Here is a 56,849-nt window from a genome sequence, read left to right as displayed (position 1 = left end):
CGCGCCACGCCGCGCCCGGTCAGGTCAGCGCGTCGCGCCGCCACAGCCCGGCGCACGCCGTGAGATCGCCCGCGTAGGTGTCCAGGCGCAGCGCCCGGGTGGTGAACGTACTCGCGCGCTGCGGTTCGGTCTCGTCGTAGTCGTCGGCAAGATCGGCGGCGCCGGCGGCCTCCACGCGGCAGAACGAGGCCGCGCGGTCGAGCGCGACGGCGAAGTCGCCGGTGAAAACCCCGCGCAAGATCTCATCGACGAGGGTCATCAGCTCTTCCGGCCCTGCGGGTGTCGGAGCTCCCGCGACGACGTCGTCGACCGAGCGCAGCACTGCTCTCCCCCGCTCGTAGAGGAGGGCGGCGGTTGCGGCGTCATCGCGCACCATCAGCTGCAGCAGGTAAAGGCGCCACAGCGTGCCCGGAAGCGACTTCGCCGGCGAGTGCGACCACAGCTCCGCGACCGTCTCGAGACCGTGGGCGTCGGTGAATGTGATGAGCCGCTCAACGATGGCGTCCGTGGGCTCATCCCGCACCCGCGTGATCAGAGCGGATGCCGTCGCGTGCGCGATCCGCGACACGTCGGCCGGATCGGTGGAGCCGAAGCGACGGTCGAACGTGTCGGCGGGACGGTGGACGGGACGGTGGTAGTCCCGGGGCTCGTCGCTCATCCTTCCAGGCTACCGGCGGCCGACGCGGCGGGCTCAGGCGTTGGTCGGGATGGCGATGATGGGCTTCGTCGTCGGGTTGCCGTCGGGAGAGCCGCCGGCCTGCTCGATCGTCACGGCGATCGTGTCGCCGGGCTGCATCTGACCGCTGAGTTCAGCCGTCGCCGCCGAGCCGGAGGCGTCGAAGGTTCCTGCCGCGATCGGCTGGCTGCCGCGCACGAACCATAGCTCGAAAGTGCGATCGCTCGGAAGCTCGGGCAAGCCATCGGCGACAAGCACCACCTTGCCGACGCTGGACGACCAGTGGGCCGTGGCTTCGCCGCCCTGGAAGCTCACCTGAGCCGACGAGGCGTCGGGCGCCGACTGGATCTGCTCCAGTGCGGTCACGGCAGCCGGTGTGCGCCACAGGTTCGTCACCGCTCCCGTGCCCCATCCGATGCCGACGAGCAGGGCGACCGAGGCGACCAGCGCGAACAGGCCCCGCGTCCAGTTCCGACGCTGCACCGCCTGGACCACCTCTGTCGGCGGAGCAACCGCATCGGCCTCGGAGTGGTTCTCGTCTGTATCGGCGGATGCCGCGGCATCCGCCTCGGGCGACGGCGCCTCGGCGTCGATCGCGCGCATCAGCCGTGAGCGGAGGTCGAGCGGCGGAGCGACGGGCGGAATGCCGTCGGCCAACGCGTCGACGGTGGCGGCGTCGAGGCGGGCAATCTCATCCCACTCGGCGTGTGCGGCCAGGGCAGCCCGATAGGCGCGCTCGTCGTCGATCGACAACGCGTTCAGCGCGTGTCCTGCCGAGAGTTCGGCGAACTCGTCGGCTCCGATGTCTCGGCTCTCGCGGTCGTTCATGACGTCACCCCCATCTCCTGCCTCAGGCGCGACAAGCCGTCGCGCATCCTTGTTTTGATCGTCCCCAGGGGCGATCCCACCAGTGCGGCGATCTCGCTCTGAGAATATCCCCCGACGTATGACAGCAGCAGTGCTTCGCGCTGTGCATCCGGGAGCGCGTCCATCGCCCGGGCGACGCGCCTGCTTTCAATACGTAGGGCGACCTGGTCGTCGACGCTGTCCTGGCCGCTGTTCAGTTCGCGCAGACCCGCCTTCTCGTCGCGCTCCGTGCTGGCGCGGGTGGAACGCACCCGATCGACGGCGCGACGATGGGCGATGGTGAGGACCCAGGACCGTCCCTGACCTTTGTTCGGAGCGAAGCCCGAAGCGGATTGCCAGACCTCGAGAAACACGTCCTGAAGCACTTCTTCGCTGAGCGCCCGGTTGACCAGCACCCTCAGGATGAGTCCGAACGCGCGCGGCGCGAGCATGTCGTAGAGCTGTCCGAACGCGGCACGGTCGCCGGCGGCGATGCGCACCAGAAGCTCCCCGGCGTGATCGCGTGCCGGCGAATCCTCGGGTACGTCCACACCGTCGATGACCATCTCTCTCAGCATGCCGTATCACCGTCCTTATGTCGTGCAGCCCGCGCGCGGGTGGCGCGGAAACCCGTCGTCTGCTAAGCGCGCTGGTCCCCGCAGCGGGTGCGGACCCGCGAGCCCCTCGCCGGCCTCTGAACGTGGTTCGGGGACGGCGAAGGATCGGATTGATCTCGGAGCAGATAGGACGGATCCGAACTTTCTCCCATCCGATATCTCTCGGGCTCCGAAGGACCTGTCGAGACCGCACCACGCGGCTCGGCAGGACTAACCATTCCGCTCACATGGAGGACATCATGCTCAGCAAGACGAAGAAGATCACTGCCGCTCTGACGCTCACCCTCGCCGGCGCTTTCGCCCTGTCGGCATGTTCGATGGGTTCGTCGTCGACCTCGGCGACTACGCCCCCCGCGATGAGCGAAGAGACGCAGGCGATGACGCCGTCCCCGACCACCATGGACCCCGCCGCCAACCTCGTCGGCCCGGGTTGCGCCGCCTACGCCGAGGCCGTTCCGTCCGGCGCCGGCTCGGTCGAGGGCATGTCGCAGGCGCCGGTCGCCACGGCCGCCTCGAACAACCCGCTGCTGAAGACGCTCGTCGCCGCGGTGAGCGGCCAGCTGAACCCCGACGTCAACCTCGTCGACACGCTCAACGGCAGCCAGTTCACCGTCTTCGCGCCGGTCGATGACGCGTTCGCGAAGATCGACGCCGCCACGATCGACTCGCTGAAGACCGACAGCGCCGCGCTGACCAAGATCCTCACCTACCACGTGGTCCCCGGCCAGCTCTCGCCGTCGGAGATCGTCGGCACCCACAAGACCGTTGAGGGCGGCGACGTCACCGTCACCGGCTCGGGCGACAAGCTGATGGTCAACGGCGCCAACGTCATCTGCGGTGGCGTTCAGACCGCCAACGCCACGGTGTACCTGATCGACTCGGTGCTCATGCCCACCAACTGATCGTTTCGATCACCCCCGGTCGAGGCCGCCGGCGCGCTGCGCGCCGGCGGCCTCGTCGCGTCGGGCGCGCGGCGGCAGACGGTACGCTGGATGCAACAGGGGCCTCTAGCTCAGTCGGTAGAGCATCGGACTTTTAATCCGCGGGTCGTGGGTTCGAGCCCCACGGGGCCCACCAGTCAGGCACGGGGATCGCGTGGCAGACGGGTTCCGGCCGGTGGAGAAATCCCGGCGGGAACCCGTCTGCGTGCCGCATATCTATCCTCCGATTCGGAGATCCTTCTCGATCCAGGTGCCCACGGCCCCGCGCACCGTAGCGTCCTGTTCTAAATCGATGGACTTGTAGATCATGCCCACCAGATCGGTGGGCAGCTTGGCGATGGAACCGTCCTTCAGCAGTGCGCATCGGCGACCGGTCATCACCATCGCGCCCACTTCGATGAGCAGATTGTGGTTGACTCCGCGTTCGACCCGGTCCTCGAACAGCGCGATCCCATACTTGCTCGCCCACATGTGACCCGTGATGTTCGTCCAGAGGTCGTCCGTGATAGCGCGGTCAGAGGCCAGATGAAATTCAAGGCCGCGTGCCTGGCATTCCTCGCGGATCGCTGCCAGTGCGCGACCCACCGGATCCTTCGTTCCGGCCTTCGCGTCGGGAAATCGGGTCATTCCGAAGACGTTCGTTTCGAAGGGGTGATCAGCGAGGAATGACCGGAGCGGTTCGACGAGAGCCGGAGGCGCCAGGCTTACCGGGACGAGGGAGAGCAGGGCGTGGCCGAGCTCTGGTGCACCGCTCTCCGCCGCTTCCGCGATTAACGCGGTGAAGTCCAGACTGCTGAGGTGATCCCCAACGGACTTCTTCCCCATGGGTGTGAGCTTGTACACGCCGCGTGCGGACCCCTTCGCGAGGTGCTTCTTCGTGACCAGCGATGAGATGACATTCCCAATCTTGGCCGGGGCGGGAAGACCGAGTTCGAAGAACAGTCTGTTCACGTCGGACGGCACCACGAGACCGTCAGGGTTTCGCGACGCCGACAGCTGTGCCAACACCAATGTCTGGGTCTGGAGGCTCAATCCCTGCAGCCGGAGTGCGATCCCCTCGTCGCTCATACTGACTCAGGCAGACCGTTGAAGTACTTCTCGCCGAACGAGGTCACGCTGTACGTCCCACGCGCCGCGGCAAGCCGCTCCAACCAGCCCTCCGAAGCGGCCGACCCCAGGTCGCGGTTGATGTTCGCGGGGATCTTCCTTCCCGAGTTTCGCCAGTAGCTCTTCGCGGTGTCGGCGTCGATCTCATTCGCGCCATCGAACTTCTTTGCCCACACAGCGATTGCCAGCGCAATAACTGCATTTCCCCGAGGGAGCTGCTTGCTGTCGAGGAACACGGGCAGCGGAACTCGCTCTACCTCGTCTGTTCCCGCACCGGTCGCAGTCTCGGCAGCGGGCGGCGGTGCGCTGGCACTCGTAGTGGCGGTGCGCACTTCCTCCTCCGTCCCGTCGCCGGACACGTCGGTTGCCGACGGGACCCGCAGCAGCGACTGGAACTGCTCGAAGGCCTTCAACACGTCGGCGCTCTCGCCAGCCGCAGAGAAGTTCGCACGACCAACCGCAACTTCGAGGGTGAACTTGTTGCCTGAGTAGGACGGCGAGGCGTCCTCGGTATCTGTATTCATACACATGACGGTACAGCGCTACATCCGCAAGTCTGTCTGTGTTCGCTCACAGCTGAATCATCCGGATTAGCTGGCTAAAACCTTTACAGGTTTCTGTACAAATACCATTTCCGAACGCTAATAGTCACGTGTAGTCGTACTTGTAGGCACGGCCAGGCTCCCACGTTCCTATCGCTCGGCTGCGAACCGCTCGAACCGCGCGATGTGCTGCGCGTAGTCCGTCGGGTAGAGGTGCGAGTAGATCGTGTCCGTGGTGACGACGCTCGCGTGGCCGAGCCAGCGGCTCACCTGGTAGGGCGGGAATCCCGCGGCGAGCCACAGGCTGGCCGCGGTGTGGCGAAGGTCGTGGACGCGGATCGCAGGTAGCTCGGCGCGGGCGAGTGCAGGCTTGAAGTAGTTCCGGCGGAAGCTCGCGAGGTCCCAAACCCGCCCATAGTCCACGCGGTGCGATCCCGGCGTGCGGCCGGGCCAGAACAAGGCGTCAGGGTTCCCGGAGCGCGGATGCTGCATCTTGTGCGCCTTGAAGTCGGCGATCAGACGACGATCGAGCAGGGGCACGTCACGGGACGAGCGCCGCGACTTCGGCGTTCCAAACACCCACTCCCCCTTGATGTGCTGTGCGGTCTGCCGCACCGACACGTGGCCGGCGGCGAGGTCGATGTCGCGCACACGTAGCCCAGCGACCTCTCCCGCCCGGAGGCCGGTGTACGCCATGAACCGCACCAGCACGTCGTACGGCTGGAAGAACGCGAGTTGCGCCGCGGCGGCCTCCACCTGCGCGTAGGTCAACGCGGCGAGCGCGCCCTCGTCCACGTCGTGCGCCCTCGGCAACTCGATGCCGTCGCAGGGGTTGAAGGCAATCTGCCGATCCCAGAGCGCGTGCTTCATGACCTTGCGCAGAGCGACGTAGCAGTGGTGCACGGTCGCCGGGGCGAGACCTTTGCCCGAGAGCTTGTTGATCCAGGCTTGCACGTCGGCACGGGTGACGGACGTGATGCGGCGCGAGCCGAACTCGGGGATGATCCGCGCCGAATACATGAGCTCGTAGCTGTGGAAGGTGCGCGGCTTCAGCCGGGGCTTCGCGGCCTCCATCGACGCGGCTATCACCTGCGTGACCGCGCGGTGTTCTTGACGAGAGAGCGAGTCGTGTCCCCGGCGTCTTTCGCTGCCTCTACCTTCAGCGCGAACCGCTCTGCCTCACGCTTGACGGTGAAGGTGCGCTGCATCTTGCGGTCGCCGTCGCGCCAGTGGACTTCATAGGCGCTGCCGTTGGGGCGCCTTCTTGCGGGCGACCTCTCTGACGTGGGCCATGTCATCGCTCCTTGCTGATGTCGATGGGCGCGGCGGGATGGAAGGGGCCGTGGGGCCAGGCCGGTTCGTGGGTCGCCTGCCAGGTGAAGCGGCACCAGAATGTGACTTCGCCGTGGTGCTGGTTCGCGCGGATCACGACGGCGGGGTGCTCGTCGCTCTCCATGAGCACGTGGCCGGGTCGGACGGAGTCCGCTCGGATGCGCTCGGTGCGGGGGTTGAGCTTCGGCGTGGTCACGCGCTCACCGTCTCTCGCTTGGCCGTCGCGTAGGCACGGCGGACGGTGGACTCGTGCCAGTCGGCGAGGCCGGTCGGCGACAGCACGCCCTCCTGGGCGAGTTCGCGGGCGATGCGGCCGTAGCTGGCCCCGGCGTCGCGGGAGAGCACGATGCGCCGCAGCACACCAGCAGGGATGGCCGTCCGGCGTCCATTGTCGAGGCCGCGTGCCTTGCGGGCGGCGAGTGCTTCCTTGGTCCGCGACGAGATCAGGTCGCGCTCCAACTCCGCGAATGTCGCCAGCATGTTCGCCATCGCCCTGCCGCCCGGTGTCGTCAGGTCGAGCGCGTTGTCGAGTACGACGAGCGCCCAGTCCCGACGGATCGCGTCGTCGATGATCGCGGACGCATGCCGCACGGATCGAGCGAGTCGGTCGAGCTTCGAAACGATCAACCCGTCCGCTTGGCGCGCATCGAGCAGGTCGAGCGCATGGCGGAGTTCGGGGTTGACGTGCTTGCCCGAGCGTCCAAGGTCGGACACGATCTCGACGGTCCAGCCGCGCCGGTCGCACTCGGTGAGGATCGCCTCGGTTTGTGCCTCGACGCCGAGGCCCGACCGCTCTTGCTCATCGGTCGAGACTCGGACATATCCGATCATGTGGTTGGTCATTTCTGCTCCTGGTCGTTGAGGCGGAAGGCGGGGACGGACGTATCCGCCCGAGACGAAAGGGAACCTCGCCCGCTGAGTCCGCCGCTACTCCCGGCTGGCGGCGGCACTCAAAGTGGACGTCAGCACGTTCTTCTGAAAACCCGGCGGAATCCCGTCCGACCACGCCTGCCATGGCCGACCGAAGCTGTACGGAGGCGGACCAACTTCCGCGTCATTCCGGGGCCGAACGACTCAGAGCGGACTCCCCTGGGCGACTCTGATTCGCTGAGGAGAGCCGCTCCTGGCCCTCTTTTAATCCGCGGGTCGTGGGTTCGAGCCTCACGGGGCCCACCACGGTATCCATCGCCCGACTACCCTCGGAACGTGGATGATCGAACTCCAGACATCGATGCCGGGACGGTGCTCGACGACCGTTACCGCGTCGACGCGCTCATCGGCACCGGCGGTATGTCCCGCGTCTACGCGGCCCGCGACCTGGTGCTCGGCCGCACCGTCGCGATCAAGATCATCACGGCGACGGACGACGACCTCGATGCCGGCCAGCGGGTGCGCGCAGAGACCGCCGCGCTGGCCGCGCTCACCCACCCCCACCTGGTCGTTCTGCACGACGCACGCCTGAGCGGCCCCGGCCCGCGCTACCTCGTGATGGAACGCATCGACGGCCCGTCTCTGTCGGCGCGGCTGGCGGAAGGTCCGATGACGGATGCCGAGGTCACCCACATCGCCGGCGAACTCGCCGACGCGCTGAGCGCGGTGCACGCCGCCGGCATCGTCCACCGCGACATCAAACCGTCGAACATCCTGCTCGCTCCGAGCATGGCGCCTGCCCGGCCGCCGCGGGCGAAGCTCGCCGACTTCGGCATCGCACACCTGCTCGGCTCCGATCGCATCACCCAGCCCGGCTCCCTCATCGGCACAGCGGCGTACCTGGCCCCCGAGGTCGCGCTCGGGAACGCGCCCGCCCCGGCATCCGACGTCTACGCGCTCGGGCTCGTCCTCCTCGAAGCGCTGACCGGGACGCGTGCCTTCCCCTCTGCTCAGGGCGCCGCGCAGCTGCTCGCCCGACTTGCGCAGGATCCCGCGATTCCCGATCATCTGTCTCCGCTCTGGGCGGAGCTTCTGCGGGCCATGCTCAGCCGCGACCCGGCTGCACGCCCGAGCGCCGCGGCCATCTCCGACACGCTCGCCGCTCCCCCGCGCGAGACCAGCAACGACGCGACCCGTGTTCTCGCCGCGCCGCAGCCGCCCACCGAGCCGGCAGCCGTCGCGGCGGCACGGTTCGATCGCGCGGCAGCGACCGAGCGACCGTGGTGGCGACGGACGGGTGTCCTCGTCGGCGGGGGCGCGGCGGTGATTGCGATCGTCGTCGCGCTGGCGGCGTGGTCGGGACTGTCCGGTGCACCGACCGTCGATCCCTCACCGACGGGAGTCGTGGACACGACCCCCACGCCCGCCGCGACCGATGCGAACACCGTCTCGAACCCTGAGAAGGCGCCCGCGACCCCCGCGGCCCCTAAGGACAACGGAAACGGCAAAGGCGGCCCCGGCGGCAACAACGGCGGTGGCAAGGGCGGCGGACCGGGCAAGGGCGGCGGCTGAGCGCCGCCTGCCCTGGTCCGATGCCGTGATCAGCTGCCCTGGACGGTGAAGGACACGGCCTGCACGATCTCTCCGATGACCCACACGATGAGCGAGATCGAGGCGATGAAGCCGACGACCGTCGCCGCGATCCAGGTCCACAGCGGCGCCCAGCCGCCGGCGACGGTGCGACGGCGCAGCACCACGGCGCGGCCGATCATGTAGACCGCGGATCCGAGGCCGAGCAGCACGAAGAACGACCACGCCCAGCCGAAGGGGGCGACGACGCCGCGGCGTTTCAGCTCGCGCCAGTCGAGCCAGCTGAACACGACGAACGCGGCGTAGAACACCCACCCGATCAGGGAGATGCCCAACGTGCGCGCCTCCCACGACATCAGCTCCGCCGGCACGCCGGACAGTCCCGACGAGGCTTCGCGCGACATCGCCACGACGGCTGCGATGTAGCCGTTCCAGTCGATGAGGAAGACCGACAGGATCGGCAGGACGGATGCCGCGACGGCCAACCACACCCAGACCGTACTGGTCGGAACGTCGACGACGGGCGGGGTGGCCCCCGGGCCGGCGTAGGCGGGTGCGGCAGGATAGGCCGCCGAGCCGCCCATCGCCGGCGCGGCCTGCGGGTAGGACGTCGGCGGCCCGACGGGCGCAGCAGGGGTGACGGGTGCGACAGGGGTGGTCGGCGCTCCGGGCGTCGGCGCGTACTCGCCGAACCGCGGCGCCGGCGCGGTCTGGGCGGTCCACTGCGACCCGTCCCACCAGCGGCGCGCCGTGGGGTCTGCGGGGTCCGGGTACCAACCGGCGGGGGCGCTCACGCTGCCGCTCCGACCAGCTCGGCGCCCGCGTGGGCGAGCTCGGCGAGCGCGGCGTCGGAGGTCTCCGGCGCGACCCCCGCGACCAGGTCGGTGAGCACGCGCACGTGAAGCCCGTGTTCGATCGCGTCGAGCGCCGAGGCGCGCACGCAGTAGTCGGTGGCGAGCCCCGCGACATCGACCTCCGTCACGCCGTGGGCGCTCAGCAGCGCCGACACCTTCTCACCGGCATCCGTGGTTCCTTCGAACAGCGAGTAGGCAGGCATGCCCTGTCCTTTCTTCACGTGGTGGGTCACGGCATCCGTGACCAGTTCGGCGTCGTAGTCAGCGCCCGGTGTGTCTGCCACGCAGTGCACCGGCCACGTGTCGACGAAGTCGGGCTCCGCATCGGTCGCGAAGTGACCGCCGTTGTCGGTGTGGCCCTCGTGCCAGTCCCGCGAGGCGATGACGACCTCGTACTCGCTCCCGTGAGCGGACAGGTATGCCGTCAGCCCGCGCGCGACCGCGTCGCCACCGGAGACGGCGAGCGCCCCGCCCTCCGTGAAGTCGTTCTGGACGTCGACGATGAACAGTGCTCTGGTCATACCACCGAGGCTAACCCTTCGACGCCGCTGCGGTCAGCGCCGCCCGTTCACAACTCCCGCGCGTCGTTCCGGTTCGACCGCCGCGAGCGGCGTGTCGCGACCGCCTCCGACGGAATGGAGGAGTTCGGAACCGCGTCGACGTCGGCCCGCGCGAGGCGCGAGGGCCACCAGATGCGCCGCCCGAGGTCGTAGGTCGCCGCCGGCACGAGCAGCGACCGCACCACGAAGGTGTCGAGCAGCACGCCGAAGGCGACGATGAACGCCAGCTGGGCGAGGAAGAGGATCGGGATCACACCGAGTGCGGCGAACGTCGCGGCCAGCACGAGCCCGGCAGAGGTGATGACGCCGCCGGTCGCGACGAGTCCGCGCAGGATGCCGGGGCGTGTGCCGTGCCGTTTCGACTCCTCCCGCACGCGCGACATCAGGAAGATGTTGTAATCGACGCCCAGAGCCACGAGGAAGACGAAGCCGTACAGCGGCACCGCCGGATCGGCTCCCGGAAAGTGGAACAGGTTGTCGAAGACCAACGCGCTGACTCCGAGCGCGGCACCGAACGACAGGATCACGCTCAGGATCAGGATGACCGGGGCGACGATCGCTCGCAGCAGCAGCATGAGGATGACGAGGATGACAGCCAGGATCACCGGGATGATGAGAGTGCGGTCGCGGATCGACGTGTCGTTCGTGTCGAGATCGATCGCGGTCGGTCCGCCGACGCGTGCGATATCGGCACCGAGCTCGCTCGTGAACGTCGTCCGCAGGTTGCGTACGGTCTGCTCCGCGGCCAGCGAGTCTGCCTCGTCCGACAGCGTCGCGACCAACAGCACGTCGCCGTCGACCACCGTCGGCTGCGGCGGCGTCGCGCTCGGCGGACCGGCCAGCGTGTACACCGCCGTACCGTCCTGCACCGAGACGCCGATCTGACCCGAGACGGTGTCTTTGGCGGTCGCTGCGACGGACTCGATGCCGGGCGCCTTCTCGAGCACGGTGACGGCATCCGCAACCCGGTCCTGGGGCACGACGATGTACGCGGGGCTCCCCGATCCCGCGGCGAAGTGCTGCGCGAGCACGTCCTGCCCGTCGCGGGCCTGCGAGGCTCCCAGCACCAGGTCGCTCTGCGGCACGCCATCGGCCTTCAGCTGCAGCACGCCGACGGATGCCGCGAGCAGCACGACCGTCGAGACGATCCATACCGGCCGCGCATGGCGCGCGACCAGACGGGCCTGCCGACCCCAGAACCCGCGAACGGGAGCGCTCGGGTCGGTGACGAGACGCTCGGCGTTGTCGCCCGGGTCGCCGTCGGCGCCCTTCGGGATGAAGGGCCAGAACGCCACGCGCCCGAAGATCGCGAGAAGCGCGGGCAGGAAGGTGAGAGCGGACAGCACCGCGAAGGCGATGCCGATCGAGGCGATCGGTCCGAGCGCCCGGTTGCTGGCGAGGTCGCTCAGCAGCAGGCACAGCAGGCCGGCGATGACGGTACCGCCGGACGCGATGATCGGCTCGAAGGCGCCGCGCCAGGCCATGACCGCGGCATCCCAGCGTCGCGCACCCGTGCCGATCGCTTCGCGGAAACGTGCGGTGTAGAGCAGCGCGTAGTCCGTGGCGGCGCCGATCACGAGGATGAAGAGGATGCCTTGGACCTGACCGTTGAGCACGAAGATGCCGGCCTTGGCCAGCCACCACACCGTCAGCAGCGCGACGCACAGCGCGAACGTCGAGGTCAGCAGCACGAGGATCGGCAGCAGCGGCGATCGGTAGACGATGACGAGGATGATGAACACGGCGCCGAGTGCGACGGCAAGCAGGATCCCGTCGATGCCCAGGAAGCCAGCCACCAGATCGGCGGTGAAGCCGGCGGGCCCGGTCACCCACGCCTCCAGGCCCGTCGGGAGGTTCTTCTCGATGCTCTCGCGGACGGCCGTGACCGTCTCACCGACGTCGCCCGACGTCGAGATCGGCACGAAGAACTGCACCGCCTCGCCGTCGTCGGACGGGATCGCCGGCGAGACCTGCTCGACGCCCTCGACGTCGGAGATCGTGGCGGCGAGTTCGGTGATCTGGGTGAGCTGGGCGGCGCTCAGCGCTCCCTCACCAGTGACGACCACCACGGCCGGGATGCTGTCGCCGCCGGTGAACTGCGAGAGCCGCTCCTGCACCTGCGTCGACTCCGCCGACGACGGCAGGAACGAGGACTGATCGTTGGTGGCGACTTCGTCGATCTTGCCGAAGTACGGGCCGCCGATCGAGCCGCCCACCAGCCAGATGAGGACGAGCAGAACGGGGATGCCGATACGCAGCCAGCGGGTGGGGGTGTCGGTGCGACGAGTCATGTCGCTAGCTTATCTAGTAATAAGTCCCGCATGCCAGCTCTGTGTCGCGCGCGCGGGCGCCCGCTCATCCGCGGACGAAGTAGAGCACCCATCCCGCGACGAGACTGACCACCCCCAACGCGAGCATCCCCACCGCCGACCACGTCAGTGTGCGCAGTCCGGCGGGGCGCCGCTGCAGGCGCACGCGCCCCTGCCAGCCGTGGCGGTACCAGATGAACGCCGCGTCCGCGTCGCCGATGACCACGGCGTCGGCCGGGGACAGCGGCGCACTGTTGGCGTCGCCGTCTGCGTCGAACCAGCGGACGACGGGATCACCGCCGTCGCGGTCGATGATGGCCTCCGCCGGCAACCAGGTGCCGTCGGCCGCCCACGCGATCACGACGGCGATCGCGAGGAGGAGGAAGCCGCCGAAACCGACCCAGGTGAAGATCTCGATCAGCGCGTCGATCGCGTGATCCATCGGTCTCCCCGAAGTCGGTGAAGAAGTGGAGCCGCCTAAGGGAATCGAACCCTTGACCTATTCATTACGAGTGAATCGCTCTGCCGTCTGAGCTAAGGCGGCGCAAGGAGCCGGAGCGCCATGCACGATCACCGATCTTACAGGGTCCGGAGCCCGGTCGCGAACCACGACGGCGACCGCCTCACCCGCGCGGTGTCGCCGTGTTACGGAGCGATTCCACGACCTCGGTCGACTGTGCCTACCGTCGATCAGGCACCGCGACGAGGCGAGCGCGGGGAGCCGAGAGATCCCGCGCGACGCGGTGCCCCGATCCACAAGGAGCACCACCATGTCCCGAAAGTCCCTGGCCGCGATCCTGGCCGTTCCCCTTGCCCTTCTTCTGAGCGCCTGCGCATCCGGCGCCGCCCCCGCGGAGGGCACCGGCGGCGCGCAGGACCCCGTCCGCATCGGTGTCGTCGGCGCGGGCGACCCGTATTGGCAGACCTACAAGGATGCTGCGGCCGCCGAAGGGATCAACGTCGAGATCGTGAACTTCGACGCCTACGACCAGCCCAACCCCGCCCTGTCTGCGGGCGAGCTCGACCTCAACCAGTTCCAGCACATCATCTACCTCGCGACCTACAACGTGAAGGCAGGTGACGATCTGGTTCCGGTCGGTGCGACCGCGATCTACCCGCTGGGCCTGTACTCGACGAAGTACAAGAGCGTCGCGGACATCCCGAACGGTGGCACGATCGCCGTCCCCAACGACGAGTCCAACCAGGCACGCGCCCTGCTCGTGCTGCAGTCGGCCGGCTTGATCTCGCTCAAGGGCGGCGGATCGATCTTCTCGACCGTGGCCGACATCGAGCCCGGCTCCACGGTGAAGGTCGAGGCCGTGGCCGCCGACTTCACGGCATCCTCTCTTCCCGACTTCGCCGGCGCCGTGGTCAACAACGACTTCGTCGCAAAGTCCGGGCTCACCAAGGATCAGTTGCTCGCACAGGATGACCCCGCCGACCCGGCGGCCTTCCCGTACATCAACGTCTTCGCCGCGAAGGCCAAGGACGCCGACAACCCGACGTATCAGAAGCTGGTGAAGATCTACCAGGAGACGGCATCGGTGCAGCAAGGGGTGCTCGACGCATCCGGCGGCAGCGCCGTGCTGCTGAAGACGCCGGTCGCCGACCTCGTCAGCTCGCTGAACAAGACCGAGGACGACATCCGCGCCCAGCAGTGACCGCCGCGCATGCGGCCCCGCCTCCGGGCAGGGCCGCATGCGCGCGTTCGTCGTCCGTCCATCGACACCGAGCGAGATCTCATGAGCCTCATCCGACTGGTCTCCGCGACCAAGACCTATCCGCCGCAGACGAAGGGCGCTCCACCCGTCGTCGCCCTCGACGACGTCTCGCTTCAGATCGCTGCCGGCGAGGTGTGCGGCGTCATCGGCTACTCGGGGGCGGGCAAGTCCACCCTCCTGCGCCTGATCAATGCCCTCGAGATCCCCACGACAGGTGCGGTCGAGATCGACGGCACCGACATCACGCGACTGCCCGAACGGCAGCTGCGCCGCCTTCGCTCCGACATCGGGATGATCTTCCAGCAGTTCAACCTCTTCGACTCGCGCACCGTCGCGGGCAACATCGCCTACCCGCTCGAGGTCGCCGGCAGGCCGCGGAACGAGATCCGCCATCGCGTGGCCGAGCTGCTCGACTTCGTCGGCCTCGCCGCCCGGGCGAACGCCTACCCGGAACAGCTCTCGGGCGGGCAGAAGCAGCGCGTCGGCATCGCCCGCGCTCTCGCGACGAGCCCTCGCATCCTCCTCGCCGACGAGGCCACCAGTGCCCTCGACCCCGACACCACGCAGGAGGTTCTCGCTCTCCTGCGGCGCGTGAACCGTGAACTCGGCGTGACGATCGTGCTCATCACGCACGAGATGGACGTGATCCGGGTCATCGCCGACCGCGTCGTCGTCATGGAGGGCGGTCGTGTCATCGAGTCCGGCAGCGTGTTCGACGTACTCTCCGCCCCCGAGCACCCCGCCACCGCACGCTTCGTGGCGAGCGTCATCGACGAGGTCCCCCGCGGAGCCGACCTTGCTGCACTGCGCGCGCGGCACGACGGGCGCATCGTCACCCTCGACGTCCGCGAGGGCGAGGGCTCCGCGCAGGCCGAGGTCTTCGCGACCCTCGCCGCGCACGGCGTGAGATTCGAAGTCGTCCACGGCGGTATCAACGACATCCACGGTCGAGTGTTCGGCCACCTCACCCTCGCGCTCACCGGCGAGGCGGATGCCGTGGAGCGCGCACTGGCGGCGGCATCCACCGTCGCTCGTCTGACCGAGGAGGACACTCGTGGATAGGCTCATCACTCTTCTGCCGCAGCTCTGGGACGCGACGGTCGAGACCCTCTACGTCGCCTCCGCCGGGCTGCTGCTCGGCGGCCTCGGCGGCCTGGTGCTCGGAATGGCGCTCTACGCCACGCGGGCCGGCAGCCTCTTTCCCCACCGCGTGGTGTTCGGGGTTCTCAACGTCATCGTGAACACTTTCCGTCCGATACCGTTCATCATTCTGCTCGCCGCCGTCCAACCGATCGCCCGCGGCATCGGACTTCCCGGCATCGGCGTGCCGTTCGCGATCTTCGCGATCACGATCGCGTCGCTGTTCGCGATCAGTCGCATCGTCGAACAGAACCTGCTGACGGTGCGCCCGGGCGTGGTGGAGGCGGCGCGCGCCGCGGGAGCGAGCCGCTCGAGGATCCTGTTCCGACTGATCCCGCGCGAGGCGCTCGGCCCGCTCCTGCTGGGTTACACCTTCGTCGTCGTCGCCCTCGTGGACATGACGGCGATGGCCGGCGCCATCGGCGCCGGCGGTCTCGGCGAGTTCGCCATCAACTACGGCTTCAAACAGTTCAACCCGTGGGTGACGTGGTCGGCGGTGCTCGTGATCATCGTCATCGTGCAGCTCGTGCAGTTCGTGGGCAACGCCCTCGCTCGACGCGTCCTGCGTCGTTAGCGATCAGCAGGTGAGGCCGTTCGTCGGCACGGTGCCGTCGACGAGATAGGACTCCACGGCCTTGTCGACGCAGGCGTTGCCCTTGTTGTAGCCGGTGTGGCCCTCGCCTTGGCGGGTGATCAGCACGCCCGAAGACAGCTGCTGCGCGAGCGACACCGACCACTCGTACGGGGTCGCCGGGTCGTTCGTCGTGCCGACGACGACGATCGGCGCCGCCCCGTCGGCGGTGATCTTCTCGCGCACACCGGTCGGCGGATACGGCCACACCTCGCAGACGTCGACGCCCTGCCAGTACGGGGCGATCGTCGGCGCCTTCTGCTTCACGATCGCATCGGCAGCATCCTTGTCGGCCTGCGAGGTGTCGAGCGGATAGTCCATGCAGTTATAGGCACGGAACGCTTCGGTCGAGTTGTCCTGATAGGTGCCGTTCGAGCGCGCGTAGTAGAAGTCTGCGAGCTGGAACGCGGTGTCGGGCTTGCCGGCGAGGGCATCCGAGAGCGCGGTGGACAGATACGTCCAGCTGTCCTGCGAGTAGAGGGCGGCGATGATCGCCGTCATGAGCGTGTCAGCCCCCAGCTTGCGGCCGTCCGAGGCGGTGAGCGGTACGCGATCGACGCTGGCCAGCAGAGTGCCGAGCGCCGCCATACCCTCATCGACCGTGCCGGAGAACGGACAGCTGCGGCTCTGCAGGCAGTCCGCCATGTACGCCCGCAGCGCCGACTCGAACCCGATCGCCTGCGTCGTGCTCACGTCGAGCCCGGAAACCGACGGATCGATCGCGCCATCGAGCACGAGTCGTCCGACCCGTTCGGGGAACAGCTTGGCGTAGGTCGCGCCCAGGAAGGTGCCGTAGGAGTAGCCGAGATAGTTGAGTTTGGTGTCCCCGAGCACGGCGCGCAGCAGATCCATGTCGCGCGCCGCATTGTCGGTGGTGATGTACTTCAGGATGCCGCCACTGTTCGCCTCGCACGCAGCGACGAAGTCGCGGTTTCGCGCCGTCAGCTCATCGGTCCACCCCTGACTGCCTCGCGGATCGGTGGGAATGTCGAAGAGGTACGCGTCCATCGCCGACGGATCGAAACACCGAACGGCGGTCGAGCGCCCCACGCCGCGGGGGTCGAAGCCGATGACGTCGTAGGCATCCGACAGCGCCGAGCCCACGGCGAAGGACGAGGACTGGGCGATGAGGTCGTACCCGCTCGCCCCCGGGCCACCCGGGTTGGTCAGAAGCGAGCCGATCGGAGCCCCGTCGCTCGCGGCGCGACGGATGACGGCAAGGTCGATCGTGCCGACCGCGGGGTCGGACCAGTCCAACGGCGCCGACACGGTCGTGCAGTCGAAACGGCCGGCGTCGGTCCCGGTGCACGCCTTCCAGTCGAGTGCCTGCCCGTAGAACTGCTCGAACCCGGCCGGAACGCCCTCGACGTCCGGCTGGCGGCTCGGTGCCGGCGTGCTCGCACTCTCTGGCGGAATCGCCGCATACAGGCAGCCGGTGAGCATCGTGGATGCCGCGGCGACGGATGCGACGGCGATCAGCGCTCGGCGCATGAGGGTTCTGCGGGGACGGCGGGGTGTCTCGGTCACAGGGTCCTCCCGCTCGCGACGGTCACGAGCATGCTCTCCAGGGCCAGGGCGGGGGCGGCGTTGCCCTCCAGGTTGCTTCGGGTGGCGGCGATGGCGTCGAGCACGACCAGCGTGCGCGGAGCAGTCCACGCCGCCGCGAGGGCGGCCAGTTCATCGGCCAACTCACGGTTGATGAGATCGTCACCGCGACCGAACTGCAGCATCAGCACGTCACGGAACATCGACTCGAGATCGGTCAGGACGCGGTCGATGCCGTCACGCAGACTCCGCGTCGCTCGGCGCTTCTGGTCGTCCTCGAGCGCGCTGAGCTGACTGCGCACGGCGGGCGGCACCGCGGCTCCCGGGGTGATACCCAGCGTCCGCAACAACGCCTCGCGCTCGGCGTCGTCGCGTTCGGCGGTCAGCGCCTTGGCGTCGTCGGTGGCGACCTGGACGATGCGCGCCGCCGTCTCGACGGCGGACCCGACGCCACGCACCGACATCACGGCGCGCAGGGTCTCGTCACGGCGTGCCCGCGCGTCGGCATCCGTCGCAAGGCGCACGGCCATGCCGATGTGACGCTGCGACAATCGCGCGGCCTGCTCGGCGGTCTGTTCGTCGACGCCCGTGCGCGCGACGATGAGCCGGGCGACGTCGGCGACGTCGGGCTCGCGCAGGCGGAGAGTGCGCACCCGCGAACGGATCGTGGGCAGGAGGTCGGCCTCGCTCGGCGCGCAGAGAATCCACACGGTGCGCTCGGGCGGCTCTTCGAGCGCCTTGAGCAGCACGTTGCTGGTGCGCTCGATCATGCGATCGGCGTCTTCCATCACCATGACGCGGTACCGGCCCAGCGACGGAGAGAAATAGGAGCGTTCGACGAGGGCGCGCGCGTCCTTGATGGAGATGATGACGCCCTCGGTGCGCAGCGCCGTGAGGTCGGGGTGCGTTCCCGCGAGCACCTGGCGCATCGCCGCCTCGTCGCCCGGCTCAGCGATGAGCGCGGCGGCGAAGGCCGCAGCCAGCGTCGAGCGTCCCGACCCGGCGGGCCCGGTGATCAGCCATGCGTGGGCGAGCTGACTGGGGTCGGATGCCGCGGCCTGCAGCTGCTGCAGCGCCTCATCCTGACCCCATACCTCGCCCCACGGCAACGCGGCGCGGGATCGATCTGCCGTGGCGATCGCCGAATCCGCACTCATGAGCCCAGCCTACGGGCAGGTGCCGACAGCCCACCGCCGATCGGGTCGTGCCGCGGAGGTGACACCTCAAGCCAGCAGAGGGCGGATGCGATCGCGGACAGCGGCGGCGAGCTCGTCCTCCGACCGTGCCGCGTCGAGCACGAGAAAGCGGCGTGGATCGGCCGCCGCGAGGGCGAGGAAGGCGTCGCGGACCCGCTCATGGAACGCGCTCTTCTCGGCCTCGAGACGGTCGAACGGCTTGTCCGCCGCGTCGAGGCGCCGCCGCGCGACAGCCGGGTCGAGGTCGAGCAGCACCGTCAGATCCGGCAGCGCCCCCTCGGCGGCCCACATCGACAGATCCCGCACCTGCTCGGCATCCAGCACGCGTCCCGCGCCCTGGTAGGCCACGGAGGAATCGAGATAGCGGTCCTGAATCACCACGTCGCCGCGCGCCAGCGCCGGCCGCACGAGCGTGGCCACGTGCTGGGCGCGGTCCGCGGCGTACAACAGCGCCTCGGCCCGCGGCGCGACCTCGCCGCGATGGTGCAGCACGATCTCGCGGATGAGCACACCCACCTCCGTGCCGCCGGGTTCGCGTGTGCGCACGACGGTGCGCTGCTGCTCACGCAACCAGGTCTCCAGGCGCGTGGCCTGCGTGGTCTTGCCGGTGCCGTCGCCGCCTTCGAAGGTGACCCAGATCCCGCGGGTCATTTCTTCTTGGCGGCCGGCTTGCGCGTGGTCGTCGCTCGCCGGGTGGTGCGCTTGGGCGCGGGACCTTTGGCGCGCTTGTCAGCCAGCATCTGCACGGCGACCTCGAACGTGATGTCATCGGCGGTCTGGCCGCGCGGAATGGTCACATTCGTGGTGCCGTCGGTCACGTACGCGCCGAACCGGCCATCCTTGATGCGGATGGGCTTGGCCGACACGGGGTCGGCCTCGAACTCCTTCAGGAAGCTCGCGGCGCGGTTCGCGTACTTGGGCTGCGCATAGATCTCCAGCGCCTGCTCGAGCGTGATGTCGAAGATCTGGTCCTCGCTCGTGAGCGAGCGCGAGTCCGTGCCCTTCTTCAGGTACGGGCCATACGGGCCGTTCTGGGCCGTGATCGGAGTCTGCGTCTCCGGTTCGACGCCGACGGTGCGCGGCAGCGAGAAGAGCTTCAGAGCGGTCTCGAGGTCGATGGTCTCGGGCGACATGCTCTTGAACAGCGACGCACGGCGCGGCTTGGGTGCTTCGACCTTCTTCTTGGCGACGCGCTTCTTCGGGGCGCCTTCGGTAGCGACCGGCTCGGGCTCGGACTCGGGCTCTGCGGGCAGCACCTCTTCGAGGTAGGGACCGAAGCGTCCATCCTTGACGACGATGTCCCGCCCGTTGTCCGGGTTCTGCCCGAGCACCCGGTCGCCGGCGATCGGCGCGTCGATGAGCTCACGAGCCTTGTCGGGGGTGAGCTCGTCGGGGGCCAGATCGCTCGGGACGTTGACGATGCGCGTCGTGCCGTCATCGTTGGGCACGTCGAGGTACGGCCCGTAGCGTCCGAAGCGGAGTGTGGCGACGTCGCCGATCTTGGTGGCGTTGATCTCGCGCGCGTCGATCTCGCCGAGGTTGTCGAGGATGTGGCGCAGACCGACGTGGTTCTCGGAGCCGAAGTAGAACTCGTTCAGCCACGCGACCCGCTGCTGCTCGCCGCGGGCGATCGCGTCGAGATCGTCTTCGAGCGCCGCGGTGAAGTCGTAGTCCACGAGGTCGGCGAAGTGCTCCTCGAGCAGTCGGACGACGCTGAACGCGAGCCAGCTCGGAACCAGTGCCTGGCCCCGCTTGGTGACGTACTCGCGATTGATGATGACGTCGATGATGCTCGCGAAGGTGGATGGGCGGCCGATCCCCTTCTCCTCGAGCGCCTTGACCAGCGAAGCCTCCGTGTAGCGGGGCTTCGGGCTCGTCGCGTGGCCCTTGGGCTCGACGTCGCTCAGAGAGAGCACGTCGCCGACGGCGAGCGCCGGAAGGGACTGATCGTCGGACTTGTCCGCGTCGCCGCGCTTCTCGTCCCGTCCCTCTTCGTAGGCCTCGAGGAAACCTTTGAAGGTGTAGACGGTTCCCGACGCGGTGAACGCGGCCGTCCGACCTGCGGCTTCGGTCTCGAGCGTCACCGTGGTCGTTTCGTACTTCGCATCCGACATCTGCGAGGCGACGGTGCGCTTCCAGATGAGCTCGTACAGACGCAGCTCGTCGCGGTCGAGCGAGGACGCGACGGATGCCGGGGTGCGGAACGCATCACCGGAGGGGCGGATCGCCTCGTGGGCCTCCTGCGCGTTCTTGCTGTTGTTGCGGTAGCTGCGCGGGTTGACCGGCACGGCCTTGTCGCCGTAGAGGGCGACGGCCTGGGTGCGCGCGGCGGTGACGGCCTGCGTCGACAGGGCCGTCGAGTCGGTGCGCATATAGGTGATGAAGCCCTTCTCGTAGAGCCGCTGCGCGACGCCCATGGCGTGCTTGGCGCTCATCGAGAGCTTGCGTCCGGCCTCCTGCTGCAGGGTGGAGGTGGTGAACGGGGGCTTCGGGCTGCGGGTGCCGGGCTTGGCTTCGACGGCGGTGACGGTGGCGTCGCCTCGCGTCTCGATCGCGGTGGCAAGTTCACGCGCCTGCGACTCCGTCAGCACGACGACGGCCTTCTTGAGCTGACCGGCGTCGTCGAAGTCGGTGCCGCGGGCCAGCGGCGCGCCGTCGAGGCGGGCGAGGCGCGTGGCGAAAGACTCCTGTCCGGAGGCGGCGAGTGCCTCCACATCCCAGTAGGAGGCCGAGACGAACGCCATCCGCTCACGCTCGCGATCGACGACCAGGCGGGTGGCCGCCGACTGCACGCGCCCGGCGGAGGTGCCCTGACCGACCTTGCGCCGGGTGACGTCGGACACGTCCCACCCGTACAGGCGGTCGAGGATGCGGCGTGTCTCCTGAGCGTCGACCAGCGCGAGATCGAGCTCGCGGGTGTTGTCGACGGCGGCGCGGATGGCGTCCTTGGTGATCTCGTGGAACACCATGCGCTTGACGGGGACCTTGGGCTTGAGTGCCTCCAGGAGGTGCCACGCGATGGCTTCGCCTTCGCGGTCTTCATCGGTTGCGAGCAGGAGCTCGTCGGCGTTCTTCAGGGCGCGCTTGAGTTCGGCGACGGTCTTCTTGCCGCGCTCGCTCTCCACGTACAGCGGAGTGAAGCCGTTCTCGATGTCGATCGAGTACTTCCCGACCGAGGTCTTCTTCAGTTCGGCGGGAATGTCCTTCTTGTCCGCAAGGTCACGAATGTGACCGACCGAGCTGAGCACCTCGTATCCGTCGCCCAGGTATCCCTGGATCGACTTCATCTTCGTCGGCGACTCGACGATGACGAGCTTCTTGCCCCCAGCACTCTTGACAGCTGCCACGTGGCGTCCTTTCTCCGATGCACACCATACACACCGCCCCATGGGGAAGACGCTGGGAGCGGGCCGGTCATTCCCTCCCCGACGGCGGTCCGGCACGCGCGCGGGCTTCGGCGCCGAGCAGGCCGCCGCCGACGCGAACGCGAACGGTGGCGGTCATCTCGACGACCGCGCACGCGATGAGTTCCGCCCCCACGGAGGCGGCCACCTCGGCCGCGCGATCGCACGGCACGCCGATCGCAGCTCCGGTCACGGCATCCGCGGCGGCGAGAGCCGCGGCGTCGGCCGCTCCCGCCGCGCGAGCGGAGTGGACCGAGGCGGCGCCGACCGCGCCGACTCCCACCGCTGCCGCCGCGGCGACGGCGAGAGCGCCGAGCGCGGCGGCGGACCCGGCCATCAGACGGACTCCCCACCGCGCGCGTCGAACGTATCCGCCGACACCATGCTCACCGCCCGCCGTCGAGAGCGCAGGAGCGCGCGCTCAGCTCGGGAAGGGGCAACGGCACGCGGACGCCGGCGGAGGCCGTCACGCAGACGAGGTCGCCGTCCGCGGCGATCGCATCGAGACGCGCATCGGCGATGGTCGCAACGAGCTCGGCGACCCGATCGGGCTCGCCGCGAGCGGCGAGTCGCGCGGCCTGTGCAACCGCCTGCTCGAGACGCACGAGGCGACCGACGGCGCTCAGAGAGCCCGCGGTCAGGGCGATGAGAAGGACCACCGCGGGCACGATGACGGCGAATTCGGCAGTCGCGGATCCGCCGTCATCGCACCGGCGGATCATGCGACCGTCAGGGCGCGGCGGACGAGGTCGGTGAGGATGCCGCGGACCTCATCGCTGCGCATGATCATGACGAGCAGCCCGGCGAAGGCCACGGCGGCCATGGTGGCCACGGCGTACTCCGCGGTGGCCGCCCCCGACTCGTCGGCGTAGAGCTCGCGCGCACGTCGCAGCGTGAGCGGCGGCAGAGCGGTGGCCCCGCCGCTCGTGAGCGTGATGGGCGAAGGATGGAACATGCAGAGTCCTACTTTCTCTCGGTGTGGAAGGGGGCACGTCAGGCCGCCGGCGATCCCGCGGACGTGAGGAGGGGCGTCGAACCGCTGAGGACCGAGATCAGCAGGGGCGCGACGCCGAGCAGAAGGAAGGCGGGCAGGGTGCAGACACCCATCGGCAGGAGCAGCCGAGAGCTGAGGCGAGCGGCGCGCAGCCGGCCGTCCGTGCGCGCCCTGCGACGCTGCTCTGCCGCGTCCGCACGCAGCAACTCCACCGCGCGCGCACCGGCACGTCGTGAGAGCCGAAGCATCGCGTGGACGTCGGCTTCGATCTCGCCCGCGCCCGCAGCGGTGGTCACGGCGAGGGCGCGCTCGACCGACACGCCCCCGCTGAGAGCGATCGCCACGATCTCGCTCTGTAGCCCCGCCAGCCGCCTGTCGGGCTCCGCCCGAGCGACGAGGCGCGCCGTCCAGAGGCGCGCTGCGAGCATGAGCGCGGCGCCGGTGGCGATGCAGCCGATTCCGACCGGGTGCACCAGCACCGCGGCCACGTCGAATCCGAGGGCGACCCCGAGAAGGATCGCGACGGCAGGCAACCACGCGACGAGGCGCGCCGTGGCCCGAGGGTCGGCAAGGGCCACAGCGACGTCATCGCGCATCTCGGCAGCTGATCGCAGCGCGCCGGCGAACTGGCGAAGACTCGGCGCCAGCGGAGCTCCGACCGTCTGGGCGACGCGCCAGGCCACCGCGACGTCGGTCCACGCCCCTCCCAGCCGATCCATGTTCTCCGTCGGATCGAGCAGCGGGTGGTGCTGCGGAGGGGGAACGCCCTCCGCCTCCCCTCCGCCGTCGTCGGGCGCAGCGTCGCCGAGGAGGCGCAGCGCCGTGGCATCGCCGTCCTCCGCCAACAGTGACCACGCCTGCGCCGGCGCGACACCGGCCTCCAGCAGGACGGCGAGCCTCTGCAACGTCTCGGCGGCCTCCGTGGCCTCAGCCGGGGCAGCCTTCATGGCACGGCCGCCATTTCCAACCGACCATGGCAGTCGAGCCCGGGCCGGGCGAAACCGACCACGCGACGAATGCCGTCCGGACCGCGCTCGACGTGCACCACGACACCGATCGCGCTGACGACGTGGCGCGCGAGCGCCCGATCGTCCATTCCGGCGAGAGCGCCCAGCGCTTCGAGCCGAGCGGGCAGATCGGCGATACGGCCGACGTGCACCGTGCCCGCGCCGCCCTCGTGACCCGTGTTCAGGGCGGTCAGCAGTTCGCGGACCTCCTCGCCACGGCACTCTCCGACGACCAGCCGATCGGGCCGCATCCGCAGGGCTTCGCGGACGAGACGCGACAGCGGAACCGCGCCGGCGCCTTCGAGATTCGGTTGGCGCGCTTCGAGACGCACGTGGTGCGGATGGTCCACCCGCAACTCGGCGACGTCCTCGATCGTGACGATTCGCTCGTGCGGCGGTACCCGGCCCAACAGCGCCGACAGCAGCGTGGTCTTGCCCGCACCCGTCGCGCCCGACACCAGGATGTTGCGACGCGCCGCCACGAGCTTCTCGAGCCGCCTGTGGGTCTCGGCATCGCAGAGGCCGCGACGGGCGAGCTCATCGAGATCGGGGACGTCGACCTGCGGCAGACGGATCGATATGGCCGTGCCCGTGCACGCGACGGGGGGAAGCACGGCGTGCACGCGCGCGCCGTGCTCCCACCGCACGTCGACCACGGGCGAGGCGTCGTCGAGGTGGCGCCCGCCGATTCCGACGAGCGCGACGGCCAGCGCGCGCAGCTCATCGGCATCCGCCCGCCACTCGACGACCGGCACGGCCCCGGCGCCGCGGTCGACGAACAGGCCGTCTGTGCCGTTGATGAACACGTCCGTCACCTCGGGATCGCTCAGGAGGTGACGAAGGGGCTCGAGGGCCGGGTGATCGGGAAGGCGCCGGCGTCGCGCACGACGCAGCGGAACCGGCCCCGACGCCATCGCGGGCTCCGCCGCGTCGGCGCGGACACGCGCGACGGACTCGACGCCACGCTCATCGACGACGAACCGGCGTACCGCCTCCGGAACGCGACGTGTGCCGCGGCGGTGGGCGACGAAAGGCTCGGACATACCCCGACGCTACGTGCGCGGCGCGCGGCGACGGCCGGGCGCGACCTCACCCGTGAGGAACGCAGCGATCGCCCTCCCTGGGGAGGAGCCGACGGGGCGGAAAGAGAGAAGGCGGCATCCCATAGGGGGAGATGGGATGCCGCCACGCGACATCCCGGAATCGGGGGTGGTCGGGAGTCGCGCTGCCTGAATCGAAGTTCGGCCGGATCGAGCATACGCAGACGTCCAGCCCCGCTCCACTCGAAAACGCGTGTCGACGCTGATATATCGGTGAAACCACGGACCCGCGCCGCAGGGCTCGCCCCCTCCTTCCGGAGGTAGTGCCGTGTCGGTCGCGGTCGCTAGATTTCGTGAGTCGTCCGGGACCCGATCCCGCCACCGCCGCAAAGGAGCGCGCAGATGAGCAGCCAGATCGACCACCTGCTGAATGAAACCCGCCGGTTCGCCCCCTCCCCCGAGTTCGCCGCGGATGCCGTCGCCACCGCCGGTCTGTACACGCAGGCGGATGCCGACCGCGACGGCTTCTGGGCGGAGCAGGCCCGGAGCCTGCACTGGCACACCCCGTTCACCCAGGTCCTCGATTGGACGAACCCGCCGTTCGCCCAGTGGTTCGCCGACGGCGAGCTGAACGTGGCGTACAACTGCCTCGACCGCCATGTCGCGGCCGGCAACGGCGACCGCGTCGCGCTGCTGTGGGAAGGCGAGCCCGGCGATGAGCGCCGCATCACCTACGCCGAGCTGACCGAGGAGGTCAAGCGGACGGCGAACGTGCTGGAGCAGCTCGGCATCGGAGCCGGCGACCGCGTCGCCATCTACCTGCCGATGATCCCCGAAGCGATCGTCGCGATGCTCGCGGTCGCCCGCATCGGCGCCATCCACTCCGTGATCTTCGGCGGGTTCTCGGCCGACAGCCTGCGCTCGCGCATCGACGACGCGGGAGCGAAACTCGTTATCACCGCCGACGGCGGATACCGCAAGGGACGTGTCTCGCCCCTCAAGCCGGCCGTGGACCAGGCCCTGGGCGACCGCGGCGAGGGGCTGCAGGAGAGCGTGGAGCACGTGCTGGTGGTGCGCCGCACGGACAACGAGATCTCCTGGACCGAGGGCCGAGACATCTGGTGGCACGAAGCGGTTCCCGCGGCATCCGCCGAGCACGAGGCGCAGCCGTTCCCGGCGGAGAACCCGCTGTTCATCCTCTACACCTCGGGCACGACCGGAAAGCCCAAAGGCATTCTGCACACCTCGGGCGGCTATCTGACGCAGGCGGCGTTCACCAACCGGGTCGTGCACGACCTGCACCCGGCCTCGGACGTCTTCTGGTGCACGGCCGACATCGGCTGGATCACCGGGCACTCCTACGTCACGTACGGTCCGCTCGCCAACGGCGCCACCCAGGTGCTCTACGAGGGCACGCCCGACGCGCCGCATCCGGGCCGGTGGTGGGAACTGGTGGAGAAGTACGGCGTGACCATCCTGTACACCGCGCCGACGGCGATCCGTTCGTTCATGAAGCTCGGCCGCGAGATCCCGCAGAAGTTCGATCTGTCCTCGCTGCGTCTCCTCGGCTCTGTGGGCGAGCCCATCAACCCCGAGGCATGGATGTGGTACCGATCGATCATCGGCGGTGATGCGGCCCCCATCGTCGACACGTGGTGGCAGACCGAGACGGGCGCGATCATGGTGTCGGCACTGCCCGGAGTCACCGAGACCAAGCCGGGATCGGCTCAGGTGCCGCTTCCCGGAATCGGCATCGACGTCGTCGACGACGAAGGCACGCACGTCGGCAACGGCAACGGGGGCCTGCTGGTCATCACGAAGCCGTGGCCCTCGATGCTGCGCGGCATCTGGGGCGACCCGGAACGGTTCGTCGAGACCTATTGGGAGAAGTTCCAAGACAAGGGCTTCTACTTCGCGGGCGACGGCGCGCGCCTGGACGATGACGGCGACGTCTGGTTCCTCGGCCGGGTCGACGACGTGATGAACGTGTCCGGGCACCGTCTGTCGACGACAGAGATCGAGTCGGCGCTCGTGGGCAACGAAGCGGTGGCCGAGGCCGCGGTGGTCGGTGCCGCCGACGACACGACGGGCCAGGCGGTGGTCGCGTTCTGCGTACTGAAGGAGTCGTTCCTCAAGGCGCACGACGTCGACGGCATCGTGGACGTCCTCCGCCGGTGGGTCGGCGAGCAGATCGGCCCCATCGCACGCCCGCGCGATGTGTACATCGTCACCGAGCTGCCGAAGACCCGCTCCGGAAAGATCATGCGTCGGCTCCTGCGCGACGTGGCCGAGGGGCGCGAGGTCGGCGACACCACGACGCTGGCCGACACCATGGTCATGTCGACGATCCAGTCGAAGGTCACGAAGAAGTAGGGCCCCCTCGGCCGCCGCGGCGGATCGGAGGGCGGCGCGTCAGTTCGCGCCTTCCTCCTGTGCCGACCGGCGCCGCCGGATCTCCGCCTCCAGGCGCGCGGCACGCTCCTCCCGCTCGAGATCGGCCAGCTGCTGCTCGGTCGTGCGGGTATCGCGCATCGGGGATGCCGCGGCCGGCTGCTCCGCCTCACGTGACCACCGTCGAGGGTCGCCGAAGCTCATCGGTTCGGACGCCCTTCCCCATTCGCGACCGAGCGCGAAGCAGAGGACCGATCCCACGAGGGGCAGCAGGATGATGAAGATGATCCAGGCGAACTTCGGCAGGTGGAGCACCTGATCGTCGCGCCTCGTGATCGCATCGACGAGCGCGGCGACCATGATGACGAAGACCAGCAGAGCGAGGACCGGCATGCCCCTACTCTCCCCGTCGTCCCCTCTCAGCGCAACGTGTGCGGCTCCTTCCGCCGTCGCAGCACCATCGTCGTCACCGCAGACCCTCCGGCGGCGAACAGCAGCGCGGCGCCGCCGACGAGCGCCCATCCCCACACCGGCATGGCGGATGCTGCGGCGTCCCCCGTCGAGCCGACCGCCGCCGCCGCGTCGTCTGAGAGCACCTGCGTCGCGCAATCGCTGACCGAGATCGAGAACGAGATCGGATCGAAAGCGGTTCCCGCCGGATAGTTCGGGAACGCCGTCGACCCCTCTGCCGTGATCGTCGTCGGCGCGCCCTTCACCGTGACGCCGTTGCCGGAGCGTGAGACCTCCGCCGCCGTCAGGTCGATGTCGACGAAGGGCACGGCAAGGGCGGTCACCGCATTGTCGGTCCGCCCCGCGAGCGCGTCCTCCATCGTCACCCCGGAGACATCGAGCAGAAGTTGCGCGCGTGTCGCACTGACGAGCCGAAGGCGAGGGCTGCCCACGGTCGTGTGCAGGAGGCCGTCGTGGCCGGTGAAGGTGACGGTTCCGGCGAAGTCGACCTGGCCGGTCATCGCCGTGAGGTCCGCCGTGCCCGTTCCGCTGTGCCACTGGAACACCGGGGTCGTGTAGGCGGCACCGTCGGACACCTCCCACGTTCCGTGCGCGATGGATCCGGAGACATAGGAACGGAACGATTCCTTGAACCCCCAGTCGATCGACGCCTCGTCGACCGTGCAGCCGCTGATCGCCACGGGGGCCAGCACCGAGATCGGTGCACCGAGGGCGAGGTCCTTGCCCTGGAAGGTGAGCGTGTGGGTGCCCGCAGCGAGCGTCGCCGGAAGCAGTCCTCGCCACGTCGCAACGCCGTTCGCATCCGCCGTCAGCGCCTGCTCGAGCACGATCGGCGTCGAATACACGACGACCTTGATATCGGTCTCCCCGGGGGCGAAGCCCGCCCCCGACGCCGAGATCTCACCGCCCGCCGGCACCCCGGCGGCGTAGGCGGCATCGATCGACAGCCCTGTGCGGGCAGGCGGCTCGGCGGGAGGCGTCCAGGCCGGGGTTGCGCGCGCCGAAGCGACGGTTCGTGCCTCGCCGCCCGAGCCGGGCGCGGCATCCGCTCCGACGACGAAGGCGACGGGGTCCATCGCCGTCCCGGGGCCATAGAACTGCGAGGATCCGTAGGAGAAGATCCCCGCACCCGAGGCCGTGAGGGTCGCGGGCACGGAACTGTAGGCCAGCGCCCCCTCCGCGTCGCTGCGATGACCGGCCGCGAGATCGAGCGAAGCGAGATCGGTGCGCCTGCCACCCACGCTCACCAGGAGGGTCGCGCTCGATGCCGAGTCGATCCGCACCTGCGGGTCGGAGAAGGTCAGATCGAGGACGCCGGCGTGCCCGGTGAACCGCACCGATCCGCCGTAGCTGGCCGTGCCGCGGCCGTCCCTGAGAGCGCTGCCGGTCTGACCGAAGCGGAACTGCCCGTCGGCCGAACTCGCGCCGCCGGATACCGCGATCGCGCCCTTGGCGATCGGGCCGGTGATGTAGCTGCGGAACGAGCTCTTCACACCCCACAGCAGAGCGCCCTCGCGTGTCTGGACGGTCGTCGTCGGACCGCTCGGCACGATGACCGGTGGTGTCACGACCGGAGTGTCCGGCGTGACAGGAGTGCTGGGGATGCCGGCGCCGGAGAACCCGATCGCGAACGCTGCCGGGCGCTTGGCGGCATCCATCGACCCGCCGGTGGAATAGAAGTAGGCGGCCAGATGCGTCGTCGCGTGGAAATCGACGAACTGCTGGGGCCATGCTCCCCATCCGGATCCCGACCGCACCTGCGGCGTGCCCCCGCGCGCATCGATCTCGACACCGGTGAAGTCGGGAGCGACGACGAACCCGCGGGTGGCGTCGACGACGACCCCTCGGAACGTCGCCACGGTGACGTCGCTCCGCGGCGCGACCGGTTCTTTCGGCTTGTCCGGGTTGGACATGTCACCCGCATAACCCGAGAGATCGGCGCTGAGGATGCCGGTGCCATCCGCGGCCACCGTCAGACGAGGATCGGCCAGCGTGAACGGCACGAGCCCGTCGTAGAAGTTGACGCTCACCGTCCCCTTCCACTCGATCGTCGCTGCTCCGTCGGCTCCGAGCACGGCCGTGCCGTCGGTGAAGCGCATCAGCTGGGCAGCCTGCCCTCCCGCGTCGACATGCGCACCGCGCGTCTGCCACGTCGCCTCCGTGGTTGCGGTTCCGTCGGCGGCCCGCTGGAGGATGCGCACGCCGTCAGAGGTTGCACGATAGGTCTGCTCCGTGCCATCGGAGACCCCGGCGGAGAAGTAGTTGGCCGCGCTGCCGTTCGGCGGACGGTGCTGCCACTCCGCGGCGCCCGTCCACTCGAACGCCACGCCGGTGTAGGTCGTCGTCTCGGGGACGGCCGGTCGGGTGCGCACGCTGACTCCGACCTCGGCGCTGTAGACCGTGGCGACGCTGTTCGTGAGCTTCGCCCGGTACCGTGCGCCGTCGTCGCCCTGGGGTGCCGCGGCGACGGTGAGGCGGGTTCCCTCGACACCCTCGACCACGTCGACCCACGCACCGTCGATCTGACGCTGCCAGGTGACCGCCGGGGCTGGATTGCCCGCTGCGAGAACCGAGAGCTGGTAGGGCTGTCCCACGTACACGGTCGGCGCCGTCGGCTGTGCCTCGATGATCGGGGCGCTCGCCACGCGGATCGTCGCGGGCGCGCTCGCGACGCTGCCCGCCGCGTTCGAGAAGACGGCGCGCACCTGCGTGCCGTCGGTGTTCACGGTGGCGTTGAGCGCCAACAGGGGCGAGGTCTCTCCAGGGATGTCGCTGAATCGCGTCGCACCCGAGGGCCGGAGCTGCCACTGCACCTGCCCGCTTCCGGTGGCCTGGAAGGCGACGGCGGCCGACGACGTCCCGGCCGGCAGGGTCACCGAGCGGTCGACCGGATCGGACGACACGACGGGGGCGACGCCGGTGAGGGACAGCCGCTGCAGGGCGCGTCTACCGGTCGCCTCATCCTTCACCTGCACCACGACTGACCCGTCGGGAAGCACGGCGAACACGTCGCGGCTGAGCGCGTCGCGCGCGAAGCCGCCGACGGCGACGCTGGTGATCAGCCGGTGATCGCGGAGCACATCGATCGACGACGACGTCTGACTGAGCACGTAGTCCAGATCATGACCAGGATCGGATGCCGCGTGATCGCTGTAGCCCTGCACGCTGAGGGGTACGTCGTTGGCGATCGTGCGCGCGACTCCGCCTGCCACATCGACATAGGCCACGACCCCGGTCCAGTTCGCGCTGTAGAGCAGCACGGACCCGTCCGCGGCGCGTGTGGCCAGCTCGTACGCGAAGTACTGGTTGTAGTCGGCGGCGAACGGCTGCACGGTGGGGACGCTGCCCTCGACGAAGGTGGTCGCGGCCGAGGTCGCTGCCGGCACCAGGTGGCGGGCGCGCAGCGGTTTGCCGTCGACGAGCTTGCCGACCGCAAGATAGGTCCCGTCGCGAAGCGCGATGAGCGCTCCCCCGGACTTCGGGCCGCTGCCTCCGAACAGCTCGGCCGACCGCTCCGCGTCGGTCGCATCCGGGGGAAGTGTGACGGGCACGCGGCTGACCGCTCCGACGCCGTCCACGATGCGCGTCAGGGTGAAACGATCCGCGGCGGAACCGCGCACCTGCGTGATCAGGGCGAGCTCGTCGGCAACGGAGTTCCACGTGACGGCGTTCAGGGTGAACGCGGTTCCGGTGATCGTCTCGACCACAGAGGTCCTGTAGCCGCCGGGGGTCCATTCCACGGCGGTGACGATCGCGGTGCCGCCGCGGACGCCGGCGACGTTGGTGCGCACCTGGGTGACGACGAAGACGCGATCGGATGCCGGATCGCTGGCGACCGCATACGTCGCGTTCGGCTCGAGAGCGATGTCGACGCTCGCGGCCGGGACGAGACCGGCGGGGTCATGAGCGCGGACGGTGAGCCGCGGGGCGGTGCTGGACGCACGTTCGACGACGTGCAGCATCGTCGCGCCGACGAGGACATCTCGGCTCGCGGCATCGGCATCACCGGTCCATGTGGCTGCCGGGGCGAAGACGGGAGCACCCGGCGTGCTCCATTTCTCACCGAGATCCGGCGCTCCGCCGGCACCGGTGTAGCTCACCGTCACGGCGTCCATCGTCGTGCCCACCGGGTACAGCGGGAAGCCCTCGCCCGCGACCGTGGACATCGCGGGCCATGTGGTGACTCCGGCATCCGTCGTCGGCTTCGCCCCGAGCGCATCGATCGTGGCGATGACGACGTCACCGTAGTGCGCGATGGCCCCGCCTGGATTGTCGCGCGCGATGCCGTCGTAGTCCCCCCGGAGCTCCTGACGGTCGGCGGAGATCGTCACCGTGAGCTTCGAGAACGTCGAATCGAGCAGGCACCCGGTGGAGGCGACGGGGTCGCTGCAGTAGGCCGCGAAGCGCACCGACCCATCGAGCGACAGGGTCAGGGCGTTGTCGGCCGCGTCGAACGATCCCCCCGAGACGGGGAAGTCGAAGGCGCCGTCGGCCGCGCGAGTGACGCCACCCTCCGTGATCACCCCGCTGCCGATGTAGTTGCGCCACGACTCCTTGATTCCCCAGTGCACGGTGCCCGATGAGATCCCCGTCCCTGCCGCCGATGCGGGCGACGGGGACAGGGCGACAGCGAGGCCCGTGAGGAGCGTGAGGACGGCGGTGACGGCGAAGACGCGCAGGAGCGCAGTGGGACGACGAAGAACAGGCATGCGGAAGTGACCTCGATGGAGCGCAAGCGGAGAGGGATGACGGTGGGCGCAGCGGTCTGATGCAGCCCCGCCCACCGTCGCGGGGGGGGATTACTCGTCGACGCGGAAAGACACGCTCTGGTCGACGATCTGCTTGCTGGTGCCGTGCGTAGCGACCTTGATCGCGCACGCGTTCGTGGCCGCGCAGTTCACCGTGCCCGGCTGCCCGGGGGCGGAGGCGTGCGTGTTGGTGCCGTTGCGCTGAAGGAGCACGGCCGCGCTCAGCGTCCCGGAGGCGTCCGAGGTCACCGTCTGGAAGCCGGCACAGGCGGGGATGCCGAACAGGTAGGAAGCGTTCGCGCAGAGACCGACGTAGTACTCGGTGTTCGCGGCGAGGCCCGTCACGGTCGTCGTCGTGGTGTCACCGTCGAGGAAGTAGCGAGCGCCGGCGGCATCCACGGACGGCGCCGGGCTGAGACCGGTCGCGGCGTACGCAGGGACGCCGACGAGGCCGACGAGGGCCAGCGCGAGGCCGGCGATCGAGGTGGCCATCGTGCGCTTTCGCAGGGTGCTGGACATGAGGGAGTACTCCAATCAGTAGGGTTGGAGTGCCTCTCGGCACTCGGTGCAACGCCCGCACGCGTGCGGGCGCTCGTGAGCCGATGAGGTGCCGGGGCGGCTGCCGCTACCAACAGTCGCCGCCCCGGCTCTCATCAAACTCTTAGGTGAGGCTAACCTAAATCACGGCTCGAAGAAAGGCCGAGATCGTCGGGACGCCCCCCGATCTGCCGAGCACGGCGCAGATCACACGAGAGAGAAGACGACCTCGACCTCGACGGGGCTGTCCAGCGGCAGCACCGGCACGCCGACGGCGGAACGGGCATGGCGTCCGGCGTCACCGAAGATGTCGCCGAGCACATCGCTGGCGCCGTTGATGACACCGGGCTGACCGGTGAACTCCGGCACGGACGCGACGAACCCGGTCACCTTGACGACGCCCACCAGCCGATCGATGTCGCCCACGACGGCTGCCGCAGCCGCGAGGGCGTTCAGCGCGCTCTGGCGCGCCAGGTTCTTGGCGTCGGATGCCGCAACCAGCCCGTCTCCCTCGCCGACCTTGCCTGTGGCCGGCAGCGCACCCGAGACCATCGGCAACTGGCCCGAGGTGTAGACGAGATCGCCGTGAACGACGGCGGGGACGTACGACGCGACCGGAGGAACCACGGAGGGGAGCTCGATGCCGAGCTCATTCAGACGGGCGGCGATGCTCATGCGTCCTCCCCGAACTGCTGGGCGGCGACCGCCGCCGCGCCGAGGCCCGCGTTCGCGGTGCCCGCGCCGACGGGGCGCTTGAAGTACGCGACGAGTCCACCTTCGGGTCCGGGGACGACCTGAACCAGCTCCCACCCCTGCTTGCCCCAGTTGTTGAGGATCGCGGCGGTGTTGTGGATCAGCAGAGGGGTCGTGAGGTACTCCCACGTGGTCATGCGGACTCCCGGATTCGGTGTGGCCAGTGGTGGCGCGCCCGCGCGCACCGAGGGATCCCCCAGGGTTCTCCCTTACGATCAAGCCTATGCCCCAACTCAAACGGACGGCCACCGGTGTGCTCGGTGGCATTGCGGGACTCGTCGGTCTGAGCGCCATCGCCGGCATCCTCGTCACGGCCACCGTGACACCGGCGATCGCGGTCTCCGGCTACGCCGCTTCCAGCGCACTCGACACGTTCGAGAACATGCCGGGCTTCCTCCAGATCGATCCGCTCATGCTCCCGACCGAGATGTACCGCAAGGACGCGAACGGCAACGACGCACTGATGGCGGAGTTCTACGACCAGAACCGCATCCCGGTGACGTTCGACCAGGTCAACCCCGTCATGTACGACGCGATCACCTCCAGCGAGGACAAGAACTTCTACACGCACGGCGGCGTCGACCTCGTCGGGACGCTGAGCGCCCTGGTGGGCAACGCCTCCAACGGCTCGAACCGAGGCGGCTCCTCCATCACCCAGCAGTACGTCAAGAACGTGCTGCAGCAGAACTGTGAGAGCAAGGCGCAGAACTCCGACGAAGTCGCCGCATGCTACGCCACGACGACGGCCAACCAGGGGTCCGAGGGCTACCAGCGCAAGCTGCAGGAGATGCGGTACGCGATCCAGCTCGAGAAGCAGTACTCCAAGGATGAGATCCTGCTGGGCTACCTGAACATCACCAACTTCGGCGGCCTCGTCTACGGCATCGGCGCGGCGGCCGAACACTACTTCGGCGTGTCGGCAGCAGACCTGACGATCGCACAGGCGGCCACGATCGCCGGCATGGTGCAGGCTCCCAACGTCTACCGCATCGATATGCCGGAAGGGTCGACGACCGACAAGGCCGGTAACCCGATCAACAGCCAGGCCGACGGGTACTCCCTCACCCTCGACCGACGCAACTACGTGCTGGGCCGCATGCTGGCCAACGGCAAGATCTCGCAGCAGGAGTACGACGACGCGATGGCCTCGCCCATCACACCCAACATCACGAACCGCAGCCAGGGCTGCCAGAACGCGACGGGCGCCGAGTTCTTCTGCGAGTACGTGCGCACCATTCTGCTCAACGACCCCGCCTTCGGCGCCGACGAAGACACGCGCGCGGCGAACCTGCGTCGCGGCGGGATGAAGATCTACACGACGCTCGACCCGACGCTGCAGGACGAGGGCCTGAAGGCCATCTCCATCGTGCCCGCCCATGTCGACTACATGAACCTGGGCGCGTCCGCCGTGCAGGTGGAGGTCGGCACGGGGCGCATTCTCTCCATGGTGCAGAACCGCCCGTTCTCGACGGACGATGCCGCCGTCAACGGACCCACCACACAGGTCAACTACAACGTGCGCGCCGACAACGGTGGCGGCGGCGGTCACTCGGCGGGTTCGACCTACAAGATCTTCAGTCTGCTCAACTGGCTCGAGCAGGGACACTCGGTCAACGAGACCCTGAACGGGCGCATCGGCCCGAAGAAGGTCGACCAGTGCGACGGGACGATCCAGAACGTCGTCGCGGGCAACAACGGCAACGGACAGATCGGAAACTTCGAGAACAACTCGGGCTACGTGGGTACCGTGTACAACTTCACGCGCGACTCCCTGAACTCCGGATTCCTCACGATGGCGGAGAAGATCTCCGTCTGCAGCACGAACCGGCTGGCGATGAAGATGGGCGTGATGACGGGCAGCGGCGGAGCGCTGGACACCACGAACTACGCCTACAACGTGCTCGGCGATCAGGCCGTTGCTCCGATCGACATGGCCCAGGTCTACGCCTCGGTGGCCGCCAAGGGCACGCTGTGCCCCTCGAAGGCGATCGACAAGGCGCTCGATGCGCAAGGCAAGGACATCACCCCGCAGATCACCTGCCAGCCCGCGATGAGCGAGGCGGTCGCGGCGACGGCGGCGTACACGCTGCAGGGCGTCATGACGGGCACCGGCTCCGGCGCCCAGATCGGCGACGGCGTCCCCGTGTTCGGCAAGACCGGTATCCACGAGTACCTGCACACCTGGATGGACGGCTCGTCGACCAAGGTCGCGACCGTCGTCTGGGTCGGAAACGTCGAAGGCACCGACCTCCTCAGCGATCACTACGAGAACGGCTACGTACTCTCCAAGATCCGCAACTCCATCTGGCCGGCGATGCAGGGGGCCGCAAACGCCAAGTACGGCGGCGATCGCTTCCCCGACCCGGATGCCGCGCTGACCAAGCGCCAGCTGACAGATCTGCCGTCGGTGATCGGCATGACCGTCGACCAGGCGCAGCAGACGCTGAGCACGGCCGGATTCTCGGTGACGGTCGGCGACCCGGTCGACGGAACCGAAGCCGCGGGCACCATCGTCCAGCAGGACCCCGGTGCGGGCAAGGTCGCCGGCGGCACGACCGTCACGATCCGTCCCAGCAACGGGCAGGGGATCGCCGTTCCGGCCGTGAGCGGCAAGCCCACGGATGCCGTGAACACACTGAAGGCGCAGGGCTTCAGCAATGTCGCCCAGCAGTGCACCGCCTCGCCGACCGCCGATGACAACGGCACCGTGACCGGCACGAATCCCGCCGCGGGAACGGTCGTCAACCGCAGCACGCAGATCACCGTGCAGTACCAGGCCAAGAACTGCGGCGGACGTCCGTGACGCCCGCGCGCACCGCCCTCGCCGCCGTCTCGGCGGCGGGGGCGGTGGCTGTCGGAGCTGCCGTCTGGGGCACCTGCATCGAACGCTTCCTCTTCACGGTCCGTCGGCATGAGCTCGACATCCTTCCGGTCGGTTCTCCGTCGCTGACGGTGCTCCACCTTTCGGATGCCCATATGGCTCCGTGGCAGCATCGCAAGCAGCAGTGGATCGCCCTGCTCGCCGACGCGGTCCGACCCGATCTCGTCGTGAACACCGGAGACAATCTCGGCCATGCCGAGGGGTTGAAGGGCGTCCGTGCCGCGTTCGCGCCCCTGCGCGGTGTGCCGGGACTCTTCGTCCATGGCTCGAACGACGTGAGCGGACCGTCGGCCCGGAATCCTCTCAACTACTTCCGCGGGCCGTCGGCCGGTCCGCGCAACGTCGTGGGGCTGGACACGGCAGCCATGGACGCCTACTTCACCGATGAGCTCGGCTGGACGAACCTGAACAACACCGCGGCTGTCGTCGAGGCCGGCGGCCTGCGGCTGGAGACCTTCGGAGTCAGCGACGCGCACCGCGAGTGGGACGATCTGCCGGCTCTGCCTGCCGCGCTCGAGGGCGCCCGACGCGGTCGGCTCTTGCGTTCTGCACGCGATGCGGACCTCGTGATCGGTGTGACGCACGCGCCGTACCAACGCGTCTTGGACCGATTCGTCGAACTGGGCGCCCAGGCGATCTTCGCCGGACACACGCACGGCGGTCAGGTGCGCATCCCCTTCTCCCCCTCCGCCCTGGTGGCCAACTGCGACATCCCCCTCGACCAGGCCCGCGGTCTGAGCACTTGGGCGGCTGCCGGACGCCGCGTGCCGCTGAACGTCTCGGCCGGGCTCGGACACTCGATCTACGCTCCGGTGCGCTTCGGATGCCGTCCCGAAGCGTCGGTGCTCACGCTGCGCGCGCGTCGCGAGGACGACAGCCTGCTCGATTCGTCACGGGAGGCATCGACGGGGTAGACTCGGAGGGTTGCCACGGGGTGTGGCGCAGCTTGGTAGCGCGCTTCGTTCGGGACGAAGAGGCCGCAGGTTCAAATCCTGTCACCCCGACAGCAGAGAGGCTCCGCCTGGAGAGATCCGGCGGGGCCTTTCCTTGCTCATTCACCGGATGGGAGCACCCGATGACCACCCCCCGCCTGATCGCGTTCGATCTCGACGACACGCTGGCTCCTTCCAAGAGCGCCATCGATCCCCGCATCGGAGAGCTCTTGCTCGAGCTCGCGACGCGCGTCGAGGTGGCCATCATCTCGGGCGGCCAGCTGCAGCAGTTCCAGTCGCAGGTCGTCGAGCGGCTTCCGGCGGCGGATGCCGCGACCCTCGACCGCTTCCACCTCATGCCCACGTGCGGGACGCAGTACTACCGACTCGAGGAGGGTGGCGTCCGCACGGTCTACGCGCACGCCCTCACCGACGACGAGAAGTCGCGCGCCCTCACCGCCGTCGAGGAAGAGGCCCGTCGCCTGGGCCTGTGGGAGGCCGAGCCGTGGGGAGACATCCTGGAGGATCGCGGCTCGCAGATCACTTTCTCCGCGCTCGGGCAGACAGCTCCCCTCGAGGCGAAGATGGCCTGGGACCCGACGGGCGAGAAGAAGAACGCGCTGCGCGACGCGGTCGCCGCGCGCATTCCCGATCTCGAGGTCCGCTCCGGCGGCTCGACGTCGGTCGACATCACCCACCGCGGCATCGACAAGGCGTACGGCATGCGCAAGCTCGCCGAGGTCACCGGCATCTCGCTCGATGACATGCTGTTCGTCGGCGATCGCCTCGACGAGCACGGCAACGACTACCCCGTCCTCGCGATGGGTGTGACCTGCCAGGCCGTGGAGGGGTGGGAGCACACCTCCGCTTATCTCACCGAGCTGATCCCGACGCTCCCCCGTCGCTGACGTCAGCCGTCGACGGCCACCACGGCGGTCGAGGGTGCCGGCAACCCGGCATCCGCATAGTAGGCGGTGATGTGGGCGCGCACGAGCTCGCGCGCACGCTCCGCGTCGCCGGACTCGATCGCGGCGAGGATATCGCCGTGCTCGCGGTGCAGCCGCTGGACGGTCGTGTCCCAGTCGGAGATCCGGCGCGCACCGGCACGGATATAGCTCTCGATCGTCGTGCGAAGACCGGCCATCGTCGCGGCGACCACGAGATTTCCGGCGGCATCCGTCAAGCGCAGGTGGAACTGGGCGTCGAGCGCGAGGAAGTCGTCAGCAGTCAGCTGTTCGTCCTCCATGGCGGTGAAAGTGGCCCGCGCCTCCGTGAGGTCGGGCTCGTCGATGTCTGCCAGGTGGGCGACGGCCCACTCTTCCAGCAGAAGTCGCGTCTCGTACACGTCCGGGATGGGAAAGCCATGGGCAGCGACCTGCAGACGCAGGAGTTGCGCCAGCCCGCCGTGCGGCGTCGCCGTCACGATCGCGCCCGCCGTCGGCCCGGATCCCGTTGCGGTGCGGATGAGCCCCATCACCTCCAGGACCCGAAGAGCCTCGCGCACGCTGGAACGGCCGACACCGAGTGTGGCCGCCAACTCGCGCTCGGGCTGCAGACGATCGCCCGGTCCGAGCGCACCGCTGAGCAGGTCGGCCTCGATCTTCTCGAGCACGACCCGCCAGGCGCGTGCCGGTGCGTTCTCGGTCATCCTGGTCTCCCCGTCGCTTAATGGTCAGGCCACAGTAGCGCACGCCGTTCGGACCGGCAAAAAGCCGCGCCGGTCGCACCGGCGGGCCTACGCTCAGACCATGGATCCGCTCTTCGTGGTCGTCATCATCGCCGCCGCCGTTTCGGCGCTGTGCTGGATCGCCTCACTGGTCACCAAGGACACGTCGTGGGTGGACCGCGCGTGGTCCGTGGTCCCGGTGGTCTACGTGTGGGTCTTCGCGGCGAGCGCACTCGCCGGCGGCGACGACGCCGGGCGCCTGGTTCTGATGGCGGCGCTCGTGACGGCGTGGGGCGCGCGGCTGACCTTCAACTTCGCGCGGAAGGGCGGCTACTCCGGGGTGGAGGATTACCGGTGGGCGATCCTGCGCGGCAGGATGTCGCCCGCACGGTTCCAGGTCTTCAACCTGGTGTTCATCGTGCTGTACCAGATGACGCTGCTCGTCCTGATCACGCTCCCCGCGCAGTGGGCGAGGACTCATCCGGCTCCGCTCACGGCGGCCGATGCGCTCATCGCCGCGCTCTTCCTCGGATTCCTCATCGGTGAGACGGTCGCCGATCAGCAGCAGTGGGACTTCCATCAGGCAAAAGCGCGCGGAAGCGCCGACGGCTTCCTCACGACGGGGCTCTTCGCCTACAGCCGGCATCCCAACTTCTTCTTCGAGCAGGCCCAGTGGTGGGCTTTCTACACGTTCGGCGCGACGGCCGCGGTCGCCTCCGGAGCCGGCGTGTGGGGCGGCGTGCTCAACCCGACGATCGTCGGGGCCATCCTGCTGACGCTCCTGTTCGTCGGGTCGACCGTGTTCACCGAGTCGATCTCCGCTGCGAAGTACCCCGCATACGCCCAGTACCGGAGGACGACCTCGATGCTGGTCCCGCTGCCGCGCCGCCGCGACGGGGCGAGCGTCAGCTGAGCCGGCCGCCCGACTCGCGCAGGTAGCACTCCGCGCACATCGACTCGTAGGTGACCTTCTCGTGCGACAGCTCGTCGATGGCGACCTGGTCGCCGTCGAAGACGAACCGACCACCGACCAGTCGCGCATTGAACAGCGCCTTGCGCCCGCAGCGGCAGATGGTCTTCAGCTCTTCGAGGCTGTGGGCGAGCTCCAGAAGACGGGCCGAGCCCGGGAAGGCGCGCGTCTGGAAGTCGGTACGGATGCCGTAGGCAAGGGCGGGGATGCCGTCGTCGACGACGATCCGTAACAGGTCGTCGACCTGGGCCGGGGTGAGGAACTGCGCCTCGTCGATGAGAAGACACGCCACCCGTCCGTCGTAGCGGGCGGCGTGCTGGGCGACGAGGGCGCGCAGATCGGCATCCGCAGCGATGAGGAAGTCGACCTGACGCTCCACGCCGAGTCGGCTGGAGATCTGATCGGCACCCTTCGTGTCGATCTCGGGCTTGGCCAGCAGCACGTGCTGTCCGCGTTCCTCGTAGTTGAATGCCGCCTGCAGCAGGGCCGTCGACTTGCCGGAGTTCATCGCCCCGTAGCGGAAGTACAGCTTCGCCATGCCCGTGCCGCCCCGACCCGGATCAGCGGTTGATGCCGAGCACGCCGGCGGTAGCGTCGAGCGACGCCTCCGCGGCGGCCGGGTCGCCGTTGAGAGTCGATCCGTAGCTCGGGATCAGCGCCTTCAGTTCCGGCTCCCACGCGGAGATGCGGTCGGGGAAGCATGTCTTCAGCAGGCCGAGCATGATGGATGCCGCGGTCGACGCTCCCGGAGACGCTCCCAGCAGGCCAGCGATCGACCCGTCGGCCGACGTGACGACCTCGGTGCCGAACTGCAGCACGCCACCCTTCTGCGGATCCTTCTTCATGACCTGGGCGCGCTGGCCGGCCTGCAGCAGCTCCCAGTCCTCGGCCTTCGCGGTCGGCATGAACTCGCGGAGCGCATCGACCTTGCGCTTGTGGCTCTTGAGCAGTTCGCTGACCAGGTACTTGATCAGGCCCGGATTGTCGATGGCGACCTTCAACATCGGACCGATGTTGCCGGGACGCACCTGCGCGACGATGTCGGTGATGCGGCCGTTCTTCAGGAACTTCGGGCTGAAGGTCGCGAACGGCCCGAACAACAGCGAGGTCTCACCGTCGACGACGCGGGTGTCCAGATGCGGCACCGACATGGGGGGCGCCCCCACGGAGGCCTGCGAGTACACCTTGGCTTTGTGCTGCGCGACGATCGACGGGTTGGACGTCTTGAGCCACTGCCCCCCGATCGGGAAGACGCCGTAACCGGAGATCTCCGGAATGCGCGAGGACTGCAGCAGCTTGATCGCCCAGCCACCCGCGCCTACGAACACGAACCGCGCCGACAGGCTCCCCGGCGTACGCCCGAGCGTGTGACGGTACGACACGTTCCACGTGCCGTCCGCGTTCTTGCGGAGCTTTCGCACCTCGCGATTGGTGACGACGTCGACGCCCTGATCGGCGAGATGGGAGAAGAGCTGACGGGTCAGTGAACCGAAGTCGACGTCGGTGCCGGCCGGAACGCGCGTGGCCGCGAAAGGCTCGTCGGCCTTCTTGCGCTTGTGCATGAGCAGCGGCGCCCACTGATTGATGACGCGGGAGTCCTCGGAGTATTCGATGCCCTCGAACAGCGGCTGCGTGCGCAGCGCCTCGTAACGCTTCTTGAGGTACGCGACATCCTTCTCGCCGCGCACGAAGGTCATGTGGGGGGTCGCGTTGATGAAGGTGGACGGCGCATCGAGGATGCCGCGCTCCACCAGGCTCGCCCACAGCTGCCGACTCTGCTGGAACTGCTCGTTGATCGAGATCGCCTTGGCAGGGTCGACCGATCCGTCCTTGGCCTCGGGCATGTAGTTGAGCTCGCAGAGCGCCGCGTGTCCGGTGCCCGCATTGTTCCAGGCATTGGAGGACTCCTCGGCGACGTCGCTGAGGCGCTCGAGCACCACGATCTTCCAGTCCGGCTGCAGCTGCTTCAGGAGGGTTCCGAGGGTGGCACTCATGATGCCACCGCCGATCAGGACGACGTCGACGGGTTCACTCACAATGATCCAGTCTAGGCGCCGTTTTCCACGGCCTCCGCGAGGCGCGGCATCCACCGCCGTCAACTCTTGCGGTTCTTTCACACCGCTCAACTCCGCGAGAAACGAGTTCCGCACCGAGACACGCGCCGTCCGGCGGTGTTTCGGTGCGCGGACCGTGTCTCGCAGTCAGACGGTCTCGCGGTGAGCGGTGCTCGGACCGCCGTCAGGCGGCGGCGGTCAGGCGCGCGGCGACGATCTCGGCGATCTGCACGGCGTTGAGCGCGGCGCCCTTGCGGAGGTTGTCGTTGCTGATGAACAGCACCAGCCCCTTGCCCTTGGGCGCGGACTGGTCGGCACGGATGCGGCCGACGTAGCTCGGGTCGTTGCCGGCGGCCTGCAGCGGCGTCGGCACCTCTTCGAGAACGACGCCCGGTGCCGACGAGAGGATCTCGCGCGCCCGCTCGGGCGTGATGTCGTCGCGGAACTCGGCGTGGATCGACAGCGAATGCCCGGTGAAGACCGGCACGCGCACGCACGTGCCGGCGACGCGAAGGTCGGGAAGCTCGAGGATCTTTCGGCTCTCGTTGCGGAGCTTCTTCTCTTCGTCGGTCTCGTTGTCGCCGTCGTCGACGAGGTTGCCGGCGAAGGGGATCACATCGAACGCGATGGGCGCGACGTACTTCTCCGGCTGCGGGAAGTCGAGTGCGCTGCCGTCGTGCACGAGATCGAGCGTGTGCCCCTGGGCAAGAACGCCCTCGACCTGACCGAGCAGCTCCTGCGCGCCGGCGACGCCCGAGCCCGACACGGCCTGGTAGGTGCTGACGACCAGTCGCTCCAGCCCGGCCGCGGCGTCGAGCGGCTTCAACACCGGCATGGCCGCCATCGTCGTGCAGTTCGGATTGGCGATGATGCCCTTCGGCGGGTTCACCGTCGCGTGGGGATTGACCTCGCTGACGACGAGCGGCACCTCGGGGTCCATGCGCCAGGCGCTCGAGTTGTCGATGACGACTGCGCCGGCCTCGGCGAAACGCGGGGCGTGCGCACGCGAGCCGGTCGCACCGGCGCTGAACAGCGCGATGTCGATGCCGGTGGGATCGGCGGTGGCCACGTCCTCGATGATGATGGTCTCGCCGCCGAACTCGACGGCCGTGCCGGCCGAGCGCGCCGTGGCGAACAGGCGGAGCTCACGGATCGGGAAGGCCCGTTCGGCGAGAATCTCGCGCATGACCGTGCCGACCTGTCCGGTGGCGCCGACGACGGCGACAGAGAGTCCTGAGTCAGAGATGCGGGTCATGAGGGATCCTTGCAGCGATGCCGTGAACGGAGAGAACGTGCCCGAACGGGCGGATGCCGCGATTCTACCGGCCGCGCCGCATGGGCCGACGCCGTATGACGGCGGCATCCGGTCGCGCAGGCGCGCATTCCTGCCACTGTGCGCACGCCCGGTGGTCAGCGCCCGTCGAACGTCTCGTCGAGCGCGGCGGCGATGTCGGCCAACAGGTCCGCGGTGTCTTCCAGGCCCACCGACAGTCGCAGGTGACCCCAGCGGCGGAATTCCTCGGGGTACGCGGCGACGCGCCCACCCCCGGTGCCCGTGTGAACGATCAGTGAGTCGTCGTGGCCGAGCGAGAACCCCGACGTGATCAGCCGCAGCCGCGACACGAACCGGTTCTGCGTATCGGGATCGCCGTCGACGGCGAAGGCCATCATGCCGCCGAACCCAGCCGTGAACTGCCGCGTCGCGAGCGCGTGGTCCGGATGAGTGCGAAGGCCCGGGTACCGGATGAAGGCGACCCGCGGGTCATCCTCCAAGAAGGCGGCGATCGCGGCCGCGGATGCCGTGTGCTGGCGCATCCGCAACGGAAGCGTGACCGAGCCGCGCTGGATCTGCCACGCATTGAAGGGCGAGATGACACCGCCGACATCGACCATGGCGTCGGCCTTGATCGGCTCGATCAGCTCGCGGCGGCCGATGACGGCCCCGCCCATCGCATCGCCGTGACCGTTGATGTACTTCGTGAGGGAGTGGACCACGAGGTCGGCGCCATCGTGCAGCGGGCGATACAGCGGCGGGGGCGTGAACGTCGAGTCGACCATGAGCAGGGCATCGCTCGCGTGCGCGATCTCGGCGAGCGCGGCCACGTCGGCGACCTTCGTGGTGGGGTTCGCGATGGCCTCGATGCACACCAGCCGGGTCTGCGGCCGCATCGCGGCGCGGACGGCGTCGAGGTCGCTGATGTCGACGAACGTCGCTTCGATCCCGTAGCGCCCCGGCAGCAGTTCGGTCCAGAGCCGCCACGTCGCCTCATACGTCTCGTCACTGACGACGACGTGATCGCCGACGCGCACGTGAGTGAAGAAGACGGCATGCAGGGCGGCGACGCCGGAGGCGAGAGCCACGGCATCCTCCCCGCCCTCGAGCGCCGCGAGCTTGTCCTGCAACGCCTGCTGATTGACGCCGGTGTTGCGCGTGTAGAGCCCGGGCGCGGTCGCCGACCAGCTGATCTCGCTGGGGTCCTCCGGAAGGGCATATGAGTTCGCCATCACGAGCGGAGTGCGCAGGGCGCGCGTCGAATCCACATGGATGCCGCCGTGGACGGCGAGGCTGAGATCGGACAGGCTCTCGCCGCGTCGACGGTCGGGGCGTGCACTCATGAGGTCCTCCTGAAAGCCGATCGGCGTCTGTCACGTCCGCGGCGCGATCCCGCTTCCGCCGTACGCACCTCCACGCTAGTGTGCCTTATTAACATTCACAATTGCTTTTAATGCACGGAGTCAGCATGATCAGCGGCGCCCTCGACGACATCGACCGCGAGATCCTCGCGGCTCTCACGGCCGACGCGCGCGTGCCCCTCGTCGCCATCGCAGCGCGCGTGCACCTTTCGCGCAACGCCGTCAAGCAGCGGATGGAACGCATGGAGCGCGACGGCGTGATCGCCGGGTACACGGTCGTGCCGGGAGCGGCGGCGGCGCGAGGAGTGACGGCGCTCGTCATGGTGTACCGCTCCGACCGCATGCGCGATGACCGCGTCATCGCTACCCTGCGCGGCATCCCCGAGGTGGTCCGCTGCGATGTGCTGTCGGGCGAGTACGACCTGTTCGTCACGCTCCACGCCGCCACGATGGATCGCATCGGGCAGATCTGGGAACAGGTCGCCGCGATTCCGGGCGTCGCCAACACCGTCACTGCCGTCTCCCTCACGCGCGCGATCGACCGCAGCTGAACCGGCCGCGCGTCACCGCGCCGCGGCCAGAAGCTGCGCGACCTCGTCCCGGTCGATGCCCGCGTGCGCGACCACGGCGTCGACCAGCGACTCCCCCGTCGCCAGGCACTGGTGCGCGGCCCGGGCCGCCGCCTCGTACCCGATGGCCGGAACGAGCGCCGTCACGGCCCCGACGGCCACGCTGATATTGCGTTCGAGCGTCTCCTCCCGCGCGCGGATACCGTCGACGCAACGCTCCCGCAGCATCCGCGCACCGTTCGTCAGCCACTCGATCGCCTGCAGCAGACTGTGCGCGATCACCGGCTCGAACGCATTGAGCTGCAGCTGCCCGGACTCGGCGGCGATGCCGATCGTGACGTCGGCACCCATGACCGCGAACGCGACCTGGTTCATCGCCTCCGGGATGACGGGGTTGACCTTTCCCGGCATGATCGAGGACCCGGCCTGCTGCGCGGGCAACCGGATCTCACCCAGCCCCGTCTGCGGTCCGCTGGAAAGCAGCCGAAGGTCGCTGCTGATCTTCGACAGCTTGACCGCGATCCGCCGCAACAGACTCGAGGTCTGCAGGAAGGCGCTGGTGTCCCAGCTCGCTTCGAACAGATGCGCCGCGGGGGTGACGGGCAGATCGGATGCCGCCGCGAGCGCGGCGACGATGTCGCCCCGGTACGCCGCGTCAGCGGTGACCCCGGTGCCGATCGCGGTACCGCCGAGGGAACACTCCAACAGGAGCGGCACCGTCTCCTCGAGACGGCGCAGATCCTCTGAGATCGCCGCTGCGAACGCGGTGAACTCATCGCCGAGCGACATCGGCACGGCGTCCTGCAACTGGGTGCGCCCGATCTTGCGGATTCCGGCGAAGGCGTCGCCGCGGTCCTCGAACGATGCCGCGAGCGCTGTCAGCTCGGGGGCGAGTCGCCGCAGGGCGCGGACGGTCGCGAGCCGGATCGCGGTCGGATACACGTCATTGGTCGACTGACTGCGGTTGACGTGGTCGATGGGATGGACGACGTCGTAGCGGCCGCGCGCGATTCCGAGTGCTTCGAGCGCTGCGTTGGCGATGACCTCGTTCGCGTTCATGTTGGAGCTCGTGCCGGCGCCGCCCTGAATCACGTCGACGACGAAGTGGTCGTGCAGCTCACCCGCGATGATGCGTCGACACGCGGCGACGATCGCCCTGCCGATGAGCGGGTCGATGAGTCCGTGGGCGGCGTTGACCGTCGCGGCAGCGAGCTTCACCTCGGCGAGCGCAGCGACCAGAGCGGGATGCCGGGAGATCGGCGTCCCGCTGATCTCGAAGTTCCGACGCGCACGTGCCGTGTGGATACCCCAGTACGCGTCAGCGGGGACCTCCCACTGACCGAGCGCGTCGCGCTCCACCCGCACGGCGTTCATGCGTTGATGCAGATGACTTTGGGCTGCGTCATCTCCTCGTAGGCGAACCGGACGCCCTCACGGCCCATGCTGCCGTATTTGGCTCCGCCGAAGGGCATGCTGTCGACACGGTAGTCGGAGGAGTCGTTGATCATGACCCCGCCGGCCTCGAGCCGATCGGCGACACGCAGGGCGCGCGCGATGTCGGACGTGAACGCGGCGGCATGGAGCGCATACTCCGGCTCTTCTGCGAGCGCGATCGCTTCGTCCTCCGTGTCGAAGGCGACCAGCGTCACGACGGGGGCGAACGCCTCGTCGGCCCAGAGTTCGCACGAAGTGGGGACGTTCTCGACGACGGTCGGAGTGTAGACCGATCCGGTGCGACGATGGCCGACGAGCACGCGTGCCCCCGCGGCGACGGCGTCGGCCACGAGTCGCTCGGCCCGCCGCGCGGCATCCTCCGTGATCATCGGGCCGACATCGGTGGCCTCGTCCGTCGGATCTCCGGCACGAAGAGCTGCGGTGCGAGCGACCACGCGTTCGCGGAAGGCGTCGTACACCGATCGCTGGACGAGCAGACGCTGCGCACCCACGCAGTTCTGTCCCGCTGCCCAGAACGCGCCCGAGACGCACGCCTCTGCGGCGGCGTCGAGGTCGGCGTCGGCGAACACGAGCACGGGCGCGTTCCCGCCCAGTTCCATCGCGAGCTTCTTCAGTCCCGCGTGTCGCGCGATCGCTTCACCCGTCGCGAGGCCGCCGGTGAAGGAGACCATGCGCACCTCGCGGGCGGCGACGAGCGCCTGCGCGAGATGCCGGTCGCCGTGCACCACGGTGACGATCTCGTCGGGAAGTCCGGCCTCGATCAGCAGGTCGACCAGGAACCGCGCCGTCAGCGGCGTGAACTGAGAGGGCTTGAGGATCACGCCATTGCCGCCGGCGATGGCAGGTCCCAGCTTGTGCGCGACGAGGTTCAACGCGTCGTTGTACGGGGTGATCGCCACAATGATGCCGAGCGGTTCGCGCGTGAACCAGCCGCGCCGGCTCTCCGAGCCCTCGAAGGCGTCGAAGGCGATCACCTCGCCGGGGTGCGAGCGCGCGGCATCCGCCGAGAGCGAGAGCGTCATCGTGGCCCGCCGCACCTCCTTGCGCGCTTGGCGGATGGTCTTGCCCGCCTCGGCGACGATGAGCGCAGCGGCCTCGTCCGCCCGCTCCCGAAGGAGCGCCGCGGCGCGCTCGAGGACCTCGTGCCGTGCGAAGCGGGAGAGATCGCGGGAGATCGCCGCGCCCGTGCGCGCACGATCGAGGACGCCGTCGATCTCGTCCGGTCCGCTCTGTACGACGGTGCCGATGATCACGCCGTCGAAGGGCGACGTCACGATCAGGTCGTTCTCGATCACCGGCGCGCTCACGCCCCCACCTCGATCGGGGCGTGCTGCGCGGCGTCGATCGCGATGATGTCAGACAGCAGTGCGTAGGCCGTCTCGACGCGCCCAGCGCCGGGTCCGGACACCGTGACGGTGCCGAGCAGGTCGGTGTCGAATGAGACGGCGTTGGTGGCCCCGGACACGCCGGCGAGGGGGTGGGTGGCGGCCAGCGCCACGGGGCGAACGCTCGCGACGACCGCTCCCGTCTCATCACGGCGCGCCGAGCCGATGAGCTTCCACCGCGCACCCTCGGCGGCGGCGCGTGCGATGTCTTCGGGTGTCACGCCAACGATGCCCTCGCATGTGACATCGGCGGGCGTGATGTCGGCGCCGAGGATCTCGTTCGCCAGGATCACGACCTTCAGCTGCACGTCCGAGCCGCCGATGTCGGCAGTCGGGTCTGCTTCGGCGTAACCGAGCTGCTGCGCCTCGGCGACGGCGGCGTCGAGGGACAGACCGTTCTCCATCCGGCCGAGAACGTAGTTGCTCGTGCCGTTGAGAATCCCCTGCACCTCGGTGACCCGCAGCCCCTTCAGCGTCTCGGCGGCGAAGCGGAGAACCGGGGTCCCGCTCATCACCGAGCCCTCGTACGCGAAGAAGACGCCGTGCGTCGCGGCGATCCGATTCAGCTCGCCCGACGCCAGCGCGACCGGACCCTTGTTCGTGGTCACGACGCTCTTGCCGGACTCCAGCGCGGTGCGGACATGGGAGATGCCGGGCTCTCCGTCGAGCGGATTGGTGAAGGTCGCCTCGACGACGATGTCCGCCGTCGTGTGGCGGATGACGTAGTCGTTCTGGGGCACCGCGGCGCCGCCGCGCCAGCCGGCGAACGTGTCGTCAGCCTGCATCGCGAAGACGGCGGCGAGATCGATGCCGTCGGACTGCATCACCGAGCCCAGGCGCAGATCGGTGATCGCGACGATGCGCAGCGCGAAGCCGAGCTCATCGGCCAATCGCTCGCCGCGATCATGGACGATCTGGGCGAACGCGCGGTTGACGCCGCCGAATCCGATCAGTGCGATGTCATGTCGGTCCACGTCGATCTCCTTCAGGTCGGGGACGGGTGCGATCAGTCTGCGCAGCCGACGCGTCCGTGCGCGCCTGCCGGTGTGCTCCTGCCCACTGACATGTCGTCCGCGCCGCTGACACATCGCCCGTCTGCGAGAATGCGCTGTTCGATCGACCCCGAAACCTTGTGCCGGGGCCTGAGCATCAGTAATCTCCCGGAAACACATGGTGTGCATCATCATCACAACGATGTGAAAATGCAGCACTTCTCATTCCCACGACCTCGACTCGATTGAGAGACCGACATGCGCTCCACTTCCGCGCAGGACCTCCCGAACGTCCTGCCCCACACGACGGCGACGCAGGTGCCCCTGCGCCGTCTGCAGCGCTCCATGGACGCCCGCCACCTGATCATGATCGCTCTCGGCGGCGTGATCGGATCGGGGCTGTTCCTGAGCTCCGGCTACACCATCAACCAGGCCGGCCCCCTGGGAGCGATCATCGCCTACCTCGTCGGCGCGGTCGTGGTCTATCTGGTGATGGCGTGCCTCGGTGAGCTGGCGATCGCCTACCCGGTCTCGGGCGCCTTCCACATCTACGCGGCACGCTCGATCGGCCCGGCGACCGGTTTCACGACCGCATGGCTCTACTGGCTGTGCTGGGTGGTCGCGCTCGGCTCCGAGTTCACGGCCGCCGGCATCCTGATGCAGCGCTGGTTTCCCGCGGTGCCCGTCTGGCTCTGGTGTCTCATCTTCGCCGCGACCCTGTTCACCATCAACGCCATCTCGGCACGCGTGTTCGGCGAGACCGAGTTCTGGCTTTCACTGGTGAAGGTGCTCGCGATCGTCGCCCTGATCGTGCTCGGCGGCGCCGCGATCTTCGGCTTCACCCCGCTGTCGACGGAGCACCCCGCCGCTGTCCTCTTCAGCAACTTCCAGACGCCGGCCGGCCTGTTCCCGGGCGGCGTGGGTGGTGTCGTCGTGACCTCGCTCGCGGTGTTCTACGCCTTCAGCGGCTCGGAGCTTATCGGCGTCGCGGCCGGAGAGACCAAGGACCCGGCGAAGAACATCCCCCGCGCACTGCGATCGACCGTGCTGCGGCTGCTCGTGCTCTTCGTCGGCTCGATCACCGTCATCGCCGCCATCCTCCCCTACGATCAGGCAGGCCTGACGAGCAGCCCCTTCGTGGATGTGTTCCAGTACGTGGGCGTGCCCTTCGCCGCCGACATCATGAACTTCGTGATCATCACGGCCCTGCTCTCGGCCGGAAACAGCGGCCTCTTCTCGTGCGCGCGGATGCTCTTCTCACTCGCGGAAGAGGGACACGCCCCGAAGGCGCTCCTGCGTCTGACGCCCCGCGGCATCCCGATCGTCGCCCTGAGCGTGAGCCTCGCTCTGGCACTGGTCTCGCTGCTGTCGAGCATCATCGCGGCAGAGACCGTCTACCTCGTGCTCGTCTCGGTGGCCGGCTTCGCCGTCGTGGCCGTATGGATGTCGATCGTCGCGTCGCTGTACTTCCACCGGCGACGTTTCGTCCGCGACGGCGGCGACATCGGCACGCTCGCCTACCGCACGCCGCTGTTCCCGGTCGTTCCCATCGTGGCATTCGCCCTGCTGCTGATCTCGATCGTCGCGATCGCGTTCGACCCGAATCAGGTCGCGGCGCTGTACTTCGGCGTCCCCTTCGTCGCCGCGTGCTACCTGTTCTTCTGGTGGCGTTACGGACGCCGCGGGGCGACCCATCGCGTCGCGGTGTCGGAGGAGGCCCCGGTCACCGCGAACGACGCCCCGCAGGCGTGAGCGCCAGCGCTGCCTGGGTCGAGGTCGACACCGGCGCCGTCGCCCACAACCTCGGGGCGGTGCGGGACGCTCTCGGCCCGGGCGCGCACGTCTGCGCCGTGGTCAAGGCCGACGCCTACGGCCACGGTGTCGACCTCGTCGCGCCGACCCTCATCGCTCGCGGCGTCGAGAGCTTCGGTGTGACATCCAACGAGGAAGCCCGCACGGTGCGGGCCACCGGATTCGCCGGACGCATCCTGCGGCTTCGCGCCGCCCTGCGCGAGGAGGTGGAGGATGCCGCCGGCCTCGGCGTCGAGGAGTGGATCGGCGGTGCCGCACATGCCGCCGTCGTCGCCGCGGCGGGGGCGGCGACCGGGCGCCGGGTGCGCGCGCACGTCTCGATCAACGCGACCGGGATCAGCCGTGACGGCATCGACCTCGACGACGCGAATGCGGCGGCGCAGCTGAGGCAGATCGGCGCCGACGCGCGACTGGACGTGGTCGGCGTCGCGTCGCACTTCCCGTGCGAAGACGCCGATGACGTCCACGACGGCGCCGCCGCGTTCGCGATCCAGGCGCGCCACGCGGGCGCGCTGCTGGCTCGGGGGCCGCTCCAGCGCCACTGCGCGACCTCCTATGCGGCCCTGACCGTTCCCGCCTCGCGCTTCGACCTCGTGCGGATCGGTGCCGCACTGTACGGCGACACCTCGGCATCCCTCGCCGGACTTCGGCCCGCAATGCGCCTGGTGTCGCGGATCGCCGCGATCTCGGCGTATCCGGCCGGGCGCACGGTGGGCTACGACCGCACGCATCGACTCGATGCCCCCGCCCGCCTCGCCGCCGTTCCGCTCGGCTACGCCGACGGGTATCAGCGCACGCTCGGAGGGCGGGCCGAGGTACTCGTCCGCGGACGGAGGATGCCGGTCGTCGATCGGCTCGCGATGAACACCCTGCTGGTCGATGTCACCTCCGCCGAAGATGCCGTGATCGGCGACGAGGTCGTCCTCTACGGTGCACAGGGGGCCGAACGCATCAGCGGCGCCGATCTGGAACACGCGAGCGGACAGATCGCGGCTAACCTCTATACATCCTGGGGTCGCCTCCTGCCGCGGCGAGCGATCTCTCTGTCCGCCTGACCGACGCGAGAGCACGACATGGCTTCCCCCTCGTCATTCCTTCAGGGCCTCGCCCTCGTGGACGAGGCCGTGCGTCGCGAGAGGTCGGGTCGGCTCGCGCACAACGCGTCACGACTGGCCGAGTCGACCGGCATCGAGCGCAGCCGCGTGTCGCGGTTGACGCAGGAGCTGCGCGAGCTGGGTTACCTGGAGCGCGACGAGGCCACGCTCTTCGGTGCGGGGCCCCGCTATCTGCGCACCGGCGCGTCTCTCGCCCACCCGTGGCTGCGCGCCGCGCGCGGCGAGCTGCGCCGACTCGCCGTCGCCCACGACGTCAGCGCGGTCATCGCCGCCGCCGACGGCCCTGCGGCCGTGCTCTTGCGCGTGGAGCATCCGTCCGGGCGCGACGACGGCTACCTGCATCCCGGCGCACGCCTGCCGATCTGGTGCACCGGCGCGGGACGGGCCCTGCTCTGGGACCACTCAGACGCCGAGATCTCGGCTCTTCTGGAGGCGGTGCAGTTCGTGGGCGTCGGCGGTCCCGCCGCAGCGCACTCCCCCGAAGAGGTGATCGCCCGTCAGGCGCGCGATCGGACGAGCGGGCGGATCACCGCGGCGCAGGAGTACGTCGAAGGCGCGCACGAGCACGCCCTGCCCCTCCGGCGAGGGGGACGAATCGTGGCTGCGGTCGCGGTGACGGCTCCTGCTCGGGGGCAGCGCCGCGTTCGGGAGGCGCTCACCGCGCTGGCGTCCGCCGTCGACAGACTCAGCCTCGTCGCGGACCAGCCCGCCTAACGTCTGTCGGCGGCGCCGAGCGCTGCCGACAGGACCGTGGCGGCAGACACGCACGCGGCCCCGAGCTCGTCGACACGGGGCGCCAGCGCAGCCTTCTCGCCGACGATCTGCAGACCGGCGACGACCTCACCCTGGAAATCCCACACCGGCGCCGATACGGAGAACAGCTGCGGCTCGGCTTCCTCGTCGACGATCGCGAAGCCCTGCGCGCGGCTCGCCTCCATGCGGGCGAGGAACTCATCGACGTCGCGCGGAGCGCGGGGGCCGCCGCGGGAGAAGTCCGTGTCGGCGAAGACACCACGGATCTCCTCCTCGTCGGCATCCCACAGCACGGCGCGTCCGGCGTCGCTGCAGAACGCGGGGTAGGCGCGTCCCACCCACGAGCCGATCATTCGTGTCGCCGGCGGCATGCTCTCCACGATCGTGACGGTGGCATCGCCGGAGAGAACACTGAGGAAGCAGGCTTCGCCGCTCGCAGCCGCCAGGTCGTCGAGCACGGCGAGCCCGGCGCTGCGCAGCCGCCGATGCACGAGTTCCTGCGCCGTGGCGTACCAGTCCCACGACAGGCGATAACGTCCCTCGCTATCGCGAACGGCGAGCCCCTCATCATGCACGGCGGCGAGCGTACGCGACACCTGCGACCGATCGCGTCCGAGTTGCTGGGCCACCTGCTGCACACTCACCCCGTCCGCGTGCATCGGAGACAGGGCGACCATGGCGGCCACCACGTCGAAGCCCCGACCCATGCTCGAACGCGAGGGCACGGCGGTGACCTGATCCTCGGGAACGGAACGCGGCGACATGGAACGAGGATATGCGGCCGTTCGGCCGCTCGGCGTCAGCGGCCGGTGCCGGCGTAGACGGTCGCCTCGGTGTCGCTGTCGAGACCGAAGGCGGTGTGCACGACGCGGGCGGCCTGGGCGAGCTCGTCACCGCGGAGCACGACCGAGATGCGGATCTCCGAGGTCGAGATCATCTCGATGTTCACGCCCGCGGTCGACAGCGCCTCGAACAGCGTCGCGGACACACCGGAGTGGGTGCGCATGCCGGCGCCGACGACGGAGAGCTTGCCGATCTGGTCGTCGTGCACGAGGCTCTCGAAACCGATGCCCGCCTGCTCGGCGGCCAGTGCGCGCAGCGCCGTCGCGGCATCCGACTTGGGCAGCGTGAACGAGATGTCGGTGCGACCGGTCGCCGCCGCCGACACGTTCTGGACGATCATGTCGACGTTGGCCCCCGACTTGGCGATGACGGTGAAGATCTCCGCCGCCTTGCCGGGAACGTCGGGCACGCCGATGACGGTGATCTTGGCCTGGCTGAGATCGGTGGCGACGCCGGCGACGATGGGCTCTTCCATGGGGGACTCCTCTGTGCTGTCGGGAGCAAGGCTTTCGGGAACGCTCATGCCCGGGCCGAGCACGAACGTGCCGCGTCCGGAGCTGAACGTCGAGCGGGCGTTGATCATCACGCCGTGGCGACGCGCGTACTCGACGGCGCGGATGTACAGCACCTTGGCGCCGTTGGCGGCGAGCTCGAGCATCTCCTCGGCAGACACGACGTCGAGCTTGCGGGCCTTCGGCACGACGCGCGGGTCGGCGGTGAAGATGCCGTCGACGTCGCTGTAGATCTCGCAGACGTCGGCGTCGAGCGCGGCGGCGAGCGCAACGGCAGTGGTGTCGGAGCCGCCACGACCGAGAGTCGTGATGTCGCGGGTATCCCGATTGAAGCCCTGGAAGCCGGCGACGATGACGATCGCACCTTCGTCGAGCGCCTCACGCAGGCGCACGGGGGTGACGTCGACGATGCGCGCCGAGCCGTGGTCTGCGGTGGTGATCATTCCGGCTTGGCTGCCGGTGAACGATCGGGCTTCGAACCCCATCGAGTGGATGGCCATCGCCAGCAACGCCATCGAGATGCGCTCGCCGGAGCTCAGCAGGATGTCCAGTTCGCGAGGCGCCGGGATCGGGGCGACCTGCGCGGCGAGGTCGATCAGCTCATCGGTCGTGTCGCCCATCGCGCTCACCGCGACGACCACGTCGTGCCCGGCGCGGCGCGCATCGACGATGCGCTTGGCGACCCGCTTGATGCTCTCGGCGTCGGCGACGGACGAGCCGCCGTACTTCTGGACGATCAGCGCCACGTGTGGAACTCCTGAAGACATGTCGACGGGCACTCGGATGCCGCGCCCACCTCCCCATCCTAGGGATCGGCGCATACCGCCGACGCCATGTGACGGGCGACCGACGAGGCACCTCGCCAGGTCCGCAGAATGCGACGACGTCCGCACCCGATCGGCATCCCGGGTGCGGAGTTCATGACATTCTGCGGAGTTCGTGCGGACTCAGCCCGCCGCGGCAGCGGCATAGCGATTCGCGGCGGCGGCCACATCGTCGACGTAGGCGTCGAGGTGGTTGTAGGCGAACACCGCGGAACGCCAGCCCGCGGCATCCGCCATCGCCGACGTCCCGCACAGGTAGCGCGCCGTCGCGAGGGCCGCGTCGTCGATCTGGTTGGGGTCGGCGACACCGTCGCCGTTGCCGTCGGCACCCCAGCGTGACCACGTGTCGGGAATGAACTGCATCGGCCCGACGGCGCGATCCCAGAGCGTGTCGCCGTCCCAGCGGCCGCCGTCGGTGTCGGCGATCGCGGCGACGCCGTCGCCGTCGAGAGCCGGCCCGCGGATGGCGGGAGTGGGGTACCCGTTCTCGCCGGGCACCGCACCGCCGTGGCGGCCGTGATCGGACTCGATCGCTCCGATCGCAGCGACGGTGCTCCAGCCGAGCCCGCAGGAGGGCTGTTCGGTCGCGATGCGCAGCTGCGCGTTTGCGTACGCCTGCAGCGCGCGGGGCGGGATGCCGGTGGCCGCAGAGACGCGGGCGAGCCAGACCGGGTCGACCGACGCAACGAGCGCGAGCGGGGCCGACGATGCGGCCACCGGCTCACCCGTGACGGGTGCGGCGGCCACGGCATCCTTTTTCATGGGCACCTCCACGAACGCATCGACGGGCCGCTCCGCGGGTGATGCCGGCGAGACGGACGGCGCCGCATCGACGTGTGTGAGGACGCCCCCGAGGAACACGGCCAGCAGTGCGACGGCACCGAGCGCGAGTGCGATCTCGCGCCACGACCACCGCGCACCCATCCGTGTCCGTGTCCCTGTCAGCCGAAACGGCCGTTGACGTAGTCGAAGGTGCGCGGGTCGATCGGCGACGAGAACATCGCGTCGGTGTCGCCGTGCTCGACGATGTGGCCGGGCTGGCCCTGCGAGGCGAGGAAGAACGCGCACTGCTGGGACACCCGCTGCGCCTGCTGCATGTTGTGGGTGACGATGACGATCGTGACCTCGCGCGCAAGCTCGGTCATCGTCTCCTCGATGACGCGCGTGGAGGTCGGGTCCAGCGCCGAACACGGCTCGTCCATCAGGAGCACCCGCGGCCGCACCGCGAGGGATCGGGCGATGCACAGGCGTTGCTGCTGCCCGCCGGAAAGCCCGCCGCCGGGCGCGCGCAGCCGGTCCTTCAGCTCGCGCCAGAGCCCGGCCTTGGTGAGGCAGGTCTCCACGAGCTCGTCCTTCTCGCCGCGGCTCGCGCGGATGCCGGCGAGCTTCAGGCCCGCGACGACGTTGTCGTAGATGGACATCGCCGGGAAGGGATTCGGCTTCTGGAAGACCATGCCGATCTTCTTGCGGGCGTCGACGAGACGATGGCCGGCGTCGTAGATGTCGTCGTGGTCGAGCAGCACCTCGCCGGCGAGGGATGCCGAGGGCACCAGTTCGTGCATGCGGTTGAGGATGCGCAGGAACGTCGACTTTCCGCAGCCGGACGGTCCGATGAGGGCCGTCACCTGGC

52 protein-coding genes and 3 tRNA genes (1 of these 55 running past the window's edge) are annotated in these 56,849 nt (G+C 69.1%); 16 read left to right on the top strand and 39 right to left on the bottom strand.

Annotation, left to right across the window (positions count from 1 at the left end; translation table 11 throughout):
- Positions 1 to 19 precede the first annotated feature (19 nt).
- From PP359_RS13200 to sigK, 3 genes are read right to left on the bottom strand one after another with little or no spacing between them, the layout of a single operon-like run.
- Positions 20 to 658, bottom strand: coding sequence for a hypothetical protein (locus PP359_RS13200; RefSeq protein ID WP_039411775.1), 639 nt, complete (start codon positions 656 to 658; stop codon positions 20 to 22).
- A 33-nt stretch (positions 659 to 691) separates the two neighbouring features.
- Entirely contained in the window at positions 692 to 1,504 is an 813-nt protein-coding gene (locus tag PP359_RS13195; protein WP_499250791.1) for an anti-sigma factor, read from the bottom strand.
- Complete coding sequence (gene sigK, locus PP359_RS13190) at positions 1,501 to 2,088, bottom strand: ECF RNA polymerase sigma factor SigK (RefSeq protein ID WP_499250790.1); 588 nt, start codon at positions 2,086 to 2,088, stop codon at positions 1,501 to 1,503. Before sigK ends, PP359_RS13195 begins: the two co-directional genes overlap by 4 nt.
- 278 nt (positions 2,089 to 2,366) lie before the next feature.
- Here sigK and PP359_RS13185 point away from each other — a divergent pair, with 278 nt between their 5' ends.
- On the top strand, positions 2,367 to 3,041 hold the full coding sequence (locus tag PP359_RS13185; protein ID WP_499250789.1) for a fasciclin domain-containing protein: 675 nt from the start codon (positions 2,367 to 2,369) through the stop codon (positions 3,039 to 3,041).
- Between the two features lie 99 nt (positions 3,042 to 3,140).
- Positions 3,141 to 3,216, top strand: a tRNA-Lys gene (locus tag PP359_RS13180).
- An 80-nt stretch (positions 3,217 to 3,296) separates the two neighbouring features.
- On the opposite strand, the gene PP359_RS13175 is transcribed toward PP359_RS13180, so the two are convergent.
- The 5 genes from PP359_RS13175 to PP359_RS13155 form a co-directional block, all read right to left on the bottom strand.
- Positions 3,297 to 4,148, bottom strand: a complete 852-nt coding sequence (locus PP359_RS13175; RefSeq protein WP_499250788.1) for a hypothetical protein — start codon at positions 4,146 to 4,148, stop codon at positions 3,297 to 3,299.
- The gene (locus tag PP359_RS13170) at positions 4,145 to 4,711 is read right to left on the bottom strand and encodes a hypothetical protein (RefSeq protein WP_499250787.1); all 567 of its coding nucleotides are present in this window, start codon (positions 4,709 to 4,711) and stop codon (positions 4,145 to 4,147) included. Before PP359_RS13170 ends, PP359_RS13175 begins: the two co-directional genes overlap by 4 nt.
- A 168-nt stretch (positions 4,712 to 4,879) precedes the next feature.
- Positions 4,880 to 5,803: a tyrosine-type recombinase/integrase gene (locus tag PP359_RS13165; protein ID WP_499250786.1), complete on the bottom strand. Its 924-nt coding sequence runs from the start codon at positions 5,801 to 5,803 to the stop codon at positions 4,880 to 4,882.
- A gap of 220 nt (positions 5,804 to 6,023) precedes the next feature.
- Positions 6,024 to 6,257, bottom strand: a complete 234-nt coding sequence (locus PP359_RS13160; RefSeq protein WP_499250785.1) for a hypothetical protein — start codon at positions 6,255 to 6,257, stop codon at positions 6,024 to 6,026.
- Complete coding sequence (locus PP359_RS13155; RefSeq protein WP_499250784.1) at positions 6,254 to 6,904, bottom strand: recombinase family protein; 651 nt, start codon at positions 6,902 to 6,904, stop codon at positions 6,254 to 6,256. The genes PP359_RS13160 and PP359_RS13155 overlap by 4 nt, the downstream gene beginning before the upstream one ends.
- A 363-nt stretch (positions 6,905 to 7,267) precedes the next feature.
- Between PP359_RS13155 and PP359_RS13150 the strand changes: the two genes are divergently transcribed.
- On the top strand, positions 7,268 to 8,503 hold the full coding sequence (locus tag PP359_RS13150; protein WP_499250783.1) for a serine/threonine-protein kinase: 1,236 nt from the start codon (positions 7,268 to 7,270) through the stop codon (positions 8,501 to 8,503).
- A 29-nt stretch (positions 8,504 to 8,532) separates the two neighbouring features.
- Here PP359_RS13150 and PP359_RS13145 read toward each other — a convergent pair whose 3' ends face one another.
- The 5 genes from PP359_RS13145 to PP359_RS13125 all read right to left on the bottom strand — a co-directional run bounded on the left by PP359_RS13145 (position 8,533) and on the right by PP359_RS13125 (position 12,788).
- Complete coding sequence (locus tag PP359_RS13145) at positions 8,533 to 9,315, bottom strand: DUF2510 domain-containing protein (RefSeq protein ID WP_499250782.1); 783 nt, start codon at positions 9,313 to 9,315, stop codon at positions 8,533 to 8,535.
- The gene (locus tag PP359_RS13140; protein WP_378792017.1) at positions 9,312 to 9,896 is read right to left on the bottom strand and encodes an isochorismatase family protein; all 585 of its coding nucleotides are present in this window, start codon (positions 9,894 to 9,896) and stop codon (positions 9,312 to 9,314) included. Before PP359_RS13140 ends, PP359_RS13145 begins: the two co-directional genes overlap by 4 nt.
- A gap of 47 nt (positions 9,897 to 9,943) precedes the next feature.
- Positions 9,944 to 12,226: an MMPL family transporter gene (locus PP359_RS13135; protein WP_499250781.1), complete on the bottom strand. Its 2,283-nt coding sequence runs from the start codon at positions 12,224 to 12,226 to the stop codon at positions 9,944 to 9,946.
- Positions 12,227 to 12,290: 64 nt separating this feature from the next.
- The gene (locus PP359_RS13130; protein WP_347417549.1) at positions 12,291 to 12,686 is read right to left on the bottom strand and encodes a hypothetical protein; all 396 of its coding nucleotides are present in this window, start codon (positions 12,684 to 12,686) and stop codon (positions 12,291 to 12,293) included.
- Positions 12,687 to 12,712: 26 nt separating this feature from the next.
- Positions 12,713 to 12,788, bottom strand: a tRNA-Thr gene (locus PP359_RS13125).
- A 226-nt stretch (positions 12,789 to 13,014) separates the two neighbouring features.
- Here PP359_RS13125 and PP359_RS13120 point away from each other — a divergent pair.
- The 3 genes from PP359_RS13120 (at position 13,015) to PP359_RS13110 (ending at position 15,679) form a co-directional block, all read left to right on the top strand.
- Positions 13,015 to 13,905, top strand: coding sequence for a MetQ/NlpA family ABC transporter substrate-binding protein (locus tag PP359_RS13120; RefSeq protein ID WP_433718749.1), 891 nt, complete (start codon positions 13,015 to 13,017; stop codon positions 13,903 to 13,905).
- Between the two features lie 81 nt (positions 13,906 to 13,986).
- The gene (locus PP359_RS13115; RefSeq protein ID WP_499250780.1) at positions 13,987 to 15,027 is read left to right on the top strand and encodes a methionine ABC transporter ATP-binding protein; all 1,041 of its coding nucleotides are present in this window, start codon (positions 13,987 to 13,989) and stop codon (positions 15,025 to 15,027) included.
- Complete coding sequence (locus PP359_RS13110) at positions 15,020 to 15,679, top strand: methionine ABC transporter permease (RefSeq protein WP_016464466.1); 660 nt, start codon at positions 15,020 to 15,022, stop codon at positions 15,677 to 15,679. Before PP359_RS13115 ends, PP359_RS13110 begins: the two co-directional genes overlap by 8 nt.
- Positions 15,680 to 15,682: 3 nt before the next feature.
- Here PP359_RS13110 and PP359_RS13105 read toward each other — a convergent pair whose 3' ends face one another.
- The 9 genes from PP359_RS13105 to PP359_RS13065 all read right to left on the bottom strand — a co-directional run bounded on the left by PP359_RS13105 (position 15,683) and on the right by PP359_RS13065 (position 24,925).
- Positions 15,683 to 17,263 (bottom strand): alpha/beta hydrolase, encoded by a 1,581-nt coding sequence (locus PP359_RS13105; RefSeq protein WP_112930936.1) that lies wholly within the window; start codon positions 17,261 to 17,263, stop codon positions 15,683 to 15,685.
- The gene (locus PP359_RS13100; RefSeq protein ID WP_051039436.1) at positions 17,260 to 18,438 is read right to left on the bottom strand and encodes a DNA polymerase III subunit delta'; all 1,179 of its coding nucleotides are present in this window, start codon (positions 18,436 to 18,438) and stop codon (positions 17,260 to 17,262) included. Before PP359_RS13100 ends, PP359_RS13105 begins: the two co-directional genes overlap by 4 nt.
- Before the next feature lie 66 nt (positions 18,439 to 18,504).
- The gene (tmk, locus tag PP359_RS13095) at positions 18,505 to 19,128 is read right to left on the bottom strand and encodes a dTMP kinase (RefSeq protein WP_499250779.1); all 624 of its coding nucleotides are present in this window, start codon (positions 19,126 to 19,128) and stop codon (positions 18,505 to 18,507) included.
- Entirely contained in the window at positions 19,125 to 21,824 is a 2,700-nt protein-coding gene (gene topA / locus PP359_RS13090; RefSeq protein ID WP_112930934.1) for a type I DNA topoisomerase, read from the bottom strand. The genes tmk and topA overlap by 4 nt, the downstream gene beginning before the upstream one ends.
- A 67-nt stretch (positions 21,825 to 21,891) precedes the next feature.
- Positions 21,892 to 22,218 carry a hypothetical protein gene (locus PP359_RS13085; protein WP_036316007.1) on the bottom strand — a complete coding sequence of 109 codons (327 nt, stop codon included), beginning with the start codon at positions 22,216 to 22,218 and terminating at the stop codon, positions 21,892 to 21,894.
- A 49-nt stretch (positions 22,219 to 22,267) separates the two neighbouring features.
- Positions 22,268 to 22,540 carry a TadE family protein gene (locus PP359_RS13080; RefSeq protein ID WP_239498555.1) on the bottom strand — a complete coding sequence of 91 codons (273 nt, stop codon included), beginning with the start codon at positions 22,538 to 22,540 and terminating at the stop codon, positions 22,268 to 22,270.
- Positions 22,541 to 22,599: 59 nt separating this feature from the next.
- Entirely contained in the window at positions 22,600 to 22,836 is a 237-nt protein-coding gene (locus PP359_RS13075) for a DUF4244 domain-containing protein (protein WP_036286284.1), read from the bottom strand.
- A 38-nt stretch (positions 22,837 to 22,874) separates the two neighbouring features.
- The gene (locus PP359_RS13070; protein WP_499250778.1) at positions 22,875 to 23,822 is read right to left on the bottom strand and encodes a type II secretion system F family protein; all 948 of its coding nucleotides are present in this window, start codon (positions 23,820 to 23,822) and stop codon (positions 22,875 to 22,877) included.
- Positions 23,819 to 24,925, bottom strand: a complete 1,107-nt coding sequence (locus PP359_RS13065) for a TadA family conjugal transfer-associated ATPase (RefSeq protein WP_112930932.1) — start codon at positions 24,923 to 24,925, stop codon at positions 23,819 to 23,821. Before PP359_RS13065 ends, PP359_RS13070 begins: the two co-directional genes overlap by 4 nt.
- 399 nt (positions 24,926 to 25,324) lie before the next feature.
- Here PP359_RS13065 and acs point away from each other — a divergent pair, with 399 nt between their 5' ends.
- Positions 25,325 to 27,295 (top strand): acetate--CoA ligase, encoded by a 1,971-nt coding sequence (gene acs, locus PP359_RS13060; RefSeq protein WP_112930931.1) that lies wholly within the window; start codon positions 25,325 to 25,327, stop codon positions 27,293 to 27,295.
- A gap of 39 nt (positions 27,296 to 27,334) precedes the next feature.
- On the opposite strand, the gene PP359_RS13055 is transcribed toward acs, so the two are convergent.
- The 5 genes from PP359_RS13055 to sp36 form a co-directional block, all read right to left on the bottom strand.
- Entirely contained in the window at positions 27,335 to 27,706 is a 372-nt protein-coding gene (locus PP359_RS13055; RefSeq protein WP_499250777.1) for a PLD nuclease N-terminal domain-containing protein, read from the bottom strand.
- A 26-nt stretch (positions 27,707 to 27,732) separates the two neighbouring features.
- Positions 27,733 to 32,493 carry an HtaA domain-containing protein gene (locus PP359_RS13050; protein ID WP_499250776.1) on the bottom strand — a complete coding sequence of 1,587 codons (4,761 nt, stop codon included), beginning with the start codon at positions 32,491 to 32,493 and terminating at the stop codon, positions 27,733 to 27,735.
- Positions 32,494 to 32,583: 90 nt separating this feature from the next.
- A complete protein-coding gene (locus PP359_RS13045; protein WP_378791995.1) occupies positions 32,584 to 33,051 on the bottom strand; it encodes a neocarzinostatin apoprotein domain-containing protein in 468 nt (155 codons plus the stop codon).
- Positions 33,052 to 33,276: 225 nt separating this feature from the next.
- Positions 33,277 to 33,744: a RidA family protein gene (locus PP359_RS13040; RefSeq protein WP_499250775.1), complete on the bottom strand. Its 468-nt coding sequence runs from the start codon at positions 33,742 to 33,744 to the stop codon at positions 33,277 to 33,279.
- Positions 33,741 to 33,959, bottom strand: a complete 219-nt coding sequence (gene sp36, locus PP359_RS13035) for a Sp36 family protein (RefSeq protein WP_036317087.1) — start codon at positions 33,957 to 33,959, stop codon at positions 33,741 to 33,743. The genes PP359_RS13040 and sp36 overlap by 4 nt, the downstream gene beginning before the upstream one ends.
- Positions 33,960 to 34,045: 86 nt before the next feature.
- On the opposite strand from sp36, the gene PP359_RS13030 reads away from it, so the two are divergent.
- From PP359_RS13030 to PP359_RS13015, 4 genes are all read left to right on the top strand, one after another.
- Positions 34,046 to 36,625, top strand: coding sequence for a transglycosylase domain-containing protein (locus tag PP359_RS13030; protein ID WP_499250774.1), 2,580 nt, complete (start codon positions 34,046 to 34,048; stop codon positions 36,623 to 36,625).
- Positions 36,622 to 37,617: a metallophosphoesterase gene (locus tag PP359_RS13025; RefSeq protein ID WP_347417559.1), complete on the top strand. Its 996-nt coding sequence runs from the start codon at positions 36,622 to 36,624 to the stop codon at positions 37,615 to 37,617. Before PP359_RS13030 ends, PP359_RS13025 begins: the two co-directional genes overlap by 4 nt.
- 16 nt (positions 37,618 to 37,633) lie before the next feature.
- Positions 37,634 to 37,707: transfer RNA gene (locus PP359_RS13020), tRNA-Pro, on the top strand.
- A 71-nt stretch (positions 37,708 to 37,778) separates the two neighbouring features.
- On the top strand, positions 37,779 to 38,543 hold the full coding sequence (locus PP359_RS13015; RefSeq protein ID WP_347417560.1) for an HAD-IIB family hydrolase: 765 nt from the start codon (positions 37,779 to 37,781) through the stop codon (positions 38,541 to 38,543).
- 2 nt (positions 38,544 to 38,545) lie between these two features.
- Here the strand turns inward: PP359_RS13015 and PP359_RS13010 are convergent, their stop codons facing one another.
- Positions 38,546 to 39,283, bottom strand: a complete 738-nt coding sequence (locus tag PP359_RS13010) for a FadR/GntR family transcriptional regulator (protein ID WP_112930925.1) — start codon at positions 39,281 to 39,283, stop codon at positions 38,546 to 38,548.
- Positions 39,284 to 39,383: 100 nt separating this feature from the next.
- Between PP359_RS13010 and PP359_RS13005 the strand changes: the two genes are divergently transcribed.
- Complete coding sequence (locus tag PP359_RS13005; protein WP_347417561.1) at positions 39,384 to 40,214, top strand: DUF1295 domain-containing protein; 831 nt, start codon at positions 39,384 to 39,386, stop codon at positions 40,212 to 40,214.
- Here PP359_RS13005 and PP359_RS13000 read toward each other — a convergent pair.
- From PP359_RS13000 to PP359_RS12985, 4 genes are all read right to left on the bottom strand, one after another.
- On the bottom strand, positions 40,207 to 40,809 hold the full coding sequence (locus PP359_RS13000; RefSeq protein ID WP_036317070.1) for a thymidine kinase: 603 nt from the start codon (positions 40,807 to 40,809) through the stop codon (positions 40,207 to 40,209). The genes PP359_RS13005 and PP359_RS13000 overlap by 8 nt on opposite strands.
- 22 nt (positions 40,810 to 40,831) lie before the next feature.
- Positions 40,832 to 42,307, bottom strand: coding sequence for a malate:quinone oxidoreductase (locus PP359_RS12995; RefSeq protein ID WP_135949403.1), 1,476 nt, complete (start codon positions 42,305 to 42,307; stop codon positions 40,832 to 40,834).
- 202 nt (positions 42,308 to 42,509) lie between these two features.
- Positions 42,510 to 43,580 (bottom strand): aspartate-semialdehyde dehydrogenase, encoded by a 1,071-nt coding sequence (locus PP359_RS12990; RefSeq protein ID WP_347417562.1) that lies wholly within the window; start codon positions 43,578 to 43,580, stop codon positions 42,510 to 42,512.
- Between the two features lie 155 nt (positions 43,581 to 43,735).
- Positions 43,736 to 44,941, bottom strand: coding sequence for a trans-sulfuration enzyme family protein (locus PP359_RS12985; protein ID WP_112930920.1), 1,206 nt, complete (start codon positions 44,939 to 44,941; stop codon positions 43,736 to 43,738).
- 110 nt (positions 44,942 to 45,051) lie between these two features.
- Between PP359_RS12985 and PP359_RS12980 the strand changes: the two genes are divergently transcribed.
- Complete coding sequence (locus PP359_RS12980) at positions 45,052 to 45,510, top strand: Lrp/AsnC family transcriptional regulator (RefSeq protein WP_239498554.1); 459 nt, start codon at positions 45,052 to 45,054, stop codon at positions 45,508 to 45,510.
- A gap of 12 nt (positions 45,511 to 45,522) precedes the next feature.
- On the opposite strand, the gene PP359_RS12975 is transcribed toward PP359_RS12980, so the two are convergent.
- Genes PP359_RS12975 through PP359_RS12965 form a run of 3 tightly spaced genes read right to left on the bottom strand, consistent with a single transcriptional unit; the run spans position 45,523 to position 49,342 of the window.
- Positions 45,523 to 46,902 (bottom strand): aspartate ammonia-lyase, encoded by a 1,380-nt coding sequence (locus tag PP359_RS12975; protein WP_499250773.1) that lies wholly within the window; start codon positions 46,900 to 46,902, stop codon positions 45,523 to 45,525.
- A complete protein-coding gene (locus PP359_RS12970; protein WP_347417564.1) occupies positions 46,899 to 48,290 on the bottom strand; it encodes an aldehyde dehydrogenase family protein in 1,392 nt (463 codons plus the stop codon). The genes PP359_RS12975 and PP359_RS12970 overlap by 4 nt, the downstream gene beginning before the upstream one ends.
- A complete protein-coding gene (locus PP359_RS12965) occupies positions 48,287 to 49,342 on the bottom strand; it encodes a homoserine dehydrogenase (protein WP_347417565.1) in 1,056 nt (351 codons plus the stop codon). Before PP359_RS12965 ends, PP359_RS12970 begins: the two co-directional genes overlap by 4 nt.
- 276 nt (positions 49,343 to 49,618) lie before the next feature.
- Here PP359_RS12965 and PP359_RS12960 point away from each other — a divergent pair, with 276 nt between their 5' ends.
- Genes PP359_RS12960 through PP359_RS12950 form a run of 3 tightly spaced genes read left to right on the top strand, consistent with a single transcriptional unit; the run spans position 49,619 to position 53,001 of the window.
- Positions 49,619 to 51,112 carry an amino acid permease gene (locus tag PP359_RS12960; protein ID WP_036317031.1) on the top strand — a complete coding sequence of 498 codons (1,494 nt, stop codon included), beginning with the start codon at positions 49,619 to 49,621 and terminating at the stop codon, positions 51,110 to 51,112.
- A complete protein-coding gene (alr, locus tag PP359_RS12955; protein WP_347417566.1) occupies positions 51,109 to 52,227 on the top strand; it encodes an alanine racemase in 1,119 nt (372 codons plus the stop codon). The genes PP359_RS12960 and alr overlap by 4 nt, the downstream gene beginning before the upstream one ends.
- Positions 52,228 to 52,245: 18 nt before the next feature.
- On the top strand, positions 52,246 to 53,001 hold the full coding sequence (locus tag PP359_RS12950) for an IclR family transcriptional regulator domain-containing protein (RefSeq protein WP_036317019.1): 756 nt from the start codon (positions 52,246 to 52,248) through the stop codon (positions 52,999 to 53,001).
- Here the strand turns inward: PP359_RS12950 and PP359_RS12945 are convergent.
- The 4 genes from PP359_RS12945 to PP359_RS12930 form a co-directional block, all read right to left on the bottom strand.
- Complete coding sequence (locus PP359_RS12945) at positions 52,998 to 53,804, bottom strand: IclR family transcriptional regulator (RefSeq protein WP_499250772.1); 807 nt, start codon at positions 53,802 to 53,804, stop codon at positions 52,998 to 53,000. The genes PP359_RS12950 and PP359_RS12945 overlap by 4 nt on opposite strands.
- A gap of 35 nt (positions 53,805 to 53,839) precedes the next feature.
- Positions 53,840 to 55,141 (bottom strand): aspartate kinase, encoded by a 1,302-nt coding sequence (locus PP359_RS12940; protein ID WP_036317014.1) that lies wholly within the window; start codon positions 55,139 to 55,141, stop codon positions 53,840 to 53,842.
- A 201-nt stretch (positions 55,142 to 55,342) separates the two neighbouring features.
- Entirely contained in the window at positions 55,343 to 56,143 is an 801-nt protein-coding gene (locus PP359_RS12935) for a lytic transglycosylase domain-containing protein (RefSeq protein ID WP_499250771.1), read from the bottom strand.
- 17 nt (positions 56,144 to 56,160) lie between these two features.
- A protein-coding gene (locus PP359_RS12930; RefSeq protein ID WP_499250770.1) for a phosphate ABC transporter ATP-binding protein crosses the window boundary here: on the bottom strand, positions 56,161 to 56,849 show its 3' portion. Its footprint extends 307 nt past the window's final position; 689 of the gene's 996 nt are visible here — the last part of the coding sequence; its start codon lies off the right edge, out of view; its stop codon occupies positions 56,161 to 56,163.

It is taken from the genome of Sphingomonas sp. BLCC-B65, from assembly GCF_028550675.1.
Classification (GTDB): domain Bacteria; phylum Actinomycetota; class Actinomycetes; order Actinomycetales; family Microbacteriaceae; genus Microbacterium.
The sequence above is the reverse complement of the archived record's forward strand: the minus strand, read 5'-3'. Positions and strand labels throughout refer to the sequence as shown.

Bases quoted from the DNA above. Each gene is read 5' to 3' on its own strand.
- PP359_RS12975 (WP_499250773.1), bottom strand. From the start codon at position 46,902: ATGAACGCCGTGCGGGTGGAGCGCGACGCGCTCGGTCAGTGGGAGGTC.
- PP359_RS12950 (WP_036317019.1), top strand. From the start codon at position 52,246: ATGGCTTCCCCCTCGTCATTCCTTCAGGGCCTCGCCCTCGTGGACGAG.
- PP359_RS13100 (WP_051039436.1), bottom strand. From the start codon at position 18,438: ATGAGTGCGGATTCGGCGATCGCCACGGCAGATCGATCCCGCGCCGCG.
- PP359_RS13175 (WP_499250788.1), bottom strand. From the start codon at position 4,148: ATGAGCGACGAGGGGATCGCACTCCGGCTGCAGGGATTGAGCCTCCAG.
- PP359_RS13115 (WP_499250780.1), top strand. From the start codon at position 13,987: ATGAGCCTCATCCGACTGGTCTCCGCGACCAAGACCTATCCGCCGCAG.
- PP359_RS13135 (WP_499250781.1), bottom strand. From the start codon at position 12,226: ATGACTCGTCGCACCGACACCCCCACCCGCTGGCTGCGTATCGGCATC.
- PP359_RS13050 (WP_499250776.1), bottom strand. From the start codon at position 32,493: ATGCCTGTTCTTCGTCGTCCCACTGCGCTCCTGCGCGTCTTCGCCGTC.
- PP359_RS13200 (WP_039411775.1), bottom strand. From the start codon at position 658: ATGAGCGACGAGCCCCGGGACTACCACCGTCCCGTCCACCGTCCCGCC.
- PP359_RS12960 (WP_036317031.1), top strand. From the start codon at position 49,619: ATGCGCTCCACTTCCGCGCAGGACCTCCCGAACGTCCTGCCCCACACG.
- PP359_RS12985 (WP_112930920.1), bottom strand. From the start codon at position 44,941: ATGAGTGCACGCCCCGACCGTCGACGCGGCGAGAGCCTGTCCGATCTC.
- PP359_RS13040 (WP_499250775.1), bottom strand. From the start codon at position 33,744: ATGAGCATCGCCGCCCGTCTGAATGAGCTCGGCATCGAGCTCCCCTCC.
- PP359_RS13155 (WP_499250784.1), bottom strand. From the start codon at position 6,904: ATGACCAACCACATGATCGGATATGTCCGAGTCTCGACCGATGAGCAA.
- PP359_RS13120 (WP_433718749.1), top strand. From the start codon at position 13,015: ATGTCCCGAAAGTCCCTGGCCGCGATCCTGGCCGTTCCCCTTGCCCTT.
- PP359_RS13170 (WP_499250787.1), bottom strand. From the start codon at position 4,711: ATGAATACAGATACCGAGGACGCCTCGCCGTCCTACTCAGGCAACAAG.
- sigK (WP_499250790.1), bottom strand. From the start codon at position 2,088: ATGGTCATCGACGGTGTGGACGTACCCGAGGATTCGCCGGCACGCGAT.
- PP359_RS13055 (WP_499250777.1), bottom strand. From the start codon at position 27,706: ATGCCGGTCCTCGCTCTGCTGGTCTTCGTCATCATGGTCGCCGCGCTC.
- PP359_RS13030 (WP_499250774.1), top strand. From the start codon at position 34,046: ATGCCCCAACTCAAACGGACGGCCACCGGTGTGCTCGGTGGCATTGCG.
- PP359_RS13000 (WP_036317070.1), bottom strand. From the start codon at position 40,809: ATGGCGAAGCTGTACTTCCGCTACGGGGCGATGAACTCCGGCAAGTCG.
- PP359_RS13185 (WP_499250789.1), top strand. From the start codon at position 2,367: ATGGAGGACATCATGCTCAGCAAGACGAAGAAGATCACTGCCGCTCTG.
- acs (WP_112930931.1), top strand. From the start codon at position 25,325: ATGAGCAGCCAGATCGACCACCTGCTGAATGAAACCCGCCGGTTCGCC.
- PP359_RS13045 (WP_378791995.1), bottom strand. From the start codon at position 33,051: ATGTCCAGCACCCTGCGAAAGCGCACGATGGCCACCTCGATCGCCGGC.
- PP359_RS13065 (WP_112930932.1), bottom strand. From the start codon at position 24,925: ATGTCCGAGCCTTTCGTCGCCCACCGCCGCGGCACACGTCGCGTTCCG.
- PP359_RS12945 (WP_499250772.1), bottom strand. From the start codon at position 53,804: ATGTCGCCGCGTTCCGTTCCCGAGGATCAGGTCACCGCCGTGCCCTCG.
- PP359_RS12980 (WP_239498554.1), top strand. From the start codon at position 45,052: ATGCACGGAGTCAGCATGATCAGCGGCGCCCTCGACGACATCGACCGC.
- tmk (WP_499250779.1), bottom strand. From the start codon at position 19,128: ATGACCCGCGGGATCTGGGTCACCTTCGAAGGCGGCGACGGCACCGGC.
- PP359_RS13015 (WP_347417560.1), top strand. From the start codon at position 37,779: ATGACCACCCCCCGCCTGATCGCGTTCGATCTCGACGACACGCTGGCT.
- PP359_RS13165 (WP_499250786.1), bottom strand. From the start codon at position 5,803: ATGGAGGCCGCGAAGCCCCGGCTGAAGCCGCGCACCTTCCACAGCTAC.
- PP359_RS13010 (WP_112930925.1), bottom strand. From the start codon at position 39,283: ATGACCGAGAACGCACCGGCACGCGCCTGGCGGGTCGTGCTCGAGAAG.
- PP359_RS13075 (WP_036286284.1), bottom strand. From the start codon at position 22,836: ATGTTCCATCCTTCGCCCATCACGCTCACGAGCGGCGGGGCCACCGCT.
- PP359_RS13140 (WP_378792017.1), bottom strand. From the start codon at position 9,896: ATGACCAGAGCACTGTTCATCGTCGACGTCCAGAACGACTTCACGGAG.
- PP359_RS12990 (WP_347417562.1), bottom strand. From the start codon at position 43,580: ATGACCCGCATCTCTGACTCAGGACTCTCTGTCGCCGTCGTCGGCGCC.
- PP359_RS13005 (WP_347417561.1), top strand. From the start codon at position 39,384: ATGGATCCGCTCTTCGTGGTCGTCATCATCGCCGCCGCCGTTTCGGCG.
- sp36 (WP_036317087.1), bottom strand. From the start codon at position 33,959: ATGACCACGTGGGAGTACCTCACGACCCCTCTGCTGATCCACAACACC.
- PP359_RS13070 (WP_499250778.1), bottom strand. From the start codon at position 23,822: ATGAAGGCTGCCCCGGCTGAGGCCACGGAGGCCGCCGAGACGTTGCAG.
- PP359_RS13195 (WP_499250791.1), bottom strand. From the start codon at position 1,504: ATGAACGACCGCGAGAGCCGAGACATCGGAGCCGACGAGTTCGCCGAA.
- PP359_RS13130 (WP_347417549.1), bottom strand. From the start codon at position 12,686: ATGGATCACGCGATCGACGCGCTGATCGAGATCTTCACCTGGGTCGGT.
- PP359_RS13085 (WP_036316007.1), bottom strand. From the start codon at position 22,218: ATGGCCGGGTCCGCCGCCGCGCTCGGCGCTCTCGCCGTCGCCGCGGCG.
- PP359_RS12935 (WP_499250771.1), bottom strand. From the start codon at position 56,143: ATGGGTGCGCGGTGGTCGTGGCGCGAGATCGCACTCGCGCTCGGTGCC.